38 protein-coding genes, 3 pseudogenes and 1 riboswitch (1 of these 42 cut by a window edge) are annotated in these 44,532 nt (G+C 70.5%); of the genes and pseudogenes, 26 read left to right on the top strand and 15 right to left on the bottom strand.

Annotation, left to right across the window (positions count from 1 at the left end; genetic code table 11):
* The 3 genes and pseudogenes from ACFY0P_RS45245 to ACFY0P_RS45235 form a co-directional block, all read right to left on the bottom strand.
* Positions 1-104, bottom strand: a pseudogene (locus ACFY0P_RS45245) (glucosamine-6-phosphate deaminase); the annotation flags it as partial.
* A 1-nt stretch (position 105) separates the two neighbouring features.
* The gene (locus tag ACFY0P_RS45240; protein ID WP_388927839.1) at positions 106-1,476 is read right to left on the bottom strand and encodes a 6-phospho-beta-glucosidase; all 1,371 of its coding nucleotides are present in this window, start codon (positions 1,474-1,476) and stop codon (positions 106-108) included.
* Entirely contained in the window at positions 1,473-2,258 is a 786-nt protein-coding gene (locus ACFY0P_RS45235) for a DeoR/GlpR family DNA-binding transcription regulator (RefSeq protein ID WP_388927837.1), read from the bottom strand. Before ACFY0P_RS45235 ends, ACFY0P_RS45240 begins: the two co-directional genes overlap by 4 nt.
* A 143-nt stretch (positions 2,259-2,401) precedes the next feature.
* On the opposite strand from ACFY0P_RS45235, the gene ACFY0P_RS45230 reads away from it, so the two are divergent.
* From ACFY0P_RS45230 to ACFY0P_RS45210, 5 genes are all read left to right on the top strand, one after another.
* The gene (locus tag ACFY0P_RS45230; RefSeq protein WP_388927835.1) at positions 2,402-3,349 is read left to right on the top strand and encodes a carbohydrate kinase family protein; all 948 of its coding nucleotides are present in this window, start codon (positions 2,402-2,404) and stop codon (positions 3,347-3,349) included.
* A gap of 218 nt (positions 3,350-3,567) precedes the next feature.
* Positions 3,568-4,956, top strand: coding sequence for an extracellular solute-binding protein (locus tag ACFY0P_RS45225; protein ID WP_388927833.1), 1,389 nt, complete (start codon positions 3,568-3,570; stop codon positions 4,954-4,956).
* Between the two features lie 12 nt (positions 4,957-4,968).
* Positions 4,969-5,916, top strand: coding sequence for a carbohydrate ABC transporter permease (locus ACFY0P_RS45220; RefSeq protein WP_388927830.1), 948 nt, complete (start codon positions 4,969-4,971; stop codon positions 5,914-5,916).
* On the top strand, positions 5,913-6,734 hold the full coding sequence (locus tag ACFY0P_RS45215; protein WP_388927827.1) for a carbohydrate ABC transporter permease: 822 nt from the start codon (positions 5,913-5,915) through the stop codon (positions 6,732-6,734). Before ACFY0P_RS45220 ends, ACFY0P_RS45215 begins: the two co-directional genes overlap by 4 nt.
* A gap of 362 nt (positions 6,735-7,096) precedes the next feature.
* Complete coding sequence (locus tag ACFY0P_RS45210; RefSeq protein ID WP_388927824.1) at positions 7,097-7,357, top strand: hypothetical protein; 261 nt, start codon at positions 7,097-7,099, stop codon at positions 7,355-7,357.
* Between the two features lie 282 nt (positions 7,358-7,639).
* Here the strand turns inward: ACFY0P_RS45210 and ACFY0P_RS45205 are convergent, their stop codons facing one another.
* Positions 7,640-8,251, bottom strand: coding sequence for a hypothetical protein (locus tag ACFY0P_RS45205; protein WP_388927822.1), 612 nt, complete (start codon positions 8,249-8,251; stop codon positions 7,640-7,642).
* A 303-nt stretch (positions 8,252-8,554) separates the two neighbouring features.
* Here ACFY0P_RS45205 and ACFY0P_RS45200 point away from each other — a divergent pair.
* Positions 8,555-8,907 (top strand): annotated as a pseudogene (locus tag ACFY0P_RS45200) (3'-5' exonuclease); the annotation flags it as partial.
* 143 nt (positions 8,908-9,050) lie between these two features.
* On the top strand, positions 9,051-9,242 hold the full coding sequence (locus ACFY0P_RS45195) for a hypothetical protein (protein WP_388927850.1): 192 nt from the start codon (positions 9,051-9,053) through the stop codon (positions 9,240-9,242).
* Here the strand turns inward: ACFY0P_RS45195 and ACFY0P_RS45190 are convergent.
* A pseudogene (locus tag ACFY0P_RS45190) lies at positions 9,223-9,344 on the bottom strand (GntR family transcriptional regulator); the annotation flags it as partial. The gene ACFY0P_RS45195 and the pseudogene ACFY0P_RS45190 overlap by 20 nt on opposite strands.
* Positions 9,345-9,682: 338 nt before the next feature.
* Here ACFY0P_RS45190 and ACFY0P_RS45185 point away from each other — a divergent pair.
* From ACFY0P_RS45185 to ACFY0P_RS45170, 4 genes are all read left to right on the top strand, one after another.
* The gene (locus tag ACFY0P_RS45185) at positions 9,683-11,608 is read left to right on the top strand and encodes an alpha-L-fucosidase (RefSeq protein WP_388927819.1); all 1,926 of its coding nucleotides are present in this window, start codon (positions 9,683-9,685) and stop codon (positions 11,606-11,608) included.
* 647 nt (positions 11,609-12,255) lie between these two features.
* On the top strand, positions 12,256-13,491 hold the full coding sequence (locus ACFY0P_RS45180; protein WP_388927816.1) for a sensor histidine kinase: 1,236 nt from the start codon (positions 12,256-12,258) through the stop codon (positions 13,489-13,491).
* Positions 13,466-14,161 carry a response regulator gene (locus ACFY0P_RS45175; RefSeq protein WP_388927813.1) on the top strand — a complete coding sequence of 232 codons (696 nt, stop codon included), beginning with the start codon at positions 13,466-13,468 and terminating at the stop codon, positions 14,159-14,161. Before ACFY0P_RS45180 ends, ACFY0P_RS45175 begins: the two co-directional genes overlap by 26 nt.
* 150 nt (positions 14,162-14,311) lie before the next feature.
* Positions 14,312-14,617: a hypothetical protein gene (locus ACFY0P_RS45170; RefSeq protein ID WP_388927810.1), complete on the top strand. Its 306-nt coding sequence runs from the start codon at positions 14,312-14,314 to the stop codon at positions 14,615-14,617.
* 299 nt (positions 14,618-14,916) lie between these two features.
* On the opposite strand, the gene ACFY0P_RS45165 is transcribed toward ACFY0P_RS45170, so the two are convergent.
* From ACFY0P_RS45165 to mhpD, 4 genes are all read right to left on the bottom strand, one after another.
* Positions 14,917-15,759 (bottom strand): BBE domain-containing protein, encoded by an 843-nt coding sequence (locus ACFY0P_RS45165; protein ID WP_388927807.1) that lies wholly within the window; start codon positions 15,757-15,759, stop codon positions 14,917-14,919.
* A 202-nt stretch (positions 15,760-15,961) separates the two neighbouring features.
* Positions 15,962-16,993, bottom strand: a complete 1,032-nt coding sequence (gene dmpG, locus ACFY0P_RS45160) for a 4-hydroxy-2-oxovalerate aldolase (protein ID WP_388927804.1) — start codon at positions 16,991-16,993, stop codon at positions 15,962-15,964.
* Positions 16,990-17,949: an acetaldehyde dehydrogenase (acetylating) gene (locus ACFY0P_RS45155; protein WP_388927801.1), complete on the bottom strand. Its 960-nt coding sequence runs from the start codon at positions 17,947-17,949 to the stop codon at positions 16,990-16,992. The genes dmpG and ACFY0P_RS45155 overlap by 4 nt, the downstream gene beginning before the upstream one ends.
* Complete coding sequence (mhpD, locus tag ACFY0P_RS45150) at positions 17,946-18,773, bottom strand: 2-keto-4-pentenoate hydratase (RefSeq protein WP_388927798.1); 828 nt, start codon at positions 18,771-18,773, stop codon at positions 17,946-17,948. Before mhpD ends, ACFY0P_RS45155 begins: the two co-directional genes overlap by 4 nt.
* A 126-nt stretch (positions 18,774-18,899) precedes the next feature.
* Between mhpD and ACFY0P_RS45145 the strand changes: the two genes are divergently transcribed.
* Complete coding sequence (locus ACFY0P_RS45145) at positions 18,900-19,625, top strand: IclR family transcriptional regulator (protein WP_388927848.1); 726 nt, start codon at positions 18,900-18,902, stop codon at positions 19,623-19,625.
* Positions 19,626-19,641: 16 nt separating this feature from the next.
* Here ACFY0P_RS45145 and ACFY0P_RS45140 read toward each other — a convergent pair whose 3' ends face one another.
* From ACFY0P_RS45140 to ACFY0P_RS45115, 6 genes are all read right to left on the bottom strand, one after another.
* Positions 19,642-20,130 (bottom strand): zinc-binding dehydrogenase, encoded by a 489-nt coding sequence (locus tag ACFY0P_RS45140; RefSeq protein WP_388927846.1) that lies wholly within the window; start codon positions 20,128-20,130, stop codon positions 19,642-19,644.
* Between the two features lie 312 nt (positions 20,131-20,442).
* On the bottom strand, positions 20,443-21,663 hold the full coding sequence (locus ACFY0P_RS45135) for a dipeptidase (RefSeq protein WP_388927795.1): 1,221 nt from the start codon (positions 21,661-21,663) through the stop codon (positions 20,443-20,445).
* Entirely contained in the window at positions 21,660-23,330 is a 1,671-nt protein-coding gene (locus ACFY0P_RS45130; protein WP_388927792.1) for an ABC transporter ATP-binding protein, read from the bottom strand. Before ACFY0P_RS45130 ends, ACFY0P_RS45135 begins: the two co-directional genes overlap by 4 nt.
* Entirely contained in the window at positions 23,323-24,282 is a 960-nt protein-coding gene (locus ACFY0P_RS45125; protein ID WP_388927789.1) for an ABC transporter permease, read from the bottom strand. Before ACFY0P_RS45125 ends, ACFY0P_RS45130 begins: the two co-directional genes overlap by 8 nt.
* 3 nt (positions 24,283-24,285) lie before the next feature.
* Positions 24,286-25,368, bottom strand: coding sequence for an ABC transporter permease (locus ACFY0P_RS45120; protein WP_388927786.1), 1,083 nt, complete (start codon positions 25,366-25,368; stop codon positions 24,286-24,288).
* Entirely contained in the window at positions 25,365-27,014 is a 1,650-nt protein-coding gene (locus ACFY0P_RS45115; protein WP_388927783.1) for an ABC transporter substrate-binding protein, read from the bottom strand. The genes ACFY0P_RS45120 and ACFY0P_RS45115 overlap by 4 nt, the downstream gene beginning before the upstream one ends.
* A 251-nt stretch (positions 27,015-27,265) precedes the next feature.
* A riboswitch (SAM riboswitch) is annotated at positions 27,266-27,375 on the bottom strand.
* Positions 27,376-27,703: 328 nt separating this feature from the next.
* On the opposite strand from ACFY0P_RS45115, the gene ACFY0P_RS45110 reads away from it, so the two are divergent.
* The 14 genes from ACFY0P_RS45110 to ACFY0P_RS45045 all read left to right on the top strand — a co-directional run.
* A complete protein-coding gene (locus ACFY0P_RS45110) occupies positions 27,704-28,729 on the top strand; it encodes an isopenicillin N synthase family dioxygenase (protein WP_388927780.1) in 1,026 nt (341 codons plus the stop codon).
* The gene (locus ACFY0P_RS45105; RefSeq protein WP_388927777.1) at positions 28,729-30,033 is read left to right on the top strand and encodes an O-acetylhomoserine aminocarboxypropyltransferase/cysteine synthase family protein; all 1,305 of its coding nucleotides are present in this window, start codon (positions 28,729-28,731) and stop codon (positions 30,031-30,033) included. Before ACFY0P_RS45110 ends, ACFY0P_RS45105 begins: the two co-directional genes overlap by 1 nt.
* Positions 30,034-30,068: 35 nt before the next feature.
* Entirely contained in the window at positions 30,069-31,619 is a 1,551-nt protein-coding gene (locus ACFY0P_RS45100) for an ABC transporter substrate-binding protein (protein WP_388927774.1), read from the top strand.
* Positions 31,620-31,626: 7 nt separating this feature from the next.
* A complete protein-coding gene (locus ACFY0P_RS45095; RefSeq protein WP_388927771.1) occupies positions 31,627-32,577 on the top strand; it encodes an ABC transporter permease in 951 nt (316 codons plus the stop codon).
* Positions 32,574-33,458, top strand: a complete 885-nt coding sequence (locus ACFY0P_RS45090) for an ABC transporter permease (RefSeq protein WP_388927768.1) — start codon at positions 32,574-32,576, stop codon at positions 33,456-33,458. The genes ACFY0P_RS45095 and ACFY0P_RS45090 overlap by 4 nt, the downstream gene beginning before the upstream one ends.
* A complete protein-coding gene (locus ACFY0P_RS45085) occupies positions 33,455-34,243 on the top strand; it encodes an ATP-binding cassette domain-containing protein (protein ID WP_388927765.1) in 789 nt (262 codons plus the stop codon). Before ACFY0P_RS45090 ends, ACFY0P_RS45085 begins: the two co-directional genes overlap by 4 nt.
* Positions 34,240-35,016, top strand: a complete 777-nt coding sequence (locus ACFY0P_RS45080; protein WP_388927762.1) for an ATP-binding cassette domain-containing protein — start codon at positions 34,240-34,242, stop codon at positions 35,014-35,016. The genes ACFY0P_RS45085 and ACFY0P_RS45080 overlap by 4 nt, the downstream gene beginning before the upstream one ends.
* 13 nt (positions 35,017-35,029) lie before the next feature.
* Positions 35,030-36,376: an LLM class flavin-dependent oxidoreductase gene (locus ACFY0P_RS45075; protein WP_388927759.1), complete on the top strand. Its 1,347-nt coding sequence runs from the start codon at positions 35,030-35,032 to the stop codon at positions 36,374-36,376.
* Positions 36,373-37,701 (top strand): LLM class flavin-dependent oxidoreductase, encoded by a 1,329-nt coding sequence (locus tag ACFY0P_RS45070; protein WP_388927755.1) that lies wholly within the window; start codon positions 36,373-36,375, stop codon positions 37,699-37,701. The genes ACFY0P_RS45075 and ACFY0P_RS45070 overlap by 4 nt, the downstream gene beginning before the upstream one ends.
* A 50-nt stretch (positions 37,702-37,751) precedes the next feature.
* Positions 37,752-38,573: a TauD/TfdA dioxygenase family protein gene (locus tag ACFY0P_RS45065; RefSeq protein ID WP_388927752.1), complete on the top strand. Its 822-nt coding sequence runs from the start codon at positions 37,752-37,754 to the stop codon at positions 38,571-38,573.
* Complete coding sequence (locus tag ACFY0P_RS45060) at positions 38,574-40,061, top strand: MFS transporter (RefSeq protein WP_388927749.1); 1,488 nt, start codon at positions 38,574-38,576, stop codon at positions 40,059-40,061.
* Positions 40,021-40,650, top strand: coding sequence for an OsmC family protein (locus ACFY0P_RS45055; RefSeq protein WP_388927746.1), 630 nt, complete (start codon positions 40,021-40,023; stop codon positions 40,648-40,650). The genes ACFY0P_RS45060 and ACFY0P_RS45055 overlap by 41 nt, the downstream gene beginning before the upstream one ends.
* Before the next feature lie 440 nt (positions 40,651-41,090).
* Positions 41,091-43,796 carry an AAA family ATPase gene (locus tag ACFY0P_RS45050; protein ID WP_388927743.1) on the top strand — a complete coding sequence of 902 codons (2,706 nt, stop codon included), beginning with the start codon at positions 41,091-41,093 and terminating at the stop codon, positions 43,794-43,796.
* Between the two features lie 94 nt (positions 43,797-43,890).
* Positions 43,891-44,532, top strand: the beginning of a protein-coding gene (locus ACFY0P_RS45045; protein ID WP_388927740.1) for a type I polyketide synthase. 8,931 nt of this gene lie beyond the right edge of the window; only the first 642 of its 9,573 coding nucleotides appear in the window; it begins with the start codon at positions 43,891-43,893; its stop codon lies beyond the right edge, outside the window.

Genomic DNA, 44,532 nt, shown 5'->3' with positions numbered 1-44,532 from the left:
GCCACCCCGAGCAGCGCGGCCGGCTTGTGCCGGAGCAGCTGAGCCATGGCCTCGGCGATCAGCTCGCCACCCGCGGCGGCGTCCGGAACGATGACGATCTCCACGCTAGCCCCGCCCGCCCGCGAACACGGCCGCCACCTCGGGGATGCGGTCGATGTAGCCGTCGAGGAGCTGACGGCCGACGTTGACCGAGTCGACCAGGGGATGCAGCGAGAACGCCTTGAGCGCATCGGTGCGGGAGCCGGTGACGGCCGCGCTGATCGTGAGCCGTTCGACCGCCTTGACCTGCTGCATCAGGCCGGCCTGGTGGAGGTCGGGCTGGGTGATGGTGAGCGGGTGGACACCGTTGGCGTCGACGGTGACGGGGACCTCGACGACCGCGTCCTGGGGGAGTGCGGACACCGTCGTGCCGTTGCGCACGTTGAGGATCATGGTCGCGCGCTCGTTGCGGCTGACCGCTGCCATCACGGCGAGGGCCACGCCGGCGTAGCCCTGGTGGGCGGGATCGGGCCGGAAGTCCGCGTCGGCCTCGGCCTCACCCTGGACCGCTCCCTTGGCCTCGGCCATGTAGTTGGCGCTGCGGTTGGCCACGGTCTCCCGCCACAACTGCACCGCCGACCCCCCGGCCGCCTCGGTCACCCGCGCGTAGAACTCCCGCTGCTGCCGGGCGAGGAACTCGCCGCGGGTCTGCGGGGCGTCGAGGATGGAGCGTACGGCTTCCCGGTTGAAGTAGTAGTAGTACAGGTACTCGTTGGGGATCAGGCCGAGGTCGCGCAGCCACTCCTTGCCGAAGACGACTCCCTCCTCCAGGCCGCCGAGGCGCTCGTCGTCGGCGAGCAGGCGGGGCAGCACGTCCTCGCCCTCGTGCAGAACCCGGCGCATCCAGCCCAGGTGGTTGAGGCCGACGTAGTCGAACTGGGCCCGGGACGGGTCGAGTCCGAGCGTCGTGGCGATCCGGCGGCCGAGGCCCGAGGGGGTGTCGCAGATGCCGAGGACGCGGTCGCCGAGGACGCTCTGCATCGCCTCGGTGATCATCCCGGCCGGGTTGGTGAAGTTGATGACGTACGCGTCGGGTGCGAGCCTGCGCACGCGGTGCGCGATGTCGAGCATCACGGGGATCGTGCGCAGGCCGTAGGCGAGCCCGCCGGGGCCGGTGGTCTCCTGGCCCAGGACGTCGAGGTCCAGGGCGACCCGCTCGTCGCACATCCGGCCCGTGAGTCCGCCCACCCGGATCGCCGCGAACACGAAGTCGCTGCCTTCCAGGGCGTCGTCGAGCGAGGTGCCGACCGTCACCCTGGGGGCGTCGGGCCGGCCGTCGGCGAACCGGGCGAGCACCTCGGCCATCGCCTTGAGACGGGCGGGATCGGTGTCGTACAGCCAGACGTCGTCGATACGAGGGGTGCCCTGGTCGTGCAGCAGGGCCTGGTAGACGTACGGCACGCGGAATCCACCGCCGCCGAGGACCGTCAACTTCATGCGAGTATCACCTTTCCACCCGCCTCGCGGCAGAGCTGGAGAGTGTCGGGATCGGCACCGCCGGTGGTGATCAGGACGTCGATGTCGGACAGCGGGCACACGCGCAGCGAGCCGGTGCCCGGGAACTTGGTCTCCGCGGCGACCAGGACGACCTTGCCGGCCGTCTCGATCATGGCCTGCTTCAGGGGAGCCTCGACCGCCATGTTGTCGACCACGTGACCGCTCGGGCGGACCCCGGTGCAGCTGAGGAAGAGCAGGTCGGCGCTGACCTGGCGCAGTGCCTGCTCGGTCAGCGAACCGACCAGGGACTGGTAGTTGCGGCGCAGCACACCGCCCAGCATCACCAGGCGTACGGCCTCGTCGTGACGGAGCTCGTCGAGCACGGCCAGGCTGCTGGTGATGACCGTGACCGGCCGGCCACGCAGGCGGCGGGCGATCGCTGCGGGTGTGGTTCCGATGTCCAGAACGACCACGCTGTCGTCCTCGACGAGCTTCACGGCCTCCTCCGCGATGGCCTCCTTGAGCGCCTGGTCGACGGTGGCGACGACGTCGAAGGGGATCTCGTCCACGGGCCCCCGCCCGGTGACGTCCACCGTGGCGTGCGGGGACAGGGCGGCGCCGCCGTAGGTGCGCACCAACTCGCCGTTGCGGTCCAGTTCGATCAGGTCCCGGCGGATCGTGGACTCGCTCACCTGGAGCCGCTCGGCGAGCTCGCGCACCGAGGCCACCCCCGTCGTGCGCAGGGATTCCACGATCTTCGCGTGTCGATTGCGTGAAGTCACGCAAAGAAGATAGCACCGGATGACTGACTTCGGTCATCAGGGCAGGGGAAACTTGCTCGTAACTGACTGACTCTTGTCATCTCGCTCAACCGGTGCTCATAGTTGAGCACTTCATGTGGCGGCACCAGACGGAGGCGGTTTCCGTGCTCGATGTGCTCTTCGCCGGCGAAGTCTTCTGTGACCTCGTGTTCGCCGGCATCCCGCACCTCCCCACCCAGGGCGGTGAGGTGTACGCGGACCGGTTCGCCGTCGTCCCCGGCGGCACCGCCACCCGGAGCGTGGCCGCCGCCCGGCTGGGGCTGCGGACCGGCCTGTGCGCCGTGATCGGCACCGACTTCCTCGGCGCACACATCGCGACCGAACTCGCCCGTGAGGAGAACCTGGACCTCGCCTGGCTGCGCCGGGACCCGGCCGTACAGACCCCGGTCACGGTCGCCGCGACCAACGAACACGACCGCACCTTCATCACCTACGAGGAGGAGGGCGCCCTGCGCCCACAGGTGTGGGACGGTGAGCTGCCCGGCACCCGCTTCGTGCAGCTCACCATCGGCAGGCCGCTGCCCGGCTGGGTCGCCCGGCTGCGCGCCCGCGGCACCCGGGTCGTCGGCGGTGTCGGCTGGGACCCCACCGGCCGCTGGTCCCCCGAGGTGCTCGCCCGCCTCGACGAGGTCGACGTGTTCGTCTGCAACGCCGTCGAGGCCACCAGCTACACCCGCACCGACACGGTCGAGGAGGCCGTGAAGGTCCTGGACGGCCTGGTGGCCGACGTCGTCGTGACGGACGGCCCGCGCGGCGCGCTCTCCGTGGCCGGTGACACCGGCGAACTGGTTCGGATCCCCGCGCCCCGGGTGTCCGCCGTCGACCCCACCGGCGCGGGTGACGTGTTCACCGCCGCCCTCATCACCGGCCTGAGCCACGGCTGGCCCCTGCCCACCCGCCTTCGCTTCGCCGGACTGTGCGCCGCCCTGTCGGTGCGGAGCCTGGGCGGCGCGGGCAGCGCGCCGCACCGGGCGGCCGTCGACGCCTTCCTCACCGAGACCTCCGGCATCCCCGACGATGACGTCGAGCGGATGCGGACGGCCCTGCGCTGACGTTCGCCGGCCCCCCGTCAGGCACTCGCCCCCCGGCAACCGGCCTGCGCCGGATCCGCTCCCGAAACCCCCACCGGCCGTCCCCGTCGGCCGTGTTCTCCCGCCCCGCCGGGAACAGCCGCAGGGTTCCCGCCCCCGCCAGGAACCGTCGCGGGGCTCCCGCCCCGCAGGGAACACCGCACCGCCCACAGCTCCACCAGCACCAGGAGGACCACTCCATGACCGAGAGAACCCGAGGCCGTTCCGCCCGGCGCGTCGTCGCCGCGACCGCCCTCGCCACCGGCCTGCTGACGGCCGTCGCGGCCTGCTCACCCGGCCCCAGCGGCAACTCGTCCGCCGGCGACGCGGACAGGACCGCGGGCCCGGTGTCCACGGACGTCGCCAAGGCGGGCAAGGTCACTCTCACCGAGTGGGACCAGAACACCGACCCGGGCACCGACGCCTCCACCGAGGCACTCAACAAGGCGTTCATGAAGAAGTACCCGAACGTCACGATCAAACGGGTCTCCCGGTCCTTCTCCGACCTCAAGACGACCCTGAAGCTCGCCCTGTCCTCCTCGAACCCGCCGGACGTCGTCCAGGCCAACCAGGGCTACCCCGACATGGGCGCCTTCGTGAAAGCCGGCCTCCTCCAGCCCGAGGACCGCTACGCCAAGGTCTACGGCTGGGGCACCGCCTTCCCGTCGCAGCTGCTCGACCTCAACCGCTTCAGCTCGGACGGCAGGACCTGGAAGACCGGCAACCTCTACGGCGTCTCGCAGACCGGCGAGATCGTCGGCATCTACTACAACAAGGCCAAGCTCAAGTCCCTCGGCCTGGCCGTCCCCACCACCCTCGCCGGTTTCGAGACCGCCCTCGCCAAGGCCAAGTCGTCCGGCCTGCAGCCCATTTCCTACGGTGACGCGGACAAAAGCCCCGGCATCCACATCTTCGGCGTCGTACAGGCGGCCACCGCGGGCAAGGCGGAGGTCCGCAAGCTGGTGTTCAACGAGGGCGGTGCCAAGTGGACCGACGCCGGGAGCCTGAAGGCGGCCACCACCCTGCGCGGTTGGGCCGACAAGGGCTACCTCGGCTCCGGCTTCAACGGTGAGAGCAAGGACCAGGCGGTCGCGAACTTCGCCGCCGGCAAGTCGCTCTTCCTCGTCGACGGCACCTGGCAGGCCGCCGTACTCGAACCCAAGATGAAGACGAACGTCGGCTTCACCGCGCTCAGCCCCGCCGACGGGCAGCCCCCGCTCACCCAGGGCGGCGAGGGCCTCGCCTGGGCGATGACCTCCAAGTCCAAGCACCCGGACGTGGCCGCCGCCTACATCGACTTCCTCGTGAACAACAACGGCATGAAGGTCCTCGCCGCCAACGGCAACCTGCCCGCCCTCCCACAGGCCGACTACAAGCCCGCCGCGGGCACCGTCGACGCCGACATCCTCGACGGATGGAAGGCGGTCAGCGAGAAGGACGGCCTGCTGCCCTACCTCGACTACACCACCCCGACCTTCTACGACACCCTCACCGCCGCCGTCCAGGAGCTGACGGCCGGACAACTCTCGCCCCAGGCCTTCGGGGTCCAACTCCAGTCCGACTACGCCTCGTTCCAGCAGAGCAGCTAAGGCCGTACCCTCATGGCTGTCACCGCACACCGCCCGACGGCACGCGAACGCCGGGCCGACGCCCTCAGCGGGCGTCCGGCCCGGCGCCACGGCCGAGTCCAGTGGAAGGGCTACCTCTACGCCCTCCCCGCTCTAGCCGTCCTCACGGTCTTCCTCCTGATCCCGCTCGGCCAGCTGGTCCAGATCTCCCTGTTCCACTGGGACGGTCTGTCCGCCTCCACCTGGGCCGGCCTCGACAACTACACCGAGATCGCGCGCGACCCGCAGCTGCGTGCCGGCTTCCTGCACTCCCTGGTGCTGATCCTCTTCTTCTCGGTCCTGCCGATCACGCTCGCCCTGATGCTGGCCGCGATCACCACCCGCGCCTCCCGGCTGCGCGGGGTCTCCGTCTTCCGTGCACTGATCTTCCTGCCGCAGGTCGTCGCCATGGTCGTCACCGCGACCGCCTGGACGGCGATCTACGCGCCGGACGGCGTCCTCAACACCGCCCTGCGCGCGATCGGCCTGGACGCGGTCGCCCGTCCCTGGCTCGGCGACTTCTCCACCGCCCTGCCGTCCGTCGGGCTCATCGGCACCTGGCTGGAGATCGGCCTGTGCCTGGTGCTGTTCATCGCCGGCATCGGCCAGATCCCCGGGGAGCTGTACGAGGCGGCCAAGCTCGACGGAGCGGGCCTGGTAAGGGAGTTCACCGCCGTGACGCTCCCCGGCCTGCGCGGGCAGATCACCGTGGCGCTCACCCTCACCGTGATCGCCGCGCTGAAGACCTTCGACCTGGTGTACGTCGCGACCCACGGCGGCCCCGGCAACGCGACCAGCCTGCCCGCCTTCGAGGTCTACAACCGGGCCTTCGGCACCGGCCAGGTCGGCTCGGCCTGCGCCATCGCCGTCGTGCTGACCGCGGTGATCCTGCTCATCACCTTCCTGATCACCAAGCTCCAGCCCGAGGAGGACGGGACATGATCTCCGCACGCGAACGCGCGCTCAACTACGTCGTCCTGACCGTTTTCGCCGCGCTCGCCCTGATCCCGTTGATCGGCGTGGTGGCGTCCGCGCTGACCCCCGCCGCCCAGGCGTCCCCGTCCTTCACCTGGCCGCACCACCTCGACCTCGGCAACTTCGCCACCGCCTGGCATCAGGGCCACTTCGCCACGTATCTGGGCTCCAGCCTGCTGGTGGCGGTGTCCGTCGTCGTGCTCACCGCCGTACTGGCGATCCTGGCCGGGTTCTCCTTCGCACACTTCGACTACCCCGGCCGGTCACTCCTCTTCTACATCACCCTGATCGGCCTGATGGTGCCGCCCGAGGCGTTCGTCATCCCGCTCTACTTCAATCTGCGTGACACCGGGCTCGCGGACTCCTACTGGGCGCTGATCCTGCCGCAGACCGCCCAGTCCCTGGCTTTCAGCGTCTTCTGGATGCGCAACTTCTTCCGCTCGGTACCGGTCAGCGTCATCGAGGCGGCACGGCTCGACGGCGCGACGGACTGGCGCCTCCTGTGGCGGATCCTCGTCCCCACCAGCCGCCCCGCCCTGCTGACCATGGCCATGCTGGTCTTCATGTGGACCTGGAACGAGTTCCTGCTCCCGCTGGTCATGATCACCGACGAGAACAAGCGGACCGCGCCCCTGGGCCTGGCGTTCTTCCAGAGCGCGCACACCACCCAGTACTCCCTGCTGGCGGCCGCCTCGATCATCGTCGCCCTGCCGGTCGTCGCGCTCTACGTCTTCCTGCAACGGCACTTCATCTCCGGCATGCTGTCGGGCGCCGTCAAGGCGTGAGAGCGGGCAGTACGTGCCAGCCGTCTCCGCTGTGAGGCCGCGCGGTTGTTGCGGTGACCGCACGCCGTCGGCCTGCGGTGCCGCAGAAGCATTGCGACGACTTCTGGACCCTGCGCGGGCCGTTTGACCCGCGGTCCTGCAGGTTGGTTGAGACTGCCGCAGTTGCGGTGAGCACGTCTGTTGCGGGGTGCTGGGGGAGTGCGCTGGAAGGTGCTCACGGACGCACCTCGGGGAATGCTTCCTTCCGGACGTCCTCGATGGCCCGGCTCACGAGTTCGCGGAGCACTGGACAGGGACGCTGAACGAAAACCCAGGACACCAGCGCGGGCTCCCTCGCGGCGACTCTCGCCGTCCCCTTCCTGATGGGAGTCCTCGCCCTGCACACCCTCCTGCCTGGCCTGGCCGGACTCCCGCCGCCACCGCGCCCAGAGAGCATCCGACGCGCCAAGGAGTGGCTCTCACGACGGATGCCACCGGGCGCGACGCACCAGGAGACCGCGCACCAGCCGTCCTTCGCCGTCCAGTTCGACCTGGACGCCGCGCGCGCCGCAGCGCCCTCCTTCGACAAGCTCTGCCGGCACGTGAGATTCCTCGTCACCGGAGAACGCGAACGGCACGACTGACCTCACCAGACCGAGTCGGCCGCTGGACGACCCGGCGGCGTCCGCCACGTTCCTTGACCAAAGCGGGCACCGGGACGTCGGCGACCACACAGCGTGGGCGAGCCATGGCATGGTCGAGGGCGAGACCGCTTGATGACCGCAAACGGATACCGCCCGCATCACCCTGTTTCTGCATCCAAGCAATCGCTGGCAAGGCGGCTCAGCTCCCGCGGGCCGCCGTGGCCTCCGGCGTCTGTGGATGGGGCCTGCGGCGGTGCCGTGGTGATGGAGTAGACGATGTCCCTATGGCGTGGCAGTTTCGGGCTGGGCCTCGCCGGTAGAAGCTGCCTCTTGCCCGGGTGTATCGGCGGCCGTGTAGAACACCGAGGAGCCTTGCTTGGTGCGGTGAACACGGCTCTTGGCCACCAGGTTTTCGAGGGTGGTGCGTACCACCTTCGTGTCGATGGCGCGCTCGGTGTGCGCTTGCCGAAGCGCCTCCGCGATCTCCACGGCGGAGCGCGGCTCACTCTGCTTGACCACATGCTGGTGGATGAGATCCACCAGCTTGGGCTGAGCTGATTTCTCGGCCGTCTTCTTCTTGCCCTGGGGTTCTTGTGCCGGTGCCTTCTTCGCCGGCCGGCGGGCGCCGGATGCCGGGGCGGGTTTCTTCCTGGGGGAGGGCACTACGGCGCTCTCGGTGGGGGCCGGTTCGGGAGCTGTGGTCGGCGCGCCGAGTGCCTGCCGCATGCTGACCAGCACGGCGTGGTCTCGCCGCAGAGTGGTCAACTGCTCTTGCAGTACGGCTAGTTCCTCAGTTACGCGTTCCTGCTCCTTGACGTTGCGGTCGAGGTCGTTGGCCACTTGGCTGATGTACTGCGAAGTCAACTCGGTGGTGTGAGCCGTGCTTTCGGGCATGTCCGTCTCCTCGGGGCGCGACTTGATCGAAGCGTGCGGACACACTGCGTCAGGTTCCGAAAGGAACACCGCCGCTGCGTGCCTCGGTGTAGCGATATTACGGGCGGGAAACCCTGATTTCCCTGTGCAGACGACAAGTTCTGCTCTGGGTGAGCATGGGACGGCAGAAGAGTGCTGCTGACAAATGGCTGGTCATGTGCGCCGCGGGCCGGACCCGGCCGTCGTCTGAGGTGTGATGTGTTCCCAGAGCACCTCGTCGATGTCGCGGAGTTGACGCCATGCAGTCAGCACCCGTAGAGCGCATTGCAGGACCACGCCGTCCACGACGAGGCCGGACGGGACCTGCAGCCACTCGTCGGCCTCGTCGACACCCACGGCACCGACGTCATCCTGGTCGCCGTCGCCCAACTCGTAGACGGACTGCACGCCCAGACCACCGTCTCCACCGCCCACAAAGCCAAAGGACGCGCATGGCCCCGCGTGAAAATCGCCGCGACTTCACCCCACCCAGCCGAAGTGACCAGTACGAGACCGCGGCGGGAACCACACTCCAACCCATCGGCGACAGCGAAGCCCGCCTCGCCTACGTAGCCGTCACCCGCACCCGCCGGCGCCTCTACATCGGCGGACTGGCATGGGTGCACGACCAGCAGTGAGACCAAGAAAGGACCGCCGTGCAGGTCGGCTTCGCCCTGTCGCCGACCATGACGGCGAGCTTCTCGATGTCACCGGAATGTCGGGTGCAGTCCGTGGATGCCTGAGACACGCCCCAGGTGTTGATCCGGCGGACCGGGAGACGGTGCTCGCACTCTTCGCCGAGCGTCTGGAGGAGTACGGAGCCACAGTGCACAGGGCCCGCGGGGCTGACCTGGCGTCCGCCCTGGCCGAGGTGCTGTCCGCCGGGCGTTTCGGCGGATCTCAGATGCTCGCGCAGCTACTGCTGGGTGTCGGCGACGTGCAGCGGTGCTGCGGCTCGGGTGCGGGCTGGTGACGTAGGTGCGTCTCCTCGTCGGACTTCCAGGACCCGGGCCACGGCCAGTGCTGTGACGGTCTCGCGGGCAAGGTTGTGGGAGAGCCCCAGCTGGGATGCCAGTGAGTGTCGGTTCATCCCGTCATCCCTCATCCGAGTGGATCCTTGACGGTTGATGGAACCTCGCCTGGATCCAGAACATGGGATGTATCGAGCGACGGTATTCCCATAATTGGGATGAAACATGCGTGCATCTCTAAGTGGAAGCACTCTTCATCCCAGCACAACGGTTGACATGGTCCGGTCGTATGCAAGAAGTTCATGCCTGACATCCAATGACGACCACCCCTGTCGTCGTTCGACGGGCAGTTCATCGTGCCCATGCACGTACCGACAGCGCCGAGGCGCAGCACCGGTGCCCAACGCGCACCCCTGTGCCCTCCGAATTCCGGGAGTCAGACATGCCGTCAGGAAGCCCGTCCCGCCGTTCCGTGCTGGCCGCCGGCGGTGTCTCAGCCGCGACTGTGGCGCTCCCCGCGCTCTCCGGTTCGCCGGCCGAGGCTGCGAGTGGCTCGACGGGCGGGCTGAGAAGGCTGGTGGACATGCGGTTCGGCATGTTCAACCACTTCAACATGGGGACGTTCACCGACGAGGAGTGGGCCGCGCCCAACCAGGATCCCAAGCTTTTCGCTCCGGTCACCGTGGATTGTGCACAGTGGGCCGGGGCCGCCAGGGCCGCGAAGATGAGCTACGGCGTGCTCACCACCAAACACCACGACGGCTTCTGCCTCTGGCCGAGCAAGTACAACGACTACAACGTCGGCAACAGCGGGTACAAGCAGGACATCGTCGCCCAGTACGTGAAGGCGTTCCGGGCGGCCGGGCTCCGTGTCGGCCTGTACTTCTCCATCTGGGACCGCTCGTACAGCGTCCAGGCGTACGACACCCGGCACGGGGTGGGGGCGGACCAGATCATCGTGCCCGGTGATCTGACGTACGTCCTCAACCAGATCACCGAACTGCTGACGAACTACGGCGAGATCGACATGTTCGTCACGGACGGCTACGGATGGCAGATGGGACAGCAGGCCATCTCGTACCAGCGGATCCGCGAACACGTGAAGTCCCTCCAGCCCGACATCGTCATGATCGACCATGGCGGACTCTCGGTGCCGTTCCTCGGCGACGCGATCTACTTCGAGGAGCCGTTGGGCATCACGGCACCGGAGGGGAACACACACGCCGCCCTACAGGGACAGACGATCAGCAGCGGATGGTTCTGGCATCCCTCGACGCCGACCACCGACCCCGTCAGCAAGGCGTCGATCCTGTCCCATCTGGTCGATCTGGAGCCGAAGTACACCTCGTTCATTCTCAACTGCCCGCCCAACCGCGACGGCAGACTGGACGACAACATCGTGAAGAGACTGGCCGAAGCCGGTAAGGCATGGCGGCCCGACACGTCCCGCCCGCCGCTGCCTGCCCAACTGCCGCGCGCCGAACATCCGGTGACGCCGGTCAGCGCCTACGCCACCGGCTTCCACGACGGTGAAGGCCCCATGAACGCGATCGACGGACTCAGTGACCGGAACTTCGAGACCTGCTGGTCGACATGGAACCTGAGCCTGCCCCACTCGATCACCATCGACCTCGGCGGGGTCTGGAGCGACGTGTCCACGCTTGAGTACCTGCCCAAGCAGTGGAACCGCAACAACTCCACCGACGGCGACATCATCTCGTACAGGATCTCCACCAGTGTCGACGGCATCCGTTTCACGCAGGTGGGGGAGGGCATCTGGGGCGGCAGCCGGGCGCTGAAGGTCCTGGAATGGAGTCCTCGGGACGTGGGGTACGTGCGGATCCAGGTCGAGGAGGGCACCGGTGGCTACGCGAACGTGGGTGGTGTGCGGATCGGAGGCAGGAAGAAGAGGCCGACCCTGGTGTCGCGTGTGCTGCCGGGGGACTCGACGGTGTACCGGCTGGTGAACCGCCTCAGCGGCCAAGTGGCGGACGTTCTCGAAGGGGGCACCGCCAATGGCACCGACGTGCGCCAGCAGCCCTGGCGGAACCAGGAGAGCCAGAAGTGGGCCTTCGCCTCGACCGGCGACGGCTACTACAGGATCCAGGGTGTGGGCAGCGGCAAGGTGCTGGAGGTGGCCGGGCTCTCGCGGGTGAACGGGGGCAACGTCGGCATCTGGTCGGACGACGGTGTCCCCCAGCAGCACTGGGCGGTGACGCCGACCGGCGACGGCTGCTTCTACCTCACCAACAGGCTTTCCGGGCTGGCCCTCAACGTCGCCGACGGGTCGATGGCGGACGGGGCGGACATCAACCAGTGGACCTACTCCCAAGCAGAGCGGCAGCAGTGGCGGATCGTGACCGTGTGACCGGTGCCGGTCCTGTACCCGGGCGGGAGCTCGCCCGGTTTCCTCCCGGTGCCAGTGTCGCGGCGTGATCGACGGGTGGTCTCCGCTTCATGACGTTCCTTCCATGTACCCCTGTTGTAACACTCCGCTACCTTTCGTGGCGCTGCTGCCGTCGTCGTGGGTTCCGATATGAGGGAGGGCCGAGCGGGGCGTCGGCGGCGAGCGGGTCCAGCGGCCGCCACCGGTCCGTTCAGGTGCGGGCGGAGTGCCCCGCGCCCAGGAGCACTGCTGTCGCGCCGGCGGTACCGAGTCTCCGCCTGGCCGACTCGCCGTCGCGACGGGTGCACGCCGGGTCGGTGCGGCACCCCGATGCCGCCTTCCGTCATGACCTCAACGCCCCCACGGTCCGGGGCGCCCTGCGGCGCCCGGGATCGGAGCACTGGGTTCCGACGGATCCTGGTTCGGGGCCCTCCTCGACGCCGGCTCGTGTCCTTGCGCTCGAACTGCGCGCTCGAACTGCTCCCTGTTCCCGCACCGCCCGCGCGTCGGGAGACTGATACGGCAGAACACCGCGCACCCGCAGTTGCGGGCAAGGGCTGGCGCCCTACCGCCGGGCGTCGCCGCGCTGCCACGATGCTCGATCCGGCTGCCCGCCCTACGGTGGTGGCATGGCGGTGATCAACGGCTGGAGGCGGGGAGCGTGGACCGGGATCGGCGTGCTGGAGGCGCTGGGCCCGGCCGGCCTGTTCGTGCTGTCCGTCGTGGGTGCTTCGATCGAACCGCACGAGCACCGGTTCTTGTTGCGGTGGCCTGCCGTGGTGCTGGCGGGCCTCGGCTGCTGCGCCTTGGCCTGGCGACGTCGCCACCCTTTCGGCGTACTGGCCGTCGCAGTCGGCTGCGGGGTGGGCTTTTTGGTGCTCGGGTTCCGGGAGAGTCCGGTGGTGATCAGCCCGGTTCTGGTGTCCGTCTACACCGTGGGCGTGCTGACTGACCGGCGTAGCACGTGGACCGCGGCGGCCGCCTCTGCCGCTGTTCTGGTCGGCACCGCCATCGCGGTCGCCCCTCACTCATGGCTGGACCCCGACAACGCGGCGATGCTGGCGTGGACGGCGCTGCCCGCCGCCGTCGGGGACGGCATGCGCTCACGCCGCGCCTACGTGGCGGCCGTGGAGGAGCGGGCGGAGCATGCGGAACGCACGCGTGAACAGGAGGCGCGGCAGCGGGTGGCGGCCGAACGAGTCCGGATCGCCCGCGAGCTGCACGACATCGTCGCGCACCACATTGCCCTGATCAACGCTCAGGCAGGGGTGGCCGCGCATCTGGTGGAACGGCGGCCGGAACAGATCCTGGCCGCGCTGGAGGGCATCCGGGACACCAGCCGGTCCGCGCTCGACGAGCTACGGGTGACCGTGGGGCTGCTGCGGCAGTCCGGCGATCCGGTGGCCTCGCGGGATCCCGTGCCGGGCCTTGCCCAGGTGCCGGCACTGCTGGCGTCCTTCGAACGCGTCGGCCTGAGGGTCAGCCACGTACGGCGCGGTATCGGCGTACCGCTGGCTCCGGCGGTCGGTCTGGCCGCGTACCGCATCGTGCAGGAGGCTCTGACCAACGTCCGCAAGCACGCCGGGGCCGACCACGCCCGGCTGATCCTGCACTACCTCCCCGAGCGGCTGACGATCACCGTCGAGGACGACGGACGAAGCGCAGGCCAGCCTCCTCCTGCGGGGACGGGGCACGGACTGATCGGGATGCGGGAGCGGGCGGCCACGGTCGGGGGCCGCCTGCACGCGGGACCGCGCCCGGGCGGCGGCTTCTGTGTGACGGCCGACCTGCCGCTGCGCCCCGGCCACATGTTCGACGAAGCTCCGAGGAGAGACGGGCATGACGATTCGCGTGCTGCTTGCTGATGACCAGGCCCTGCTGCGGGGCACTTTCACCATGCTGTTCGATTCCACGGACGACATGGAGACGGTGGGCGAGGCGTCCAACGGGCAGGAAGCGGTGGAACTGGCGCGGGAGCGGCGCCCGGACGTCGTCCTGATGGACATCCGTATGCCGGAGATGGACGGCCTCGACGCCACCCGGCTCATCAGCGAGTCGGAGGATCTCGCGGCGGTGAGGGTCCTCATCCTGACGACCTTCGAGGACGACGAGCACGTTGCCGAGGCGCTGCGCGCGGGTGCGAGCGGATTTCTCGGCAAGGGTGCGCGGCCCGAGGAACTGCTCGAGGCGGTCCGCACGGTCGCCGCCGGCGAGGCGCTGCTGTCGCCGGCGGCCACCCGAGCGCTGATCAGACGCTTCCTGTCGCAGCCGGAACCGTACCCGGCGGGAGTGCACAAGCGGCTGGAGTCCCTGACGCGAAGGGAACGCGATGTCATGGGGCTGGTGGCGCTGGGCCTGTCGAACGACGAGATCGCCGAACACTTGTTCGTCAGTCCGCTGACTGCGAAGACCCACGTCAACCGGGCCATGACCAAACTGGCGGCCCGCGACCGCGCCCAGCTCGTGGTCATCGCCTACCAGTGTGGACTGGTCGGTCCGGCGGCCGAACCGGAGCGGCCACACGTGTCCGCGTAGTGGCCGAGGCTCCGTGGCCGGGCACGCCTGTCCCAGCGGTAGACAGGCGTCCCGGATACCGCGGCCGTGGTAGCCGGGAATCGCTTCGGGAGGACGACGCGCGAGGGGCCGTCTTCGGGCGATGGTGAGAGGGAGAACGGAGGTCTCACCATGACCGAAGCCCACAGCCCGGCCAAGAGGTACGACAGGACGGCCCTCGACGAGATGCCCTCCATCGCTGAAAGGGAGAAAACGGCAGCCCCGGACAAGACCGACCGCTTCACGGCCGTGGCACCGCACCTGTCCCTTCTCCGCGACTCCCTGGCCCGCGACGCCGACCGGGACCGGCGCCGGTACCGCTACGGCAAAACGGTGCACGGCCACGTGGCACCTCGTCGGCGCAGACCAGGCCGTACGGCCGTGGCCGGTGGCCTCACCCTTGCCCAATGGATCAGCAGGACCGCGACCGTCAGATGACCGCGTCGCCCCGGCGGACGGGAGACCGTAGTGCCACCCACGAAGCCTGCTCCGCGCGGACGACCGCGGTGCGGACCGCAGCAGCACCCACTCCCGCACCCGGAGCCAGGAGAGAGCCGACAGCCGCATCCTCCTGCTCATCCGCCGCGAAGTGCAGCGGCGTCCACCCTCGGCGACTCTCACGGCTCGAGCCCTGAACCTCGTCCGTCATGCCAGCCATCATCACGACGGCTTGACGAAGGACGTAGCGGCACACCCGGCTCCGCCTCCGCCACAGCGCGGCCGAGAGCCTGCCGGTGTCACCCGAGGACATGCGCCGGAGGGCGGCGGACGCCATTGAATCGGAGGCGGCCGGGCCATCGCACTCGGGGCTCCTGCTCCGGTGCGTCGCGTCCGGGCGGAGGCGACGAAACCCGGTAGCGGCCTTCCGTGTGCTCGTAGCGGCGGTGGAACTCCGCGGAGTCGGGTACGCCGATCCGCAGAGGCCGACTGCCGGTACGGCTTCCCATGCCCCGATGACGGGAGCGGGGACCAGCCCGCGCCCGGAGAATGCGCTCACTCACCCATATTCTGCTCGGCCGGAACATCGCGACGGGGAAGTTCTGGTGGAACACGTTGTCGGGATCGATCTGCTTCTTGATGCCGCGGAGCCGTTGGAGCGTCGTGCCGGGGAAAGCCTCGGCGAGTCGTTCCGGCGTGAAAGCCGACTCGAAGCTGAGGTACAGACCGTCGAGCGAAGGGTGCACCGCTGCCCAGGCATCGTCGAATTCCTGAGACGCGTACGGTGCCACGGCCGTGATCGAGAAATTCTGATGCCGATGAGCATAGGCCGTGGCGTCGGCCGGCACATCGTTGATGGCGCCACCCACGGAACGGATCTGCAGCAGCTCGCCGAACCCGGCACGGGCCAGCTCTCCGAGCCGCTCGCTGAGTTTTCCGTCGAGGTGGACGGCCAGGCCGCTGTGTGTGCGGCCACTCTGCTGTCCCCGGTGGGGCGCCCGTGTCGCGGCCACCACGTCGGCATACGGCAGGAGTTCCGCGTGGCGTCCGACTACCGGCGCGACACTCAGGAAGGGGGCCAGGCCACGTCCGGCCGCGGTCGGATCGTCCCCGGCACGGACCACGGTTGCCAGGGCGAACACCCCCGCACTGCCTACGGCGACGCCATGGTGCGCGGCGGAGCCGATCCTGAGCGCACGGCCTACCTCCGGAGCCTGGTCGAGAGGTGTCCTGTCCCACTTTCGTGTCCAGTTCCACGACTGCCTCTACACGCGGGCGGATGCGCTCTTCGAGCTCACCGACGCGGTGCTGTGCGCGGACGGCGCGGTGACGTCGCTCAGTCGTTCAGGCCGCTCGATCACGTTCCGCGGCCAGGTCGAGAGCCACGTCGGTGATCATGTCCTCCTGCCCGCCGACCATCTTGCGACGGCCCACCTCGACCAGGATGCTGCGCGTGTCGAGGCCGTGGCGCTCGGCGGCGGTCTCGGCGTGGCGCAGGAAGCTTGAGTACACCCCCGCGTAGCCGAGGCTGAGCGTCTCGCGGTCGACCCGCACCTCGCGGTCCTGCAGGGGGCGTACGAGATCGTCGGCCGCGTCCATCAGCGGGTACAGCTCGCAGCCGTGCTTCCAGCCCATCAGGTCGGCGACCGCGATGAACGCCTCCAGCGGGCAGTTGCCCGCGCCGGCGCCCTGTCCGGCCAGCGAGGCGTCGACACGGGTGACGCCGTTCTCCACGGCGACCACGCTGTTGGCCACACCGAGGGCGAGGTTGTGATGGGCGTGGATACCCAACTCCGTCGCGGGATCGAGGACTTCACGGTAGGCGCGGAAGCGGTCGCGGACGCTGTCCATGGTGAGACGGCCACCGGAGTCGGTGACGTAGACGCAGTGGGCGCCGTACGACTCCATCAGCTTGGCCTGGCGGGCCAGTTCGGCCGGTTCGGCCATGTGGGACATCATCAGGAACCCGGCGACGTCCATGCCCAACTCCCGCGCGGCGGCGATGTGCTGGGCGGAGATGTCGGCCTCGGTGCAGTGGGTGGCGATGCGCACCGAACGGATGCCGAGGGCGTGGGCCTGCTTGAGGTCGTGGATGGTGCCGATGCCGGGCAACAGGAGCGTCGTCGGGATGGCCTGGGCTACGGCGTCGGTGACGGCCTCGATCCACTCCCAGTCGGTGTGGGCGCCGATGCCGTAGTTGATGCTGGAGCCGGCCAGGCCGTCGCCATGAGCGATCTCGATGGCGGTGACGCCCGCGGAGTCGAGCGCGGCGGCGATGGCACTGGCCTGCTCGATGGAGTAGCGGTGGCGGACGGCGTGCATGCCGTCGCGCAGGGTGACGTCCTGGATGTAGAGCTGCTGGACGGGGGTGGTCATCGCCGGGCTCCCTGGGCAGTGGTGAGGGCGGCCAGGCGCTCGCCGGTGCGCAGGGCGGCGGAGGTCATGATGTCGAGGTTCCCGGCGTACTTGGGGAGGTAGTGGGCGGCGCCCTCCACCTCCAGGAAGACCGAGACGCGCAGGGCCTGCCGGGTGCGCTCCATGGGGGGCAGGAGACCGCGCAGGGGGTCGTCCGCGGCGACCGGCTGGTACTGGACCTGCTGCTTGAGCCGGTATCCGGGCACGTAGGTGCGGACGCGTTCCGCCATTTCCTCGATCGAGGCGGTGATCCGGTCGGTGTCGGCGTCGGAGACGAGGCAGTGGACGGTGTCCCGCATGATCAGCGGGGGCTCGGCCGGGTTGAGGATGATGATCGCCTTGCCTCGCGCCGCGCCGCCGACCTTTCTGATGGCGGCGGACGTGGTCTCGGTGAACTCGTCGATGTTGGCCCGGGTGCCGGGACCGGCCGAGCGGGAGGCGATCGAGGCGACGATCTCGCCGTAGTGGACGGGGGTGACGGCACCCACGGCCGCGACGATGGGGATGGTGGCCTGGCCGCCGCACGTGACCATGTTGACGTTGGGAGCGCCGAGGTGCTCCTCCAGGTTCACGGGCGGTACGACGAAGGGGCCCAGGGCGGCGGGGGTCAGGTCGACGACCCTGCGGCCGTGCTCGCGCAGGACCTCGTTGTGCCGCTGGTGCGCACCCGCGGAGGTGGCGTCGAAGACGATGTCCACCTCGGCGAACTCGTCGAGCTTCACCAGCCCGTCGATGCCCTCGTGGGTGGCCGCCACCTTGAGGCGGCGAGCCCGGGCGAGCCCGTCGGACTCGGGGTCGATGCCGACCATGGCGGCCATTTCCAGGGACTCCGACAACCGCAGCACCTTGATCATCAGATCGGTGCCGATGTTGCCGGAGCCTATGACGGCGACCTTGGTGCGGTTTCCTGCCGTCATGAAGACGCTCCTTCGGCGGAGGCGGCGGGGGCGAAACGGACCGAGACCGAGCCCAGGCCCGTGATGTCGGCGTGGAAGGCCTCACCGGGCTCGGCAACGGCCATCGGCCCGAGCGCGCCGGTCAGGACCACGTCCCCGGCACGCAGCGGGTCGCCCATGGCGGCCAGGGTGGACGCGAGCCAGACGGCGGCGTTGAGCGGGCTGCCCAGGCAGTCGGCCCCGGACCCGGTGGAGACCTCGACGCCGTCGCGCGTCATGCTCATCCGCACGCCCCGCAGGTCCAGGTCCCACAGCTCGCGCAGGGGGCCGCCGAGGACGAACAGACCGCTGGAGGCGTTGTCGGCGACGGTGTCGGTGATGCTGATGTCCCAGTCCTGGACCCGGCTGTCCACGATCTCCAGGGCGGGGAGCGCGAACTCCGTCGCGCGCAGAACGTCCACGACCGTGCAGTCGCGGTGCGGCAGGTCGTTGCCCAGCACCAGGGCGACCTCCGCCTCCACCTTCGGTTGGAGCAGCCGGCCGGCCGGCACCTCGCCGCCGTCGGGCACCGCCATGTCGGCGAAGAGAACACCGAAGTCCGGCTGGCCGACACCGAGTTGGGCCTGCACGGCGGGGGATGTCAGACCGATCTTCCGGCCCACGATCCGGCGTCCCTCGGCGAGAGCACGTTCGGTGTGGATCCGCTGGGCGGCGTAGGCGGCGTCGATGTCGCCGTCGGCGAAGAGCTTGCGTACGGGCGGACAGGGGATTGCGGTGCGCTCGGCCTCGGCGAGCGCCTCCGCGGCCTGCACGGCAGCGGGCGGGGGAGGGGTGGACCCGGACATGTGACTCCTTGGTGCCTGACGAGCGAGCGGCCGCCTCGGCGCGGTGCCCGCGTGGATCCGGTATAGGTCGTGCCGAACCGGTGTGCCAAACTTTGTTCCATGACACGGAACAGCTCTTCGGGGAACATGCTGGAGAAGGCGGTGGCCCTTCTCGACTGCTTCTCCCCTGGTGGTGGCTCGTTTCGGCTGACGGAGCTGGCCAGGGGTGCCGGCCTGAGCAAGACCACGGCGTTCCGGCTCGCGGGAGAGCTGGTGCGCCTCGGACTGCTGGAGCGCGACGGCGACACCTACCGGCTCGGCGGCAGGCTCTTCGAGCTGGGCTCCCTCGTGCCGCGTCGCAGCAGCCTGCGGGAGACCGCCGTGCCCTATCTGCAGGACCTGTTCGAGGCGACCCGCGAGACCGTGCACCTGGGCATCCGTGACGACCATGACGTGGTCTACGTCGAGCGGATCCACGGCCACGGCGCCGTCCAGCTGCCGTCGCGGATCGGCGGTCGGCTTCCCCTCACCTGTACCGGCGTGGGCAAGGCGCTGCTCGCCTTCTCGGAGGGGGAGTTGGTCGACGAGGTGCTGGCCGCTCCCTTGCGGCGGCTGACGTCGTACTCCATCGACGACCCGGTGCTCCTGCGGACGGTCATCGAGCAGGTGCAGGCTTCCGGGATCGCGTACGAGGAGCAGGAGGCGGCCGACGGCATCAGCTGCATCGCCGCTCCGGTCTTCGCCGGCCGGGGCATCGCGGTCGCGGCCATCTCCCTCGCCGTGCCCAGAGGCCGCTTCCGCCCGGCCCAGCTGGCTCCGGCCGTGCGGACGGCCGCACTGGGGCTCTCGCGTGCCCTCCGGGAAGGTGTCTGACAGCCCCAGTCGGTGTTCACGGCACGAGGACCAGCTTGGTGTTCGGGCTCGTGCCCTGGCGCTTCCACGCCTCGGCGACCTGCTCCAGGGGCAACTGCTCGAACTCGGGCGTGATGTCGCCGGCGACGACGTGCTCGGCGAGCCGGGCGTGGGCCTCCTGGCGGAGTTCCGCGGAGGGCAGGTCGGCGGCGTAGGTGAGCAGGTCCCGTCCCTTGAGGACCTTGCCGGGCACCTCGACGTTGCGGCCCGCGCGCATCCCGACGTTCACCAGTCGGCCGCCGGGGCGGATCGTCGGCAGGGTCGCGACCATCGGGGCGCCGTACAGCATGTCCACCACCAGGTCGAACCCGCCCTGGCTCGCCTCGCGGAGCGCGGCCTGGTAGTCGCCGTCGAGACGCACCACCTCGTCCGCACCGCGGTCCTTGAGCGCGTCGAGCGCTGCCGCGTTGCGGCCCGCCGCGACCACCCGGCCGGCGCCGAGAACCTTCGCCGCCTGTACCGCGATCTGTCCGACGCTGCCCGTGGCCCCGAGCGGCGAGAGAAGACCGGGCGGGGTCCCGGCAAGCGGTCCGGCAGAGGTGTCGGCCGACGGGCTGTGATCAGGGGCGCGCGGGAGGACAGACGGCGGAACAGGTGTGGCAGTAGTCGACTTGCCGGCGGATGATCAGCCGCACGCCGGGACGCATACCGTGCGGTGCCGCGTCGGATACGTGCATCAGGGCCTCCACCCGTCAGAAACGGATCGGTTCACCGTACGTCTCCCGCCTCAGTGAGGTCAGGAACAAGCGACGCTGACCACACCGTTCCCACCGCCGCGTCAGCGCAGCGGGACCGTGGGCCACAGCGGCTCCGTGGCCCGTTCCTCGGCGGCGCGCAGGACCCGCAGGACGTTCCGGCCCGTCAGGGCCTCCAGCTCGGGTCGGGACCAGCCGCGGTCGGCGAGTTCGCGCAGCAGGACCGGATAGCCGGAGACGTCGGCGAGGCCGGTCGGCTGGTGGTCCACTCCGTCGTAGTCGCCGCCGAGACCGATGTGGTCCACCCCCGCCACCTCGCGGGCGTGCTCCACGTGGTCGGCGACCTGGTCGACTGTCACCTCGGGACGCGGGTGGGCGTCGAGCCAGCTCTTCAAGCGGGCGTCGAGCGCCGCGCTGAAGGCCTCCGCGTGCTCCTCGGCGACCTCCGCCGGGTCCTCGCCGGGGCGTGGTGCGCGCGGCCAGCTCCAGGGCACGGCCGGCAGACCGAGGCGTACACGTTCGTCCTGGAGTTCCTGGCCCCAGGCAGTGACGTCGGCGGAGACGAAGTACGGCACGAAGGTCAGCTGGATCACGCCCCCGTTGCCGGGGAGCAGCTCCAGCACCTCGTCGCTCACGTTGCGGGGATGGTCGTTGAGCGCTCGTGCCGAGGAGTGGCTGAACAGGACCGGGGCGGTGGACACGGCGAGGGCCGCGCGCTGCGTGGACTCGGCGACGTGGGAGAGGTCGACGAGGACGCCGGTGCGGTTCAGTTCCGCGACGATCGCGCGGCCGGTGTCGTTGAGACCGCCGACTGCCGGCTTGTCGGTGGCCGAGTCGGCCCAGGAGGTGTTGTCGTAGTGGGTGAGGGTCACGTAGCGCACGCCGAGCCGGGCGTAGGAGCGCAGCACCCCGGGCGACTCGGCGAGGCTGTGCCCGCCCTCGACGCCGAGCAGGGAGGCGGTGCGCCCGTCGCCGAAGGCCCGCTCGACGTCGGCCGCCGTGTAGGCGATCCGCAGGGTGTCGGGGTAGCGGGCGGCGAGCCGGTAGACGGCGTCGATCTGCTCCAGGGTGGCCACCACGGCCTCGGGCTCAGGCAGCTTGGAGGAGACGTACACGGACCAGAACTGGGCGCCGACCCCTCCGGCGCGCAGCCGGGGCAGGTCGGTGTGGAGCTCCGGGCGGCCGTCGTCGAGGCCTTCGACGCTGTAACCGGTCCGCGCGCGGAGTGCCACGGGCAGGTCGTTGTGGCCGTCGAAGACGGGTGTGCTGCGCAGTACTTCGTCGATCAGTGTGCCGTCGGTCATGAGCCGGTGACTCCTTCCTCCACGGGGTGCTGCTGACGTCTCGCCTGCCGGACCGGGTCGGGCACGGGCAGGGCGGCGACGAGCCGGCGGGTGTAGTCGTGCTGCGGGCTGCCGAGCACCCGGCCGGTGGGACCCTCCTCGGCGATCCGGCCCCGGTGCAGTACCACCACCCGGTCGGCGACCTGTTCGACCACGGCCAGGTCGTGGCTGACGAACAGCGCCGCGAAGCCCAGCTCCCGCTGGAGCTCGCCGAACAGGTCCAGCACCTTGGCCTGCACGGACACGTCCAACGCGGAGGTCGGCTCGTCCGCGATCAGCAGCCTCGGCCGCAGCGCGAGCGCCCGCGCGAGGCCGGCCCGCTGCCGCTGGCCGCCGCTGAGCTCGTGCGGGTACCGGGACGCGTAGGCGCGGGGCAGGCGCACCGCTTCGAGCAGTGACTCGGCCCGCGCCCGGATCTCCTTCGTGCCGAGCTCCCGCCGGTGCACGAGGAGCGGTTCCGCGATGCTCTCGGCGATCGTCAGCAGCGGGTTGAAACTGGTGGCGGGGTCCTGGAAGACGTAACCGATCCGGCCGGCCGTCCTCGACTTCCGGGACTTCCGTGTCAACGGCTCCCCGAACAGCTCCAGTTGTCCGTCGGTCACCGCGGTCAGCCCGGCGATGGCCCGCCCGATGGTGGTCTTGCCGCTGCCGCTCTCGCCGACCAGCCCGAGCACCTCGCCCGGCCGGATCTCGAAGCTCACCCCGTCCACCGCCCGGAAGCCCTTGCGCCCCAGCCTCCCCGGGTAGTCGACGACCAGGCCGGAGGCCCGCACGACATGCTGTGCCCCGACGTCCGCCGTCTCAGGCCCGGCGCGTCCGCCGGTACCGAAGTCCGGGACGGCGGCGAGGAGTGTCCGGGTGTACGGGTGTGCGGGCGCCGCGAACAGATCACGTACCGGTGCCTGTTCCACCACCTGTCCCGCACGCATCACAGCCACCCGGTCGGCGAGGTCTGCGACGACCCCCATGTTGTGGGTGATGAGCAGCACGGCGGTGCCGAAGTCGGTGCGGCAGCGGTGGAGCAGTTCCAGGATCTCCGCTTGGACCGTGACGTCCAGGGCGGTGGTGGGCTCGTCGGCGACGATGAGCCGGGTGCCCAGGGCGAGGGCCATGGCGATGACGGCGCGCTGCTTCTGGCCGCCGGACAGTTGGTGCGGATAGTGGTCGACGCGGGTGGCCGGGTCGGGGATGCCGACCTTGTCGAGCCAGTCCACGGCGAGTGCCCGCCGTTCGGCCTTGCTGCCGCCGCGTCCGTGGGCGCGCAGGCCCTCGGTGAGCTGCCAGCCGATGGTGAAGACGGGGTTCAGCGCGGTGGAGGGCTCCTGGAAGACCATCGCGGCATGCGTTCCGCGCAGGGCGCGCAGCCGGGCCGCGGGCGCGGTGAGCACGTCCTCCTCGGGCTCCGAGGCGCCGTCGCCGAGCAGGACACGGCCGCGGACGGTCGCGGTGTCGGGCAGCAGGCCGAGGACCGAGCGTGCGGTGACGGTCTTGCCGCTGCCGCTCTCGCCGACCAGGGCCAGCACCTCGCCGGGGGCGACGGAAAGGCTGACTCCGCGGACGGCGGGCACCGCGCCGGTGTCGGTGGCGAAGTCGACGTGCAGGTCCTCGATGCGCAGCAGGTCAGTCATCGTCCCCGCCTCCGTCCGTGGGAAGGGTGGGGGCACCTGTCCGGCGCCGCAGTCGTGGGTCGGCCAGGTCGGTGAGGCCCTCGCCGAGCAGGGTCGTGCCCAGGACCGTGAGCACGATGCCCAGGCCGGGCGGGATCGCCGTCCACCAGATACCCGAAGTGACGTCGGCGACCGCGCGGTTGAGGTCGTAACCCCACTCCGCGGCGGAGTTGGGCTCGATGCCGAAGCCGAGGAAGCCGAGGCCGGCAAGGGTGAGGATGGCCTCCGACGCGTTGATCGTGAAGATCAACGGGAGGGTGCGCACAGAGTTGCGCAGCACGTGTCGGGTCATGATGCGCCATGGCCCGGTGCCGATCACGCGGGCCGCGTCGACGAACGGCTCGGCCTTCACCCGGATCACCTCGGACCGCACGACCCGGAAGTACTGCGGTATGAAGGACACGGCGACCGAGCAGGCGGCCGCGCCGAGACCTCCGACGAGGCTCGACCGGCCGCCGCTGATCACGAGTGACATGAGGATGGCGAGCAGCAGCGGCGGGAACGCGTACAGCGCGTCGGCCAGCCCGACCAGCAGCCGGTCCAGCTTTCCGCCGAGGTAGCCGGAGACCAGTCCGAGCACGGTACCCGGCACCACCGACAGCAGCAGCGCGGTCACGATGATCAGCAGTGCGGTCCGCGCGCCCCAGACCGTCCGGGACAGGACGTCGTACCCGGCGATGGTGGTGCCCAGCGGATGGGCGCCGCTCGGATGCTGCTGGGAGCCGAACAGGCCACTCCCGTCCCGGAGTTGGGCGTAACCGTGCGGGACGAGCAACGGCCCCAGCAGCGCGGTGAGGACGAACAGCCCGGTCAGGACCAGGCCGGTGAGCAGCATGGCCCGCTGCACTCCCGCGCCGGTCCGCAGCCGTAGTGGCAGCCGTAGTGGCAGCCGTCGTACCAGAACCAGCGCCATGACTCAGTACCTCACTCGCGGGTCGATCAGCGCGGCGACGACGTCGACGAGGAAGTTCGTCACCGCCACGACGACGGCGAACAGGGCCACGATGCCCTGCACCGCCGGGAAGTCACGGACCGTCAGGTAGTGCGCCAGCTCGTAGCCGAGGCCCTTCCACTCGAAGGTCGTCTCGGTGAGCACCGCCCCGCCGAGCAGCCCGGCGACCTGAAGCCCCAGTACGGTGACGACGGGGATCAGCGCGGGCCGGGTGGCGTGCCGGGTGACCAGGCGCAGCGGGGCCACGCCCCGGGAGCGGGCGGCCTCGACGTACTCCGCGGAGAGCGTGCCGATCAGGTTGGTGCGCACCAGCCTGAGCAGCACGCCGGCCACCAGCAGGCCCAGGGCCACCCCGGGCAGCACGGCGTGCCGGAGCACGTCCGTGATCGCCGTGCCGTCGCCGCTGCGCAGGGCGTCGATCAGGTACAGGCCGGTCGTGCTGGTCTGGTCCTGGAGGAAGAGCTGGACGCCGGTGCTCGCCCGGCCCGACGCGGGCAGCCAGCCGAGGCAGATCGCGAACACCAGTTTCAGCAGCAGGCCGACGAAGAACACGGGTGTCGCGTAGGTCAGGATCGCGAACAGGCGCAGGAGCGCGTCGGGCGCCCGGTCGCGGTAGGAGGCCGCCACCATGCCCAGCGGGACGCCGATCACCAGGGCCACCAGCAGTGCGTAGCAGGCGAGTTCGACGGTCGCGGCGCCGTAGGTGCCGAGGACGTGCGTCACCGGCTGGTTGTCGGTGACCGTGCGGCCGAAGTCGCCGGTGGCCAGCGAACGCAGGTACTCCAGGTACTGGGTGAGCAACGGCCGGTCGTAGCCCGCCTGGTGGAGCTTGGCCTGGAGCTGGTCCGGGGTGAGGCGGTCGCCGAAGGCGGCGCTGATCGGGTCGCCCGTCAGCCGCATCAGGAAGAAGACCAGGCTGACCAGGATCAGCACGGTGGGGATGATGAGGAGGAAACGGACCACCAGGTAGCGGGCGAATCCGAGCCCGGCGGCGCCGTCGGCCGGGGTGCCGACGGCGCCGGGGGTCTCCTGTGTCAGAGCGCTCACTTCTTCGAGAGCCCCGCCCAGCGGAACTGGTACGTCGCGTCCAGTTCGGCCGGCACACCGCTGACGTCGCTGCGGGTGACGATGGCGGTGGAGCCCTGGAGCAGCGGCAGCAGCGGCACCTGCGCGGCGGCCCTGTCCTGCGCCTGCTTCAGCAGCCCGGTCCGCTTCGCGGCGTCCGTCTCGGTCTCCTCCTTCTTGATCAGCGCGCGCACGGCGGGGTCGTCGTAGCCGTTGGCGACCCAGCTGTTGGCCGAGTAGAAGGGCGAGAGGTAGTTGTCGGCGTCGAGGTAGTCGGCGTACCAGCCGAGCTGGTAGAGCGGGTAGAGGTGCTTGACGCGGTCCTTGCCGTACTGCGTCCACTCGGTGGACTGCAGGTTCACCTTGAACAGCCCGGTGGCCTCCAGCTGGGACTTGATCAGCGCGTACTCGTCGGCCGAGGACGAGCCGTAGTGGTCGCTGTTGTACTGGAGGTTGAGCGTGACCGGGGTGCTCACCTTCGCCGCCTTCAGCCGGGCTGCCGCGGCCGCCTTGTCGGGGCCGCCCTTCTTGTCGCCGTAGAGCGACTTGAAAGAGGGGGTGGCGCCGGTCAGGCCGTCCGGGACGGAGCTGTAGAGCGGCTGGTAGGTGTTCTTGTAGACCTGCTGGGCGAGTTGGGACCGGTCGACCGAGTCCGCGACCGCCTGCCGGACGGCGAGGGCCTTCTTCGCGTCGGCGTTCTTCGTCCTGGTGCCGTACGGCTGGGTGGCGAGGTCGAAGACGATGTAGCGGATGCCGTTGCCGGAGCCGGTGTGGACCTTGACGCCCTTCTGCTTGCCGAGGTCGTCCAGGTCGGCCGTGGTGAGCGTGCGGTAGACGGCGTCGATGGTGCCCTGCTGGACGTCGAGCTTCAGGTTGCCGGCGTCCGTGTAGTACTTGAGCTGGACGTTCTTGGTCTTCGGCGTGCCCAGCCGGCCCTTGTACGCCGCGTTGGCGGCGAAGGACACCAGCGAGTTCTTGTCGTAGCTCTTGATGCCGTACGGCCCGTTCCACGGCTTGGCCGTGACGATCGACTTGTCGTCGAGGATCTTGTCCGCGGGGAACACCTGCTCGTCCACGATGTAGCCGGCGGCCGTGGACAGCACCTGCGGGAACAGCGTGTCGTTGGCCGACTTGAGGGTGAAGACGACCGTGGTCGGGTCCGGGGCGGAGACCGAGGCGAGGTTGTACAGCAGTGACGACGGGCCGTTCTCGTCGGCGATCTTCAGGTCCCGGTCGAAGCTGAACTTTACGTCCGAGGAAGTCAGTTGGTGGCCGTTGGCGAACTTCAGGCCCTTCTGCAGGGTGACCGTGTACTCCTTGGGCCCGGTCAACTCGATCCCGCCGGCCAGGTCAGGGGAGACGTCCGCCGAGCCGTTCTTCTGGCTGAGCAGGGTCGCGTAGACCTCGCTCTCGACGGTGCCGGAGCCGGCGTCCCACGCACCGGCCGGGTCGAGGCTGGTGACCTGGTCGGTCGTGCCGACGGTGATCGCTGAGCCGGAGCTCGCGGTGCTGCCGTCCTTGCTGCTGGTGCAGCCGGTCAGGGCCACCAGGAACGCCGTGCCGAGGGAGATCGCGCCCAGGCCGGGGCGGCGGGGTCTGCCCGGCGTCCGGCCGGTGTGAAGTGCCATCAGGAGTCTCTGCTTCCGCGTCAGGGGTGCGTGAGGCAGCCGTGGCGCAGGGCTGTGCCATGGCGTGCGAGATCAGGTGGAAAAGAGGGGTTTACGCCGACGGGTGGTGGCTCTGCCGGCCGTCGGAGGGCGGAATCAGCCCGTACACAGACAGCTGGACACCAGCAGCAGATCGACATGGAGCCGGGAGCACAGCATCAAGGCTCCAGCCATGCCGTCCTCCCGGGTTCTGGCCCGCCTCGGGGCCGATGTGAGCGCACTTGCAGAAAGAAGAGATCCGCCGAGCCGTCACCTGGGGCACCCCACTGCGTCGAGGGTTGCCGTCCGGCCAGCCAGGGCTTGATCACCGGAACTCGTAGCTCGCGCTCACCGTAGATCGGCTGTTCTGCCGGCGTCAACACCGCCCCGGGATGCCCTCAGCCGGTGGAACGCGTGGTGGACGCATCCATCCCGGGTGTGCTTTCATCCGGCCATGGAGACCTCTGGCACGGCACACACGGTGCTGCTCGACCCGTTCTGGGTGAGCCGCCGCGCCGACCAGTTCGACCAGGTCTGTTGCTGACCGCCGTCCCACGGCCCGCGACCTCGTTCCCTTCTTTCTGTCTTCTCGTTCCGGCTGCTTCCGACTAGCCCCTGTCCAGGGCGGGTTGCGAGGGCCGGTCGGCCGCCGTTGCCGCGAAGGAACTCCCATGGCTCAACTCACAGCTTTGCCCGTCATCGACATCTCTCGCTTCCGCACCCCGGACACGGACCGGGCCGCCTTTCTCGCCGAACTCCGGTCCGCGGCGCACGAGGTGGGCTTCTTCTACGTCACCGGACACGGTGTCTCCGCAGCCCTGCGGGACGAGGCGCTGACCGCGGCACGCGCCTTCTTCGACCTGCCCGAGAAGCGGCGGCTGGAGATCGAGAACCTCAACTCGCCCCAGTTCCGCGGCTACACCCGTACCGGGACCGAGTACACGGCGGGCGGCGCCGACTGGCGGGAGCAGATCGACATCGGCCCGGAGCGGGCGGCGTTGGAGACCGGTCCGGACGACCCCGACTACCTGCGCCTGGTCGGCCCGAACCAGTGGCCCTCGTCGCTCCCGGGCCTCAAGGACATCGTGCTCCGCTGGCAGGCGGAGGCGCTGCGGGTCAGCCGGGAGGTGCTGCGCGCCCTGGCCGCGGCGCTCGGACAGGACGAGGGCTACTTCGACCAGTGGTTCGACGACGAGGCGGCCGTCCACGTGAAGATCGTGCACTACCCGCCGCGGGTCGCGCAGGACGCCGACCAGGGGGTGGGCGCGCACAAGGACTACGGCTACCTCGCCCTCCTCCAGCAGGACGACGTGGGCGGACTCCAGGTGCAGCGCGAGGACGGCGGCTGGATCGACGCGGTGCCCGTGCCCGACGCCTTCGTGTTCAACATCGGGGAGATGCTGGAGATCGCCACCCAGGGCTATCTGAAGGCCACGCGGCACCGAGTCGTCAGCCCGCAGCCGGGCGTCGACCGCTACTCGATCCCCTTCTTCCTCGGTCCGCGCCTGGACGCGGTCGTCAAACCGCTGGAACTCCCCGCCGAACTAGCCGCGTTGAGCCGGGGCGTCACCGACGACCCGGACAATCCGTTGCTCGCGGCCTTCGGCGAGAACGCGGTCGTCGGCTGGCTCCGCTCGCATCCGCGGGTCGCCGAGCGCTGGTGGTCCGATGTCCTGGCGAGGCGGGAGAACGGCTGATGAGCACCGCCGACTGGGCGTTCGAGACCCGGCAGGTGCACGCCGGCGCGGTCCCCGACCCGGCCACCGGGGCGCGGGCGGTGCCGATCCACGCGACCGCCGGCTATGTCTTCCGGGACACCGGGCACGCCGCCGCGGCCTTCGAACTGGCCGACCTCGCCACCCACGCCTACACGCGACTGTCGAATCCGACCACCGCGGTGGCGGAGGAGCGGATCGCAGCCCTGGAGGGCGGTTCGGCGGCGGTCGCCGTGGCCAGCGGGCAGGCCGCGACCAGCCTCGCCCTGCTCAACCTGGCCCGCGCGGGCGACCACATCGTCGCCTCGTCGTCCCTGTACGGCGGCACCCGCACCCTGCTTGAGCACACGTTCGCCGACTTCGGCATCGAGGTCACCTTCGTCGACGACCCGGACGACCTGGGCGCCTGGTACACGGCCGTACGGCCCACCACCAAGGCGTTCTTCGGCGAGACGCTCGGCAACCCGCGCGGCAACGTCCTCGACACCGAGGCGGTCGCCCGCATCGCCCACGAGGCCGGCGTCCCGCTCGTCGTCGACAACACCGTGCTCACGCCCTACCTGCTGCGTCCCCTCGAACACGGCGCCGACATCGTCGTGCACTCCACCACCAAGTTCCTCTCCGGCCACGGCACCGGCATCGGCGGGGTCGTCGTGGACAGCGGGCGCTTCGACTTCGGCGCGGATCCCGGCCGCTGGCCCGGACTGACCGGCCCGGACCCGACGTACAACGGCCTGTCCTTCTGGGACTCCTTCGCGGACCTGGGGCTGGCCTACGCGCTGCGCCTGCGTACCCGGCTGGTGCGGGACCTGGGCCCGGCCGTCTCCCCCTTCAACAGCTTCCTGCTCCTGCAGGGCCTGGAGACGCTCAGCCTGCGCGTCGAACGGCACGTCGCCAATGCGCAGGCGCTCGCCACCTGGCTGGAGGACCAGCCCCAGGTGACGCGGGTGCACTACGCAGCACTGCCCTCCAGCCCCTGGCAGACCCAGGCCAAGCGCTATCTGCCGCGCGGCGCCGGAGCGGTGCTCTCCTTCGAACTCGCGGGCGGTCTGGAGTCGGGCCGGCGCTTCGTCGAAGGGGTCCGGCTGTTCAGCCACCTCGCCAACATCGGCGACGTGCGCAGCCTCGTCATCCACCCCGCTTCCACCACCCACGCCCAGTTGGACCCCGCCCAGCAGGCCGCGGCCGGGGTCACCCCCGGCCTGGTGCGGCTGTCGGTCGGCATCGAAGGCGTCGCCGACCTGATCGCCGACCTTGACTCAGGCCTGCGAGCAGCCGCCGTATGACCTCCACCGCACGCCCCCGAGGAGCCCGACCCGCCATGCGCCGCAGCACCGCCCTCCGCCTCACCGCCACCGCGGTCATCGCCGGCCTGTCCGTGACCTCCTGCGGTACCGGAACCGCCGACGACCCCGCGAACGCAGGACAGACCAGCCAGGCGACCCAGCCCACCGACATCGACAAAGGCGCCACCGTCGACGTACGCCTCGTCCTTGAGCCGACCAGCCTCGACATCGCCGACATGGCGGGCGCGGCCCTCGACCAGATCCTCCTCGACAACATCTACCAGGGACTGCTCACCCGCGACGAGAACAACAAGATCGAGCCGAGCCTGGCGACGTCCTACGAGCAGTCGTCGGACGGACTCACCTACACCTTCCACCTCGCGAAGAACGCCACCTTCCACGACGGGAGCAAGGTCACCGCGGCCGACGCCGTCTGGTCGCTGCGGCAGGTCACCGCGGCCGGCTCGAAGAACCCCGACGCGGCGGCACTCGCCTCCGTCAAGAGCGTGTCCGCCACCGGCGACCACACCGTCGTCGTCACCCTCAAGCACCGGGACACCGGCTTCACCTGGGGACTGACCGAAAGGGCCGGCATCGTCTTCGAGAAGGGCACCGCCTTCTCCTCCCTCGCCGGGAAGGAGAACGGCACCGGGCCGTTCAAGCTGAGCGACTGGAAGCGCGGCTCGTCCATCACCTTCGTCCGCAACGACGCCTACTGGGGGAAGAAGGCCAAGGTCGCCAAGGTCGTCCTCCACTACATCAAGGACGACAACGCCGCGGGCAACGCCCAGCAGACCGGCCAGACCGACATCGAGACCGCCGCCGACGCCACCCTGCTCCAGCCGTTCTCCGACACGAGCAAGTACACGGTGCTGCGCGGCGACACCACCGACAAGTTCACACTCGCCTTCAACAACGCCTCGGGTCCGACCAAGGACGTCCGGGTACGGCGTGCCATCCGCCGGGCCATCGACAACGCCGGCCTCGTCAAGACCCTCGGCGGCGCGGCCAAGCTGGTCGGTGGCCCCGTCCCGGCCACCGACCCCGGCTACGAGAACCTCACCGCCGTCGACGCCTACGACCCCGCGAGCGCCAAGGAGTTGCTCAAGCAGGCCGGTCACGGCAGCGGCCTCAAACTCACCGTGCAGATCCCCAACATCTACCCGGCGGAGATCGGCGACTACCTGGCCTCCGAGCTGAAGCAGGTGGGTATCCAACTCACCGTCCGGCAGGTCGAGTTCCAGACCTGGCTCGACTCCGTCTACACCAAACACGACTACCAGCTCAGCCTCGTCGACCACGCCGAGGCCCGTGACCTGGGCAACTTCGCCAACCCCGGCTACTACTTCGGCTACGACAACGCTAACGTCCGGAAGTGGTACGCCGCCGCCCAGACCGCGACCGGCGACGCCGACCGGGACGCCCTGCTCAAGAAGGCGGCCAGGCAGGTCTCCGAAGACGCCGCCGCCGACTGGCTGTACGTCAGCCAGACCCTCACCGTCGTCCGCAGCGGGGTCACCGGCGTGCCGCGGAACTTCACCAGCAACCGCTACGACCTCGCGGACCTCGCCGTGGCGAAGAAGTGAGGCCCGCGTGACCCTGTACGTGGTGCGCCGGGCCGCACTCTTCGTGGTGTCCCTGTTCGCCGCCAGTGTGCTGATCTTCCTGGTGCTGCGGCTGCTGCCCGGCGACGTCGCCCAGACCATCGGCGGCATCAAGGCCACCCCGGCCCAGGTCGCGGCCGTACGCCACGACCTGGGCCTGGACCGGCCGCTCGCCACCCAGTACGGCAGCTGGATCGGTGGCGTCGTCACCGGTGACTTCGGGCATTCGGCCCTGGACGGGACATCCGTCTCCGGGCAGCTCGCCGAGAAGTTCGCCGTGACCGGACCGCTCGCCGCGGGCGCCGTCGTCCTGGCACTCGCCTTCGCCGTCCCCCTCGGCATCCTCGCCGCCGTGCGCCGCGACTCCCGGCTCGGCGGCGCGGTCAACGCACTCGGGCAGCTCGGCATCGCGCTGCCCACCCTGTGGGTCGGGCTGCTGCTCGTCGTGGTCCTCGCGGTCCAGGTCCGCTGGCTGCCCGCCCAGGGCTTCCCCGTGGACGGCTGGCACGAGCCGGGGCAGGCGCTGCGCAGCCTGGTGCTGCCCTGGCTGACGCTGGCCCTGTCCGAGGGCGCCGTCCTGCTGCGGTTCGTCCGGTCCGCCGTCCTCGACGTTCTGCACCAGGACTGGCTGCGCACCGCCCGGGCCAAGGGCCACACGCGCACCGGCGCGCTGGTGCGGCACGGACTGCGCAACGCGGCCGTCCCCGTCGTGTCGGTGCTCGGTCTGCAGATCGCCGCACTGGTCGCGGGCGCGGTCGTCGTGGAGCAGGTCTTCGTGCTGCCCGGCGTCGGCCAGATGCTGATCACGGACGTCGGCAACCGCGACCTGGACAAGGTGCAGGGCGAGGTCCTGCTGCTCACCGGCGCCGTCCTCGTCGTCGGATTCCTGGTGGACCTCGCCCACCGGCTGATCGACCCGAGACTGCGGAGCGCGGTATGAGGATCCCCGTCGTCGCCCGCGCCCTGCTGCGCAGCCGCAGCGGGCTGGCCGGAACCATCCTCGTCGGCTTCCTCGTCCTGTCCGCCCTGGTCTCCCTGGCATGGACGCCGTACGACCCCACCCTCGCGCGTCCTCAGGACGGCTGGCTGCTGCCCTTCTCCGGCGGGCACGTCCTCGGCACCGACCGGCTGGGCCGCGACGAGCTGAGCCAGTTGCTGGTCGGCGCCCGCGCCACCTTGCTCACCGCCGTCCTCGCGGCCGCCGTCGCCGCCGTCGTGGGGCTCGCCCTGGCACTGACGGCGGTGCTGGTCCCGCGCTGGATCGGCGCCGCCGTCGTCCAGCTCACGGACGTGCTGATCGCCTTCCCCGTCCTGCTGATCGCGATGATCCTCACCGCGGTCTACGGCGGCTCCATGTGGACCGTGGTCGGCGCGGTCGGCATCGGGGCGGGTGTCAACCTCGCCCGGGTCGCCCGCGCCGAGGCCGGGCGCGTGCTGAACACCGACTACGTGCTCGCCGCCCACGCCGCCGGCTCCGGCACCTGGCGGACCGTCCGCAAACACCTGCTGCCGAACATCGCACCCACCCTCGTGGTGCAGCTCTCGCTCGTGCTCTCGGTGGCGGTGCTCGCCGAGGCGGCCCTGTCGTTCCTCGGGTTCGGGGCGCCGGCGCCCGCGGTGTCCTGGGGGCGCATGCTGCACGAGCAGCAGCAGTACATCGCCGCCCGCCCACTGCTCGTCATCTGGCCCGGGCTCGCCGTCGCCGCATCCGTCCTCGGGTTCAACCTGCTCGGGGACGGGCTGCGCGAGGCCGCCGACGCGCGCCTGCGGGTGCGGGAGGCGGCGGACATCCGCCCGCGGGTCCGGGAGGCGGCGTCATGAGCCTGCTGACGGTCAGCGGTCTGAGCGTGCGGATCGGCGGTGCCACCGTCGTCGACGAGGTCGGCTTCGAACTCGCCCCCGGGGAACGGCTCGCGCTGATCGGCGAGTCCGGTTCCGGCAAGTCGCTCACCGCCCTCGCGGTGATGGGACTGCTGCCGGACGGCGCCCAGGCCACCGGCAGCGTCCGCTTCGGCGAGCAGGAACTGCTCGGCCTCGGCGACCGCGCCCTGTCCCGGCTGCGCGGCGAGCGCATGGCCATGGTCTTCCAGGAGCCCATGAGCGCGCTCAACCCCCTGATGCGCATCGGCAGGCAGCTCTCCGAGCCGCTGCGTCTGCACCGCGGCCTGAACCGGCGCCGGGCCGCGGCAGCCGCCGTCGAACTCGCCGCGCAGGTGGGCCTGCCGGACCCGGAACTCGTCGTCCGCTCCTGGCCCCACCAGCTCTCCGGCGGCCAGCGTCAGCGCGTGGGCCTGGCCATGGCCCTCGCCACTCGCCCGGCGCTCCTGATCGCCGACGAACCCACCACCGCCCTCGACGTCACCGTCCAGGCCGACATGCTCGCCCTCCTGGACGAACTCGTCCACGAGCACGGCACCGCACTGCTGTTCATCAGCCACGACCTGGCGGTCGTCGCCCAGTTGTGCGCACGGGCCGCCGTGCTCAAGGACGGCCGCCTCGTAGAGGAGGGCGCCACCGACGCCCTGGTACGGCGCCCTCAACACCCGCACACCCAGCGGCTGGTGGCAGCCGCCCGCGCCGCCGGATCGGAGGAGGTCCCCCGATGACCGAGCTGCTGAAGGGCACCGGCCTCAGCCGCAGCTTCCGGCTGCCGCGCACCTCGCTGCTCGCCCCGGCCGTGCACCGTCACGCCGTCCTGGACGTGTCACTCGAGCTGCGCGAAGGCCGCAGCCTCGGCATCGTCGGCGAGTCCGGCTCCGGCAAGTCGACCCTGGCCCGGCTGTTGCTCGCCCTGGACCGGCCTGACTCCGGGACCGTGCACTACCGAGGGCGCGAGGTGAGGCCGGGCAGGCTGCCCTGGTTCCGGCGTGAGGTCCAGGTCGTGCTCCAGGACCCGATGGGTTCTCTCGACCCTCGCGCCACCGTCCGCGACATCGTCGCCGAGCCGTTGGAGTGCCTGCGGCTGCCCGGCGACCACGACGACCGGGTGGACGAACTGCTGCGCGCGGTCGGCCTGGACCCGTCCGTGCGCGGCCGGTATCCGCACGAGTTCTCCGGCGGACAGCGGCAGCGGATAGCCCTGGCTCGCGCCCTCGCCCCCGGCCCGAAGGTCCTCGTCGGCGACGAACCGCTCAGCGCCCTCGACGTATCGGTGCGGGCACAGATCCTCGCCCTCCTCGACGACCTGGCCGCGGCCTACGGACTGACGCTGCTGTTCGTCTCGCACGACATCGGCGTCGTACGGCGGCTCTGTACCGACGTGCTGGTGATGAAGGACGGCCGAGCCGTCGAACAGGGGCCGGCCGCCGACGTGCTGGCGGCGCCCCGCCACCCGTACACACGCCGCCTGCTGGCCGCCGTACCCCGGCTGCCCGCATGACCGGGAGGACCGCATGACCTCGCACCCCGTACGCCGGCTCAGCCTGGGAGCCCTCGTCCACGGCTCCGGTGGCCACATCGCCGGCTGGCGGCACCCCGACGCCCGCCCCGACGGACAGCTCGACTTCGCCTTCCACGCCGACCTCGCCCGCACCCTCGAACGCGGCCGGTTCGACGCCCTGTTCGTCGCCGACGTCGTCGCCCTCTGGGGACACCAACTGGACTCCCTGTCCCGCACCGGCCGTGCCGAGCACTTCGAGCCGCTGACCCTGCTGGCCGCGCTGTCCCTGGTGACCGAGCACATCGGCCTGGCGGCGACGGCGACCACGACCTACAACCACCCCTTCCACATCGCCCGCAAGTTCGCCTCCCTGGACCACATCTCGGGCGGCCGCGCGGCCTGGAACGTGGTCACCTCCGTCGTCCCCCTGGAGGCAGCGAACTTCGGCTACGACAGCCACCTCGAACACGAGCTGCGCTACCGGCGCGCCGACGAGTTCGTGCAGGTCGTCAAGGCGCTCTGGGACAGCTACGACGACGAGGCGGTCGTCCGGGACAAGGCGGCCGGCCGCTACTACGACCCGGCCGGACTGCACACCCCCCACCACCGCGGCGAGCACTTCACCGTCCGCGGCCCGCTGAACATCTCCCGGCCGCCGCAGGGCCATCCGGTGGTCTTCCAGGCCGGATCCTCCGAGACCGGACGGGAGTTCGCCGCCCGACACGGCGAGGTCCTCTTCACGACCCAGCACGAACTCGGCGCCGCCCAGGCCTTCTACGCGGACATCAAGGCACGGGCCGCCGCCCACGGCCGGTCCCCCGCCCACGTCCTGGTCTGGCCCGGCCTCACCCCGCTCGTCGCACCCACCGAGGCCGAGGCCCGGCAACGCCTCGCCGAACTCCAGGACCTCATCCACGACGACGTCGCCCGCCGCCTCGTCCAGGACAACATCGGCGACCTCGACCTGACCGACCACCCGGTGGACGGCCCGCTGCCCGACATCCCCGACACCAACCGCAGCAAGTCGCGCCGCGATCTGCTCCTGAAGTTGGCACACGACGAGAAGTTGACGATACGTCAGCTCGCGCACCGGTTCGCGGCGGGGGCGGCGGTGGCCGGGACGCCCGAGCAGATCGCCGACCACATCGAGACCTGGTTCCGTGCCTACGCCGCCGACGGCTTCAACATCTCCTTCCCCTATCTGCCCGGCCCCGCCGAGGACTTCGTCGACCAGGTCGTGCCCCTGCTCCAGCGACGCGGGCTGCTGCGCACCGAGTACGAGGGCACCACCCTGCGCGAGAACCTCGGACTGCCGCGGCCCGCCGCCCGTGACCGACACCTCCAGGAGACCGGACGATGAGCCGCCGCCGCACCGACCAGCTCCATCTGAACGCCTTCCTCAAGCCGCCGGGGGAGTACCTGGCCGCCTGGCGGCACCCGGACACCGCCGCCGACGCCGGGGTGAACATCCGTGAGGTGCTCTCCTTCGCCCGGACCGCCGAACGGGCCGCGTTCGACGCGGTGTTCCTCGCCGACCTGGTCGGCGTGCCGTTCGCGAGCGAGGACGTGCTCAGCCGGGTCAGTGTGGTCAACGACTCCTTCGAACCGACCACCCTGCTCGCCGCGCTCGCCGCCGGCACCTCCCGGATCGGCCTCATCGCCACCGCCTCGACCAGTTACAACGAGCCCTATCACGTGGCCCGCACCTTCGCCTCCCTCGACCACATCTCCGGCGGCCGGGCCGGCTGGAACGTGGTGACCTCCCTCAATGACGGAGAGGCGCAGAACTTCGGCCTCGACAGCCACCTCGACCACGACACCCGCTACGAGCGCGCCGAGGAGTTCCACGACGTCGTCACCGGGCTCTGGGACTCCTTCGAGGACGACGCCTTCCGCCACGACCAGGCCGACGGAATCTACTTCGACCCGGCCAAGCTGCACGCCCTCAACCACGAGGGCAAGCACCTCAGGGTCGCCGGGCCGCTCAACATCGCCCGGCCCCCGCAGGGCCACCCGGTCATCGTCCAGGCCGGCGCCTCCGAGGCGGGCAAGAACCTCGCCGCCCGCGTCGCCGACGTGATCTTCTCCGGCATCAAGGACATCGGCCGGGCCCGGGAGTTCTACGCGGAGATCAAGGAACGCGCCGCCGCCCACGGCCGTGACCCCGACCACCTCAAGGTCCTTCCGGCGCTGTCCGTCATCACCGCGCCGACCGAGTCCGAGGCGCGCGACAAACACGCCCGCCTCATCGAACTCCTACCCCCGCAGGTGGCGTTGGCCGACCTCTCGTACTGGCTCGGCGGATTCGACCTCAGCCTCCATCCCCTGGACGGACCGCTCCCCGAGCTCCCGGTCTCCAACCAGTCGCAGACCGCTCAGCAGCAGATCTACGAGGACGCCCGCCGCGACAACCTCACCATCCGCGACCTCGTCCGACGCGTAGCGGACGACGAGCGGACGATCACCGGCACCCCGGAGCAGATCGCCGACCACATCGAGGAATGGTTCCAGGGGCGTGCCGCCGACGGCTTCAACGTGATCTTCCCCTATCTGCCGGGCACGTTGAACGACTTCGCCGACCTGGTCGTCCCCGAACTGCGTCGCCGCGCCCTGTTCCGCACCGAGTACACGGGCACCACGCTCCGCGACCACCTCGGCCTGCCCCGGCCGCCCAGGGCCTGCTGACCACACCCCCGTACCGACACCTGCACCCGCCGCAGAAGAAGGAGAACGCCATGACCACCGTCGCCCGTTTCGAGATCCTCCGGGCAGGCCCCCGCTTCGGCGCCGAAGTCGTCGGCGTCGACCTGACCTCACCCGTCGACGACACCACCGCCGAGGAACTGCGCCGGGCCTTCCGCGAGCACAAGGTCCTCGTGTTCCGGGGCCAGCACCTGACGCCCGACCAGCAGGTGGCCGCAGTCAGCGTCTTCGCGCGGCCCTTCGACCACCCGACCGCCGTGAAGCACCCGGCCAACCCGCTCGTCTACCCGTACAACGTGAAGCAGACCGGCAAGGCCAGCACCTGGCACATCGGCGGCCTGTGGCGCGACCCCGTGTTCGCGATCGAGTCCCTGACCTACGAGGTGGTGCCCGAGCTGGGCGGCCACACCCTGTGGGCGGACCTCCAGGCCGCGTACGACGACCTGTCAGAACCGTTCAAGGTGCTGCTGGAATCGGTCGGCGCCCTCTACGACGGCAACGCGGAGAACTACGCGCAGGGCAGCAAGAAGAACGCTCCCGGCGAACCCGTCGAGCACCCGGTCGTCCTCACCCACCCGGTCACCGGCCGCAAGGGCCTCTTCGTCAGCAGCTCGGCGAAGCAACTCACCGGAGTGACCCCGGCCGAGAGCAAGGTGCTGCTCGACCATCTGCTCCGGCACGCCTCCTCCCCGAACTACACGATCCGGTTCGGCTGGAAGCCCGGCGACTTCGTCCTCTGGGACAACAGGGCGACCTGGCACTACGCCGTCGACGACTACGGCGACGGCGAACGCGTCTACCGCAAGGTCCTCGGTGTGGAGCCGGACGCGGGCACCACGGAGCGGCACGCCTGAATGCTCCCGGGAGAAGACCGCGCCGCCCGCCGCGTACTGCTGGTGTGCATGGCCGCTGGGGCGACGACCTTGCTGGACCAGGCAGTCCTGAACATCGCGATCCCGAGCCTGCGGCACTCGCTCGGGGCCGGTGCGGCGGACATCCAGTGGATCGTGGCCGGTTACTCACTGGCCTTCGGACTGGCCCTCGTACCCGGGGGCAGCCTCGGAGACCTGCACGGCCGCAAGTGGCTCTTCATCGCAGGCGTAGCCGTGTTCCTCCTGGCGGGGGTGGCGGCCGCGACCGGCGGCGGCCCGGGAATCGTGATCGGCGCGCGGCTGGTGCAGGGCGCCGCTGCGGGGCTCGTCAACTCCCAGGTGATCGGCACCGTCCAGGACGTGTTCCACGGGCTCGACCGAGGCCGGGCGCTCGGCCTGTACGCGGTGACGGGCGGCGTCGCCGCGGCACTCGGCCCACCGCTCGGCGGCGCACTGGTCGCCGGGCTCGGACCCGAGGCCGGCTGGCGCTACTGCCTCCTGCTGAGCGCACCGTGCGCGGTGCTCACCCTGGTCCTCGCGGCCCGCTGGCTGCCACCGCCCCGGCGTACCGCCCGCGACTCCCGGCTGGACGTTCTCGGCCTCGCCCTGGCCTGCGGATGCACACTGACGCTGATGGTGCCGTTCATCCGCACACCGGACAGCGGGGGACAGGCACTTCTGTGGGCGGCCGGAGTGGCCGTCCTGGCGTGCGCGTTCACCGTGCACCAGCGGCTGCGGGTCCGCAGGGGCCGGGTGCCGCTGGTCCATCCGGCGCTCGCGTCGTCGAAGCCGTACCTGCTGGGCACGGCCGTCGCGATGGCCCAGTTCGGCTCCTCGATCGCCGCGTCCCTCGTGCTCACCGTCTTCCTCCAGGACGGGCTCGGTCTGCCCGCCCTCCTCACGGCGGCGATCTCGCTCCCCTCGGCCATCGCGATGGGTGTCTCCTCGGCACTCGCCTGGCGGCTGGTGCGACGGATCGGACCGCGCACGGTGAACGTCGGCCTGGCGATCGGCATCTGCGCCGCCCTGGGCGGGGCGGTGGCCGCGTTCCTCGCGCCGTCCGCCGCCCTGCCGATCCTCCTTGCCGTGACACAACTGCTGTCGGGTGCCGCCGGCGGGCTCTCCGTCTCGCCCAACCAGACCCAGGTCCTTCAGTACGCGCCGGCCGAGGCCGCCGGCGTGGGCGGCGGCATCCTGCAGATGGCCCAGCGCATCGCGGCCGCCGTCTGCCTCAGCGCCGTATCGGCGGTCTATCTGCACTCCGCCTCCGGCTCGTCCGCGGGCAGCGGCCCACGAGCCGCGTACGCGTTCGCCTCCTGCGTCTGCGCCGGGCTGCTCGCCGCCGCGCTGGTGCTGTCACGACTGCGCGAGGCCACCGCCGCAACCCGTTCACCGAGACCCGAATTCCCTGCTCTGAGGAGTCCCCGAGATGACCGGCACCACGACGACCGCAGCCCGCAAGAACGGTAGGAGCCCGGAAGAACCGGAGCATGTGCTCGACACGGCACCCGATCCCCGGCCCGGGCTGCGCGCCTACCTGGAGGTCAAGCGGGCCGCCCTGCTCGCCAGGCGGCAGGCCCAGCGGACCGCTCCTGTCACGGAGCCGAACCGGCTGCGGGCCCGTACCAAGGCCGAGGAACGCAGCGGCGTACGGCGTATCCGCATCCGCCACCATCAGATCCTCAGCGACTCCCCGCTGGACTTCGCGGGCTACGACCTCGGGCCCGCCTCCCCGGAGATCCAGCTCGGCGTGTTGTCCAGCTGCCTCACCCACGTCTTCCTCATCCAGGCAGCCGACCTGCGCATCCCGCTGGACTCCCTGGAGGTCGAGGTCCAGGCGGACCAGGACCCACGCGCCGGGGAACCAGGCTTCGAGCAGGTGCCGATCTACCCGCACAACATCTCCTACACCGTGCACATCACCTCACCCGCGGCAAAGGAACGCATCCGCGAACTCCATGAGACGGTCGAGCGCAAGTGCCCGATCTACAACCTGCTGAGCAACCCGCAGCACATCACCGGACGGGTCGTGCTGACCGGAAGTCCGCAGGAGATCTGACGGCATTCGGCGAGGGCGGCCCCGATGTGTCAATGTCCGGATGCCGGGCGCGCATTGACGCGTGGAAAGACGCGTTCGTACACTCCTGGACACGACGACTGTCGGCCACCGGCCGGTGCCAGGCCGCGCCCGCCCGACACGGACAGGTGCGTCGTCGTAGGACTGGTCAGGGGATGGGGACGGTCATGCAGCGCGTGCACATCGGTGCCGCACAGCTTGGACTGGTGGCCAGGTTGGACATCGACCTCCGCCGCCGGGCGAGTTCCCTCTGTAGCTGATTCCGGGACGTGACCGGACCGGACAGGCCCGGTTTGCAGCTGTCTGTTCGCACGCGTCGCGTCCGTTCAGCGTGACGCGCTTCGCACCTCGTTCCAGGCCTCGCACGATGGGAAGCGCGCCGGCGCGCCTCCCGTTCATGCGCCCGCGCCCCAGGAGAGCGCATGTTCATGTCCCCGGCGCAGCAGATGCGCACCGTCCCCTCCCTCTCTATCCCCGGACGTCAGCAGGAGATCGGCCGGCTTCAGGCCGCGTGGGAACTCTGCCGTAACGGCCGGGGCAGCGTGGTCACCCTGCACGGCCCGGTAGGCGCCGGACGTACCGAACTCCTCGACACCTTCAGCGAGTTCGCCGATTCGGACGGTGCCCAGGTGCTGATGGCCGCAGGCTCCCCCCTGGAGCGGGAGTTCCCGCTCGGTATCGTCCGCCAGCTCTTCCAGAGCCCGCACCTGGCACCGGAGATCGCGTCCGAGGCGGCCCGTCTCATCGAGAACGGGGTGGCCGTCGGTCCGGCACCGCACTGGTCCTCACCCGAGGGCGGCGAGGGCGGCTCCCGGGTCCGGCCCACGCCTCAGGTGCTGCACGGCCTGAGCACGCTCCTGCTGGACTTCGCCAGGCACACACCGCTGCTCCTGGCCGTCGACGACCGGCAGGACGCCGACATCCAGTCCCTGGAGTTCCTGCTCTACCTGGCCCGCCGCATTCGCAACGCCCGCGTCCTCACGGTGCTGTGCTCCCGAGAGAACATGACGCCACCCGAACCCTTCTTCGACGTCGACCTGGCCAGTCAGCCGCATCACGAGCGCATCCGGCTCCGGCTCTTCGGCCCCGAGGTGATCGCCGAACTGATGGGCGCCCGGCTGGGCGAGGAGACAGCACGGCGACACGCCGGCGCGGTGCACGACCTCACCGGTGGAAACCCGCTCCTCGTCCGGGCCGTCATCGACGACCAGGAAGCCGGGGGCGGCCACCCTGACCTGGTGGTGGGGGAGAACTACCGCCGCGGGGTCATGAACTGCCTGCACCGCGTCGACCCCTTCGCGCTGCGCGTGGCCCGAGGCGTCGCCGCGCTGGGCCGTCCCGCCGAGTCCTCGCTGCTCGCCGAACTCCTCCTATTGGCGAACGACTCACCGCCGCGCGCCCTGTATCTCCTGCACGCGGCAGGCCTGTTCCGGGACGGCTACTTCCGGCACCCGAGCGGAGCGGGCGACCTGCTGGCGGCGATGCGGCCCGCCGAACTCGCGGCACTGCACCGCCGCGCGGCCGGTCTGCTGCAGGACGCCGGCGCACCCGCGGAACACATCGCCGAGCAGATGCGCGCGGCGGAAGGACAGGTGCGGGCGCCGTGGGCCGCCGACGGCACGGCACCGGCGATGCCCGTCGGAGGCACCCAGGCACCGGAACCCGTCGACGAGGCGCGGCGCCCCGAGTCCGACCATCCCCAGGACGTCGTCATCCAGTGCGTGCCCTGGCTTCCCGAGAGCGGCCCCGACGCCGCCACCCCGTCCCCCCGGCAGCAGCGCACCAGAGTGCGCCATCTGTTCTGGCACGGGCAGGTGGACGAGGGGGTCACCGGCCTGCAGCGGTACGAGGCCGAGCACTGGGCGGACCCCGGCGCCTGGTCGCGGCTGCGCGACTGGGTCCGCTACTGGTACCCGGCCCTCCTCCCGAGGACCGGCGCCGGACCGGACGCCGGACGCGACCGCCCCGGCGGGACCCGCGCCACGCCACCGGACGGCATGGGGGTGCTGACGGCGCTGCTCGACGGACTGCCCGCACCGGACGCCGTGGCGCGGGCCGAGTCAGTCCTGCGCGAGAGCCGGCTCGGTGACACTCCGGTCAGGTCACTCACGGCGGCGCTCACCGCGCTTCTCTACGCGGACCAGTCGGACCGCGCCGCACGCTGGTGCGCCGCCGTCACCAACAGGCCCGGCCGCGGACACGACGCGACCGAGGACGCCCTGCTGGCGGCGCTCACCGCCGAAGCCGCCCTGCGCCAGGGCGATGTACGCACCGCGGAGGAATACGCCCGCGCGGCCTTCCAGCAGATCGATCCCGACCGCTGGGGCGTCGGAGTGGGCTTCCCCCTGGCCACCATGATCGCCGCACGGACCGCCCTGGACCGCCACGAGGACGCCGCCCGCTACCTGGCCATGCCCGTGCCGGGGGCGATGTTCCGCACCCCCATGGGACTGCACTACCGCTACGCCCGGGCCGGACACCACCTGGCGGTCGGCGACGCCGAGGCGGCCCTCGCCGACTATCAGGAGTGCGGGGCGACCATGGCCCGCTGGGACCTGGACCACCTGCCCGGCCTCGTCCCGTGGCGCATCGGCGCCGCCCGCGCCCAGCTCGCCCTCGGCCGCCCCGGGGCCGCCCGTTCTCTGATGGACCGTCAGCTCAAGGATCTCGGTCTCGGCCGGCCCCGCATCCTGGGAATGGCGTTGCGTACGCGGGCCGCCGCTGCCGAGTCGGCCGAGCGGACCCCGCTGCTGGAACGGGCGGTGCAGGCGCTGGAGATCTCCGGCGACCAGTTCGAACTGTCCGCGGCGCTCGCCGAACTGAGCGCCGCCCACGGCGCGCTCGGCGACCCCGCCCAGGCGAGGACCGCCGACCGTCGGGCCCGTCACCTGTCCCGAGTCTCGGGCACCGCTCCGGCACAGCCCGGTGACGACGAACTCAGCGAAGCCGAAAGGCGGGTGGCCGAACTCGCGGCATGCGGTCTCACCAACCGGGAGATCGGACAGAAGCTCTTCATCACGGTCAGCACCGTCGAACAGCATTTGACGAAGGTCTACCGGAAACTCGGGGTGCGCCGCAGAATAGAACTCGCCGATTTACGGGAACTCCGCAGGGGACTGGCCGGTTGAACGGTGTGCACCGCCCCTAGGGGGGTGCCGGTAGGGGGTCGGCAGGGGGCCGGTAGGGGTCGTTCACGACCCCGGGGACACCATGCTGATCAGCATGTCTGCAGCGGAGAATGAAGCCACGGCCGTTGTCGGGATCGCCTGCCGGCTCCCCGGCGCCCCTGACCCGGGCGCTTTCTGGCGGCTTCTCGACGACGGCGTGAGCGCGATCGGGAATCCACCGGCCGGCCGGTTCCGCGAATCGGTGGATACCGCGGATGTTCGGCCCGGCGCATTTCTCGAGAACGTCGACCTGTTCGATCCGGAATTCTTCGGGATATCCCCGGCCGAGGCCGCCGCCGCCGACCCGCAGCAACGCCTCGTCCTGGAACTCGCCTGGGAGGCCCTGGAAGACGCGGGAATCCTCCCCGGCAACCTCGCCGCGTCCCGCACCGGCGTGTTCGTCGGATCGATCGCCGCCGACTTCGCGGGACTCGTCCACCGGCACGGCTCCGACGCGATCACCCGGCACACCCTGACCGGACTGAACCGGGGTGTCATCGCCAACCGCGTCTCCTACGCCCTCGACCTGCGCGGCCCGAGCCTCTCGGTGGACTCCGCGCAGTCCTCCTCACTCGTCGCCGTCCACCTGGCCCTGGAGAGCCTGCGCACCGGCGAGTCCGATGTCGCGTTGGCCGCCGGGGTCAACCTGAACCTCGCCCCGGACAGCACCCTCGTCGTGGACCGCTTCGGCGCGCTG

Source organism: Streptomyces sp. NPDC001714 (assembly GCF_042892755.1).
GTDB lineage: Bacteria > Actinomycetota > Actinomycetes > Streptomycetales > Streptomycetaceae > Streptomyces.
The sequence above is the reverse complement of the archived record's forward strand: the minus strand, read 5'-3'. Positions and strand labels throughout refer to the sequence as shown.

Coding starts and splice junctions, on each gene's coding strand:
- ACFY0P_RS45100 (WP_388927774.1), top strand. CDS start 30,069: ATGCGCCGCAGCACCGCCCTCCGCCTCACCGCCACCGCGGTCATCGCC.
- ACFY0P_RS45105 (WP_388927777.1), top strand. CDS start 28,729: ATGAGCACCGCCGACTGGGCGTTCGAGACCCGGCAGGTGCACGCCGGC.
- ACFY0P_RS45210 (WP_388927824.1), top strand. CDS start 7,097: ATGGGAGTCCTCGCCCTGCACACCCTCCTGCCTGGCCTGGCCGGACTC.
- ACFY0P_RS45240 (WP_388927839.1), bottom strand. CDS start 1,476: ATGAAGTTGACGGTCCTCGGCGGCGGTGGATTCCGCGTGCCGTACGTC.
- ACFY0P_RS45085 (WP_388927765.1), top strand. CDS start 33,455: ATGAGCCTGCTGACGGTCAGCGGTCTGAGCGTGCGGATCGGCGGTGCC.
- mhpD (WP_388927798.1), bottom strand. CDS start 18,773: ATGTCCGGGTCCACCCCTCCCCCGCCCGCTGCCGTGCAGGCCGCGGAG.
- ACFY0P_RS45055 (WP_388927746.1), top strand. CDS start 40,021: ATGACCGGCACCACGACGACCGCAGCCCGCAAGAACGGTAGGAGCCCG.
- ACFY0P_RS45110 (WP_388927780.1), top strand. CDS start 27,704: ATGGCTCAACTCACAGCTTTGCCCGTCATCGACATCTCTCGCTTCCGC.
- ACFY0P_RS45050 (WP_388927743.1), top strand. CDS start 41,091: ATGTTCATGTCCCCGGCGCAGCAGATGCGCACCGTCCCCTCCCTCTCT.
- ACFY0P_RS45185 (WP_388927819.1), top strand. CDS start 9,683: ATGCCGTCAGGAAGCCCGTCCCGCCGTTCCGTGCTGGCCGCCGGCGGT.
- ACFY0P_RS45130 (WP_388927792.1), bottom strand. CDS start 23,330: ATGACTGACCTGCTGCGCATCGAGGACCTGCACGTCGACTTCGCCACC.
- ACFY0P_RS45125 (WP_388927789.1), bottom strand. CDS start 24,282: ATGGCGCTGGTTCTGGTACGACGGCTGCCACTACGGCTGCCACTACGG.
- ACFY0P_RS45145 (WP_388927848.1), top strand. CDS start 18,900: ATGCTGGAGAAGGCGGTGGCCCTTCTCGACTGCTTCTCCCCTGGTGGT.
- ACFY0P_RS45205 (WP_388927822.1), bottom strand. CDS start 8,251: ATGCCCGAAAGCACGGCTCACACCACCGAGTTGACTTCGCAGTACATC.
- ACFY0P_RS45170 (WP_388927810.1), top strand. CDS start 14,312: ATGACCGAAGCCCACAGCCCGGCCAAGAGGTACGACAGGACGGCCCTC.
- ACFY0P_RS45090 (WP_388927768.1), top strand. CDS start 32,574: ATGAGGATCCCCGTCGTCGCCCGCGCCCTGCTGCGCAGCCGCAGCGGG.
- ACFY0P_RS45115 (WP_388927783.1), bottom strand. CDS start 27,014: ATGGCACTTCACACCGGCCGGACGCCGGGCAGACCCCGCCGCCCCGGC.
- ACFY0P_RS45065 (WP_388927752.1), top strand. CDS start 37,752: ATGACCACCGTCGCCCGTTTCGAGATCCTCCGGGCAGGCCCCCGCTTC.
- ACFY0P_RS45175 (WP_388927813.1), top strand. CDS start 13,466: ATGACGATTCGCGTGCTGCTTGCTGATGACCAGGCCCTGCTGCGGGGC.
- ACFY0P_RS45135 (WP_388927795.1), bottom strand. CDS start 21,663: ATGACCGACGGCACACTGATCGACGAAGTACTGCGCAGCACACCCGTC.
- dmpG (WP_388927804.1), bottom strand. CDS start 16,993: ATGACCACCCCCGTCCAGCAGCTCTACATCCAGGACGTCACCCTGCGC.
- ACFY0P_RS45220 (WP_388927830.1), top strand. CDS start 4,969: ATGGCTGTCACCGCACACCGCCCGACGGCACGCGAACGCCGGGCCGAC.
- ACFY0P_RS45060 (WP_388927749.1), top strand. CDS start 38,574: ATGCTCCCGGGAGAAGACCGCGCCGCCCGCCGCGTACTGCTGGTGTGC.
- ACFY0P_RS45155 (WP_388927801.1), bottom strand. CDS start 17,949: ATGACGGCAGGAAACCGCACCAAGGTCGCCGTCATAGGCTCCGGCAAC.
- ACFY0P_RS45070 (WP_388927755.1), top strand. CDS start 36,373: ATGAGCCGCCGCCGCACCGACCAGCTCCATCTGAACGCCTTCCTCAAG.
- ACFY0P_RS45080 (WP_388927762.1), top strand. CDS start 34,240: ATGACCGAGCTGCTGAAGGGCACCGGCCTCAGCCGCAGCTTCCGGCTG.
- ACFY0P_RS45225 (WP_388927833.1), top strand. CDS start 3,568: ATGACCGAGAGAACCCGAGGCCGTTCCGCCCGGCGCGTCGTCGCCGCG.
- ACFY0P_RS45215 (WP_388927827.1), top strand. CDS start 5,913: ATGATCTCCGCACGCGAACGCGCGCTCAACTACGTCGTCCTGACCGTT.
- ACFY0P_RS45180 (WP_388927816.1), top strand. CDS start 12,256: ATGGCGGTGATCAACGGCTGGAGGCGGGGAGCGTGGACCGGGATCGGC.
- ACFY0P_RS45075 (WP_388927759.1), top strand. CDS start 35,030: ATGACCTCGCACCCCGTACGCCGGCTCAGCCTGGGAGCCCTCGTCCAC.